Genomic DNA, 57,671 nt, shown 5'->3' with positions numbered 1-57,671 from the left:
TTGATTTATTGATAAAAAGCCGCGCAATATTTTGCGCGGCTTTTTTATATAGTCAAGATTATCTGTCGGTAATTGGATATTCCTTAGCTAAATATCTTATAGCTAAAACATTGTAAAGGTTAATTTTAGGTAAAAAAATTGTTTTGGAATTTTATGTAATAAAGTGGTTGAAATACCACCTCCAATGCTTAGAATTTAACCATGAGCTCGGGCTCATACCCTCAATTTTATTTGGATTAATACATTAGCTAGGAGGCGCACAATGAAACATATCACTGTTCAATCATTTATCTGTGCGTCTGTCGATCGCTTCATGCCTACCAATGGTACTTCTAAACGTACCACTGCTATGGCCGATCGTAACCTAAACAAACACATGTAATTAATCCGTAACCTCTTTTATTAATTGGCTGCGGAAAAGCAGCGAATTAATGCACCTTTCTGTTTGTATTCGTTGATCTTTTCCCAGCTTGCACTCAACTGGAGAAAACTCATGAGTCATTCTGTATACCTAAAGCTAGCCACCGTCTTAATAAAGGCCGATCTGAAACGTGAAGAACGCGAATGGAAGCGAAAACTACGCCGCAGTGCGTATGACCTTCCATGGAAAAACAAACACTTACTTCGCGATATCGGTTTAGAGCAAGATGGGCGTTCGATTGGTTTTACTGAACCAGATAGCGTCAAAGCTGAGCGTCGTATCCGTCATCTTCGTCGTGTACTCAGTGCGCGAATACTGACGTAAATAAAAGGGGCAGGTTGCTTCACCTGCCCTGAACTCTATTACTGCCTATGATTAACTAGACAGTTTATGGACAAGGATTGGAGTAAGTCGTCCCAATCTCTTGAATTCCTTGAAGCAACTCATCCGTTAATACGACATCTAAACTATCAATATTTGATTTCAGCTGTTCAAGGTTTGTCGCTCCAATGATGTTGGATGCGACAAACGGCCTCTGATTGACGAAAGCTAACGCCATTTGAGCGGGATCTAAGCCATGCTCTTGGGCTAAGTTGACATAAGCTTCGGTTGCTTTAATACCTTGTGGTGTGAAGTAGCGAACAAAGCGTTCAAATAGAGAGCAGCGCGCACCATCGGGGCGAGCTTCATTGAGATATTTGCCACTTAAGCAGCCAAAAGCGAGGGGAGAGTAAGCTAACAGCTGAACTCCTTCATAGTGGCTGACCTCTGATAACCCGACTTCAAAGCTTCGATTGAGTAAATTGTATGGATTCTGAATCGAGACAATTCTAGGTAACTCATGCTTTTCCGCTAGGCGTAATAAGGTCATTAATCCCCAAGGCGTTTCATTCGACACTCCGATATAGCGAACTTTACCCGCTTTGATAAGCTCAGCGAGCGCTTCTAAAGTTTCGATTAGCGTGACTTCTTCTTGTGAGTCAGGGTAAGGGTAATTGAGCTGACCAAAACAGTTGGTTTGACGTTGAGGCCAATGCAATTGATATAAATCGACGTAGTCGGTTTGTAACCGTTTAAGGCTGTCATCAATTGCTAAGTGAATGTTTTTTCTATCCAAGCTCATGTTGTCTCGGATATACGGCACATTACGTGGGCCAGCCACTTTTGTTGCAAGGACAACTTTCTCCCGTTTGCCTGATTTTGCTAGCCAATTACCAATATATTGCTCGGTCAAACCTTGTGTGGTGGCCTTCGGTGGAACCGGGTACATTTCTGCGGTATCAATAAAATTCACACCGCGCTCAAGGGCGTAATCGAGTTGGCTAAATGCTTCTTGCTCTGTGTTCTGCTCACCAAACGTCATCGTGCCAAGACAGATCTTACTTAGCTCAAGAGTCGAGTGAGGTAACTTGTTGTATTGCATCGATCTTCCTTGTTATAGCTTTGAAGTGATACCACTATAGGTGATCTTTATTCGGTTAGAAAAGGTATCAGATAACAAATTCGCAAAATTTGATGAGTTGGCTAATACTGTTTTATGGAGGTGAATTATGCAAAAAAGTCAGTTAGATAAGTGGATCCACGGGCACCATAAAGACAGCTACCAGCCACCGAAGGTATTTGTGATTGGTTGCTCCGATTTATCTCAGTATTTATTAGCCGTCGAATACAAACACAAGCTTGAGCCGGTTAGAGTGGACGATGAGCCCATCCATTTTGATTCGTTGGAACTCGTTAAAGAAGAGCTATTGCGGTTGGGAGTAGAGAGAGCATTTCTGCGTTTGCATAATGCCTATGATGAATTTGGTGTCGGAGATGGACCGTTATACCACGATGTGGAGTTGTCTCTGACGACGCATTAAACATAGTGCTGCTCAAGAATACGAGCAGTAAATTGCGTTCTTAGATAAAACCCTCTAGGTAGGGTTTTTATTGGTTTGCCACTTGCTCCATACGCTTCGGTCAATACTCGGCTGTTGGCCGCTTTGGGGCGCAATTGGAGCATTTCACCATGTCGGGCGTTGATCTGTTCGACACGTCCCAGCACGATCATTTCCATTAGCTCTTCCCAATCTGTTTTTAGCTGCAGTTCTTCTACTTCACTTGGTGACCAAATTAGCGGTGAACCGACGCGGCGTTCTGCTAAGGGAATCTCGCGTTCTCCTTCGACAGGCACCCATAAAACCCGAGACAACTTATTTCTAACGTGACTGGTTTCCCATGTCAGCCCATGGACACCGACTAAAGGGGCAACACAGACAAAGGTGGTTTCCAGAGGCTTTCCTGAATAACTAATAGGGATGGTTTTTAATTCTATTCCTAGCTTCTCAAAGTCTTGAGTTGGTTTACTTCCTGCAGTAGCACCTAAATGCCATTCGAGCAGCTGACCGACCCAGCCCTTATCGCGACGAAGATCTGGTGGAACCTCGACCTTTGCTTCATCTGCGAGTTCTTGAAAGCTAATGCCTGCAATGTTGCTCGCTCGTTCAAGCAGTTCTAGTTCTGATTGCGGTTCTGATTTCATGTGCCGTCGATTTATCTAGGAAGAGAGCGTTATTGTAGCGGAATCTATGCAAAATTCTAATCGGCTAAGATTGATCGTTATGTGCAAAAGATCATCACTCACGGGTTATCCACAGGCTTAACAATAAAATAGTCTATATTTGTTTGCTATGTATAAATTAACAGTGTTTTTGTGGTGATAAAATGCTTGTTTTTTCAAGTTATTATTTGGTCTGTTGTTAGGCAGTGTGGATAAATGCTGTGTTGATTGATCTTTAACCGATCTGTGTGGGGGTTATTATTTTTATAACTTTTCCATCTTATAATGTATCTGTTTATCTGTAATTGTATGTTTTAAAAGATATAATTAAAATTACTTAGTGGTTGTTAATTCACCTAACTCCTAGCGTGCTCGTTTATTGATCACTTTCTCATTGATTCTTCACATAGTTATACACAGAAAAGGTGAATAAATGTGGGCTATGTCTCACATGCGTGTGAGTAACGTCTTATTTGATTAAAAGTTATTCATTATTTAAGAGAAAGGTAATATTTTTTGTGTGAGTCACACTAGTAAGTTTGCTCCTACTGGGGATATGTGGAAAAATCACTGTAATTAAGAATTTATTAGAGGTTGGCCAGTGATAGATGGCGATGGTTACCGCTTAAATGTGGGAATTGTAATCTGTAACAGCCATGGTCAGGTCTTCTGGGCAAAACGATACGGACAACACTCTTGGCAGTTCCCACAAGGTGGAATTGATGAAGGTGAAACCCCCGAACAAGCAATGTACAGGGAGTTATATGAAGAGGTTGGTCTTACTAAGAAAGATGTCAAAATCGTTGCGACAAGTCGTCACTGGTTAAGGTATAAACTACCAAAGCGACTTGTACGTTGGGATTCTAAACCTGTTTGTATCGGCCAAAAACAGAAATGGTTTCTACTGCGCTTGGATTGTGATGAGTCACGGATCAATATGCAGCGAGGTAGTTCCCCTGAATTTGATGGTTGGCGTTGGGTAAGTTACTGGTATCCAGTGCGACAAGTGGTCTCTTTTAAGCGTGATGTATATCGACGCGCAATGAAAGAGTTTGCATCGATGGCGATGCCATTTAAAGAACGCAGAGTCAAAGGTAAACGTAAACACCGAAGAGGATAGACATGCTTTCTCAGCTAAGGGAGATAGTTGAACAAGTATCTAAAGTAGATGAGGTTCATCAAGCTTTAGATATTCTAGTAAAGCAAACATGCAGTGCTATGAACACTGAGTGTTGTACTGTCTATCTTGCCAATGAAGAAATGCAGCGCTTAGAGCTAATGGCGACTCAGGGGCTGCGTTTCAAAGGTGATAAGATCCATATTCGTTTCAGTGAAGGTTTGGTTGGTTTAGTTAAACGTAGTGCTGAACCTTTGAATCTCGCTGAGGCGTCTAAACACCCCAAATTTAAATACTTCTCAGAGCTAGGTGAAGAGATTTACCAAAGCTTTCTCGGTACACCGATTATTTACCGCAAGCAAGTGCTTGGGGTTTTGGTCGTCCAGCAAAAATCACCGCGCTTGTTTAATGAAATGGAAGAGTCCTTTTTGGTGACTCTCGCTGCTCAGCTTGCGGTCATCATCGCTCATGCACAAACCCAAGGCCATTGGCGTTTAGAGAAAAAACAGCAAGCGATCCGTGGTGTACCTGCCTCATCTGGGGTGGCTATTGGCGAGTTGTGGTGGGATGATACTCAACCAGAGCTCTCAAATGTCTATCCCGCTTCCACGCTTGATGTCGAACGTGAACAAGAGTGGTTACTGCTGGCCATTGAAGAGGCGTTGAGCGACTTTCGTCGGATGCGCAAAAAATTAGACAGTGAAATTAACAAAGATGCACTGGCTATTTTTGACCTCTTTACTCACTTACTAAACGACCCGATGCTGCGCAAAGACTTAAAAGCGCAGATTCAAAAAGGGGATCGTGCTGACTGGGCGCTTCGTCAAGTCGTTGAGTCATATTCCAATCGTTTTGCTCGTATGTCGGACGTTTACCTACGTGAACGTGCTCAAGACATTCGTGAGCTAGGCCAGCGCTTATTGTTCTTTTTGCACAATACAGCTCAAGATCGCCAGGTTATTGAAAAGCCAGTTATTCTGGTGGTTCGAGAGTTGACGGCAAGCTTGCTTGCATCGGTACCCAAAGAAAAGCTGCTTGCGGTGATCTCACTTGAAGGCGCGGCCAACTCACATGCCGCAATCTTATCCAGAGCGTTAGGGATTCCTGCTGTTATGGGCGCTAACCTTAATCCTAAAGTGATTAAGGGGAAATTAGGCGTGGTCGATGGCTACAGTGGCAAAATCCTGATTTCACCCAACAAGCAGCTATTGAGAGAGTATCGTTCACTGGCCAATCAAGAGCGTGAGTTAGCCAATAAGGTTAACCAACGCATCGAAGAGCCAGCATTTACTAAAGATGGTGAGCGAGTCGAAGTGATGCTTAATGCTGGCTTGAGCGCTGATGCTAATATTGCTATCAACCAAGGTGTTGATGGGGTGGGATTGTATCGAACGGAAATCTCCTTCTTACTTCAGCACCGCTTTCCATCTGAAGAAGAGCAAACACAGCAATATCAAGCGGTCATGAACAGCTACCCTGATAAAAGGGTGGTGATGCGTACTCTTGATGTTGGTGGCGATAAGGCATTGCCATATCTGCCAATCGAAGAAGACAACCCATTTTTGGGATGGCGAGGTATTCGTTTTACCTTAGATCATCCAGATATCTTCTTGATGCAGATTCGCGCCATGATACGTGCCAGCGCCAGTCATCAAAACTTGAGCATTTTGCTGCCAATGGTTTCAGGTGCGCAGGAACTTGATGATGCAATTGAGCTGATAGAACGCGCTTATGATGAAGTCGTTGTGCTTGACGACCGCGTTCGTATGCCAGAGATTGGCGTGATGATTGAAGTGCCATCGATGATTTACTTGTTGCCATTGATTGCGAGTAAAGTGGATTTTGTGTCAATTGGTACCAATGACTTAACTCAATACCTATTGGCCGTAGATCGTAATAATGCCCGAGTGGCAGATGTTTACGAGTCGATGCATCCTTCCGTGATTATGGCGTTAAGTCATATTCATAACAGCTGTCAGCAGCTGAAGTTACCGGTCTGTATCTGTGGCGAATTAGCCGGTGATCCGATTGGCGCACTACTAATGGTAGGTTTGGGCTACCGTAGCTTGAGTATGAACACCTCAAACGTAGCTAAGGTGAAGTACCTACTTCGCCATTCCAACGTAAGCGAACTTGAAGCGCTTGCTGACAAAGCGCTGATACAGCCTTATGGTCATAACATATATACTATGATGCAGGCATTTTTCGAAGATAAAGGTTTTGCTGGCTTTATCCGTGCTGGTAATAAGTAAGGTTGTTTGTGTTAATTGAATTACTTCTCGCATTTATGGTGCTTGGTGGCATCGTCGGTTTGATGGCTGGGCTGTTGGGCATCGGTGGCGGTTTGATCGTTGTACCCGCGTTATTATTTTTGCTGCCTATGGCTGGGGTTGACCCTGATATTAGTATGCACATTGCTTTGGCGACATCTCTGGCGACCATCATTGCCACCTCGGGTTCATCTGCTTTAAACCACTTCCGACTCGGTAATGTTGATATGTTTGTGGTGAAGTGGCTAATGCCAGGCGTTGTGGTCGGCGGCTTCCTGGGCGCTAAAGTCGCTGAATGGATACCTTCTCAATACTTACCTAAAGTTTTTGGTGTGATTGTCTTATGTCTTGCTGTGCAAATGCTGTTTTCACTTAAAGGCAAGGCATTTAAAACTATGCCTAGTAATGCGGTCACAATGGGAATTGGCACTGGAATTGGTATGATCTCCAGCCTCGCGGGTATCGGTGGCGGCTCTTTGTCTGTGCCTTTTCTTAATCGCCATGGAATTGAGATGCGTAAAGCGGTCGGTTCTTCGTCTGTCTGTGGTTGTATGATTGCGATTTCAGGTATGCTAGGTTTTATTATGCATGGTTATAAGGTTGAGTCTTTACCTGAGTTCAGCATAGGTTATGTATACCTCCCTGCGCTTATCGCCATTGCTTCAACTTCTATGTTGATGACACGAACAGGGGCAAAATTGGCGACATCTTTACCGACTCCAACCTTGAAAAAAATATTTGCACTGTTTTTAATGTGTGTTGCTGGAACTATGTTGCTGTAAGGCACTCTCATCTATACGCTTCATGATTATCTAAACTTAATAAGAGTAAAAGTCCTATGTCTCAGGGATACCTTTCCTTTCCTAATATAGACCCTGTATTAGTCTCTATTGGCCCTCTTTCTATTCGTTGGTACGGGCTGATGTACCTAGTGGGTTTTGCTTTCGCTCTTTGGCTGGCAAACCGACGTGCCGATCAGCCAGATAGTGGTTGGACAAGAGAACAAGTTTCAGACTTGCTTTTTGCTGGCTTTCTAGGCGTAGTGATTGGTGGTCGAGTTGGCTACGTACTGTTCTACAACTTCGAGCTATTCCTACAAGATCCTATTTACCTATTCAAAGTTTGGACGGGTGGTATGTCATTCCATGGCGGATTGCTAGGTGTGATCTCCGCAATGTTTTGGTATGCGCATAAAAATGGCCGCACCTTCTTTGGTGTAGCAGACTTTATCGCCCCGTTAGTACCATTTGGTTTGGGTATGGGGCGCATAGGTAACTTTATGAACGGTGAGCTTTGGGGGCGCGTAACAGACGTTCCTTGGGCACTTGTTTTCCCTAATGGTGGCCCACTACCGCGCCACCCTTCACAACTGTATGAGATGTTCCTCGAAGGGATTGTACTGTTCTTTATCCTCAACTGGTTTATTAAGAAGCCGCGCCCACTTGGTGCTGTATCAGGGTTATTTTTGGCAGGGTATGGTACATTCCGTTTCCTAGTAGAATACGTACGTGAGCCTGACGCTCAGTTAGGGCTGTTCGGTGGATTTATCTCGATGGGACAAATCCTATCTCTACCTATGGTGATCATCGGTATTTTGATGATGGTCTGGGCGTACAAGCGTGGCCACTATAAAGATGAGTTACCGCAATAAATTTAGTAAGGAATTGGTGTGAAACAGTATTTAGATCTCTGTCAGCGTATCGTTGACCAAGGTGAATGGGTAGAAAACGAACGTACAGGCAAACGTTGCCTAACAGTGATTAATGCCGATCTAACTTATGATGTTGCCAACAACCAGTTTCCTTTGGTGACAACCCGTAAGAGCTTTTGGAAAGCAGCGGTTGCAGAGCTACTTGGCTATATTCGTGGTTACGATAATGCGGATGACTTTCGTAAACTAGGTACTAAAACTTGGGATGCCAATGCCAACCTGAATGAAGCATGGTTGAATAACCCTTTTCGTAAGGGTGAAGATGACATGGGGCGCGTGTACGGTGTACAAGGTCGTGCGTGGGCTAAGCCAGATGGCGGTCATATCGATCAGCTACGTAAGATTGTTGATGATCTCACTCGTGGTGTTGATGACCGTGGTGAAATTCTTAATTTCTATAACCCAGGTGAGTTTCATATGGGGTGTCTACGCCCTTGTATGTACAGCCATCACTTTTCGCTATTAGGTGACACTTTGTACTTAAACAGTACTCAGCGCTCATGTGACGTTCCTCTAGGCCTCAACTTTAATATGGTTCAGGTCTACGTGTTTCTCGCGATTATGGCGCAGATCACGGGTAAGAAGCCGGGTCAGGCCTTCCACAAGATTGTTAATGCGCATATCTATGAAGATCAGCTAGAGCTAATGCGTGATGTTCAGCTTAAGCGTGAGCCACTCAAGGCTGCGACTTTCCATATCAATCCTGAGATTAAGTCTCTTGAAGATCTAGAAACTTGGGTAACATTGGATGACTTCTGGGTAGAAGGTTACGAGCACCACGAAGCGATTAAGTATCCGTTCTCAGTGTAACGAATAAGTTTAATTGTCTAAGCCGCCTTTTATAGGCGGCTTTTTTGTGTCTGCAGGAAAGGGCTGCGCTTTGATTGAGGTTAGCTACACCATATTGGGTCATTCCATAAAGTGACGAAGGAGCGAGTAGGGAATCTCCAAAAGCTATCAACTCACTTTCATCCAAACACAAAAAAGCCCGCTACCTAAGCAGCGGGCTTTCATATAGGCGATGGTTTTAGTATTAAGCTGTCAACGCTAGGATTGTGCCTGGCAGTGCAACGAACACTGCTAATAGATAACCAGCAACAACAGCTTTGTTCTTCACTGCCATGTCAGAGATAAGGTCTGCACCTTTCACTGGCAGCTCACGTAGGAATGGAATACCGTAGATGAATACCGTTGCCATGATGTTGAACACTAGGTGCACTAAAGCAATCTGTAGAGCAAATACTGCGAACTCACCAGATACTGCTGTCGCTGCTAGTAGAGCTGTAATACAAGTACCGATGTTTGCACCTAGAGTGAACGGGTAAACGTCACGTACTTTAAGAACGCCCGAACCCACTAGTGGAACCATTAGACTTGTTGTTGTAGAAGAAGACTGAACAAGTACTGTTACTACAGAGCCTGAAACGATGCCGTGAATTGGACCACGACCGATTGCGTTCTTCAGAATTTCACGAGCTCGGCCAACCATTAGGCTCTTCATCAATTTGCCCATCACTGTGATTGCAACGAAGATAGTCGCGATACCCAGAACGATAAGCATGATGCCACCAACTTGGTCACCAAATGTTGCTAACGGTTCTTTTACTGCGCTTACAACTGGTTTAGTAAGAGGCTTAATGAAGTTCAAACCTTTGATACTCATATCACCAGTCGCAAGGAATGGAGAAACTAACCAATGAGAGATCTTATCAAGAATACCAAACATCATTTCGATAGGCAGGAAGATCACTACAGCGAGTAAGTTAAAGAAGTCGTGGATAGTCGCACTTGCAAACGCACGCTTAAACTCTTCTTTACAACGAACGTGACCTAAAGAAACTAGAGTATTAGTTACTGTTGTACCGATGTTTGCACCCATCACCATAGGGATAGCTGTTTCCACCGGAAGACCGCCGGCAACAAGGCCCACGATAATTGAAGTTACTGTACTTGAAGATTGGATTAGCGCCGTTGCGACTAGACCGATCATCAAACCTGCTACTGGGTGAGAAGCAAATTCGAATAGGACTTTAGCTTGATCGCCTGTTGCCCATTTGAAACCGCTGCCTACCATCGATACCGCTAGAAGTAGTAGGTACAACATGAATGCCAAGTTAGCCCAGCGCAACCAACGAGTAGTGCTCGAAATCGGCGCTGCTGAAGTAGTAGCTTGGTTCATAATCATTTTCTCCGTGGACCGTTAATGTCTTTGTTTTGGTCTGTTGTTGAAACTGAGGGCGATGTTAGAGGGGAAATATTTCAGTAATATTACAGTTCTATGTAATGGTTTTATTTTTGCTTGTTTGACGGTTTTTTGCGTGTAATTGGAAATTTACATCGAGATTAAACTATTGAATTTTAATGATTTTGTTGGGTTATTTTGAAAGGAGAAAAGGTGTGACGAGAATCGAAAAAAAACACAAAAAATTTAGCGTAAGTGCAAGTTTATGACAGTGAATTGTCATATTATTAATTCTCGCTTCGGTAAAACTTAGTTAAATCATTATTTAGTCCTAGTTTTGTCGAGTTATTGTTGTCATGGTTTGCTTCTGATATAACCATCGTATTCGCTTAACAAGAGTATCTGTTGATGTCGCACTTAAACTATAACCACCTTTATTACTTTTGGATGGTGTGCAAACAGGGATCAGTCACCAAAGCAGCTGACGCATTATTCCTGACCCCACAAACTGTCACTGGACAGATTAAAGCACTAGAAGAGCGTATGGAGGGGAAGCTTACTAAGCGAAATGGCCGCAGTTTAGAGCCAACAGAGTTGGGGCAACTCGTGTTTAAATATGCTGACCGTATGTTTGGCTTGAGTTATGAGATGCTGGATATTGTCAATTACAGTCAGCGTTCGAATATCCTGTTTGATGTCGGTGTGGCAGATGCGTTATCAAAGCGATTAGTGAGTAAGATCTTAATGACCACAGTGCCGGGTGATAACAGCATTCACCTGCGTTGCTTCGAGTCCACCCACGAAATGCTACTTGAACAGCTTGCTCAACATAAACTAGATATGATCTTATCAGATTGCCCTGTTGATTCGAGTCAGAGCCCTGGCTTATATAGTAAAAAGCTGGGTGAGTCTAACATGAGCTTTTTCTGTTCTGGTAATGTCGACAACGTTAGTTTCCCTGCGATACTAGAGCAGAGAAAATTATTGATCCCAGGTAGCCGAACTGCGATGGGGCGCAAAGTGCTGCAATGGTTTGATCGACAGGGCTTAAAGCCTAATATTTTAGGTGAGTTTGATGACGTCGCATTAATGAAGTCATTCGCCCGTTACCACCATGACGTGATCTTTTTAGCGCCTTCTATATATGTCACAGAGGTTGAGAGTGACCTGCCTTTACAGTTGATCGGCCATATTGAAGAGTTGAAAGAAGAGTACTACGTTATCTTCGCTGAACGAATGATTCAGCACCCTGCTGTAAAGAATGTTTGCGATGCAGACTTCACAACCTTGTTTAATTAAGAACTTTTTTCATTTGAACAAATAGATTAGTTGTAACAATTCGATTAGTATTTGAAATATTCTCGCTAAATTTCATTACTATTTAAATGGTTATTATTCCCGTCGGGGAAAGCGAAACGTAATTCTTGTGGTTAGATTGTTATAGAGGTAGTAGCCGATGAATTTACAAGAGATGGAAAAAAACTCTGCACAGGCGGTAGTACTACTTAAGGCGATGGCAAATGAGCGTCGTCTTCAGATTTTGTGTTTGCTGCATAACCAAGAACTGTCCGTCGGGGAGTTGTGTAGTAAGCTTGAACTAAGTCAATCAGCGCTTTCTCAGCACCTAGCATGGTTAAGGCGTGATGGGTTAGTTCATACTCGAAAAGAAGCGCAGACAGTTTACTACACGCTAAGTAGCGAAGAGGTAAAAGCGATGATTCAATTGCTGCATGATCTATACTGCAGCGAGTAAATACTTCTTTGGTTTGAGTAGAGAACCTGAATTGTAGATATAAAAAAACCGGCGCAAGCCGGTTTTTTCTTTCACTGTATAATCAGAGTTCTAATTAAAGAGCTTTGATTGCAGCAGCGAAACGAGACTTATGACGAGCAGCTTTATTCTTGTGAATAAGGCCTTTAGTTGCCATACGGTCTAGGATTGGTGTAACTGTAGCAAATGCTTCAGTTGCAGCAGCTTTGTCGCCAGCTTCAATAGCAGCAACAGTTTTCTTCATGTAAGTACGCATCATTGAGCGACGGCTAGCGTTGTGCTGACGACGTTTCTCAGCCTGGATAGCGCGCTTCTTAGCAGATTTACTATTTGCCAAGGGTCTAACTCCCAAAAACTTAGTTCAGTGACAATTTAAGGGCGAGGAATATCCCCTATTTGCTCTTAAATGTCAAATAATTTGTGCAAAAACCAATCGAGCCAAACAAATTTTGGAATGAAAGGTCTTCACGGTTAAGATGGCGGGGATTCTAACAGTATTTTTTTTTCAATGCTAATACTAATCTGCTCTGGTTATGACATTCCTAGTGTAAAGTAAGGCAAAATTTTTAAATCCCGAGGTTATTGTGAGTAAACGTCTACTCAAGTCAGGCATGATTGTAAGTGCCATGACATTGATTTCTCGCGTTTTAGGCTTAGTGCGAGACGTAGTTGTTGCCAATTTAATGGGGGCAGGGGCGAGCGCTGATGTCTTCTTCTTTGCTAACAAAATTCCTAACTTTCTGCGTCGTTTATTTGCAGAAGGGGCATTTTCACAAGCCTTTGTTCCAGTATTGACTGAGAGCCATGCGGCCGGGGACATGGACAAAACCCGTGAGCTGATCGCTAGAGCGGCGGGTACCCTTGGGGTGATTGTCTCTATTGTTACCTTACTTGGCGTCTTAGGCTCGGGTGTGGTGACTGCGCTGTTCGGTTTCGGTTGGTTCCTTGACTGGATGAATGGCGGCCCTTCAGCGGAAAAATTTGAGCTCGCGAGTTTTATGCTCAAAATTACTTTCCCGTATTTGTGGTTCATTACCTTTGTCGCTCTATCGGGGGCGATTCTCAATACCATGGGCAAGTTTGCGGTCTCTTCTTTTACGCCTGTCTTCCTTAATGTCATGATCATCTTGTCGGCATGGTATATCGCGCCTCAGTTAGACCAACCAGAAATCGGTCTCTCTATCGGTGTGTTCCTTGGCGGCCTTGTGCAGTTCTTGTTCCAAATTCCTTTCCTTATAAAAGCAGGCGTCATGGTTAGGCCAAAGTGGGGGTGGCGTGATCCTGGCGTTGTAAAAATCCGCACTCTAATGATTCCAGCCCTGTTTGGTGTGTCAGTGAGTCAAATTAACCTTTTGTTTGACACCTTTATTGCCAGTTTCCTACAAACAGGCTCAATCAGTTGGCTTTACTACTCAGACCGCTTATTGGAGTTCCCTCTGGGTCTGTTCGGCATTGCGATTGCGACGGTGATCCTTCCTGCGTTGTCGCGTAAACACGTTGACGCGCAAAGTGATGGTTTCGCCCAGACTATGGACTGGGGCGTACGTATGGTGACGTTGCTTGGTATTCCGGCGATGTTGGGGTTGATGGTTCTCGCTAAACCTATGCTGATGGTGCTATTTATGCGTGGTGAATTTAGCCCGCAAGATGTTCAGTTTGCATCGATGTCTTTGGTTGCGTACGCATCTGGACTATTAAACTTCATGCTGATCAAAGTATTAGCGCCGGGGTATTACTCTCGACAAGACACCAAAACTCCAGTTAAGTACGGCATTATCGCCATGGTCACTAATATGGTGTTCAATGCTATTTTTGCTTGGTTCTATGGTTATGTGGGACTTGCGATCGCGACTGCGCTGTCGGCATTCGTCAATATGTCATTGCTCTATCGTGGGTTGCACCTTTCTGGGGTGTACAAGCTAACGCGTAGAACTGTCTTGTTTATTACCAAATTAGTGATTGCTGGTGGCTTAATGGTCGCTGCTATATTGTGGCAATTAGAAGATATGTCTGTTTGGCTGACTTGGAGCTTTATCGAGCGGGTGACGGGACTGGTGCTGTTGATTGGATTAGGCGCAGCAGCTTATCTTGCGACCTTACTACTTTTAGGTGTTCGGTTAAAAGACTTAAAAGCAGCGACAGAGTGAACCTGATTAGTATATAATCCGTCAGTTTTACGCAACATGACTCTTTTTCGAAGAGTAATTAATACAAAGATAGGTTTTTAGCGGTTTCCAATGGAATTGATCCGAGGCATTCATAACATCAAATCACATCATCAAGGGTGTGTATTGACGATCGGAAACTTCGATGGTGTGCATTTAGGCCACCAAGAAGTATTACGCCAAGTATCTGAACAGGCAAGCGTATTAGGTTTGCCGTCAACGGTGATGACCTTTGACCCTCAGCCTTTGGAACTGTTCGCTAAAGATAAAGCGCCAGCACGTTTAACTCGCTTAAGAGATAAATATGTTCAGTTGAGTAAGCTCAATATTGAAAGGCTGCTTTGTGTTAATTTTAACCATAGGTTTGCTAACCAAAGCGCTGATGAATTTATTAGTGACTTGTTGGTGAAGCGTTTGGGTGTTAAGTTTCTCGTCGTAGGTGATGACTTTTGCTTTGGCCGTGGCCGGGAAGGCAACTTTGCAATGTTGCAAAAAGCGGGCAAACAGTATGGTTTTGAAGTCGTAAGTACTCAAAGTTTTCGTTTGGAACAACTGCGAGTCAGCAGCACTGCCATTCGTAAAGCGTTAGCGAAAGATAAGCTTGACGCCGCGGCAGAAATGCTAGGGCGAGATTATAGTATTAGCGGCCGTGTATCACATGGTCGTAAATTAGGTCGTACGATCGGCTTTCCTACGGCGAATATTCCCCTAAAGCGTTGCGTATCTCCTGTCTCTGGTGTTTATACCGTTGAGGCTCTTGGCCTTGGTGAACAACCCATCGGGGGCGTGGCGAACATTGGTAATCGACCAACCGTAAATGGGGTTCGCCAACAACTAGAAGTACATCTATTCGACTTTAAAGCCAATTTATATGGTAAACAGCTAGAAATTGTACTTTTAGATAAGATTCGAGATGAGCATAAATTTGAGTCATTCGAAGCTTTAAAACAACAAATTGAATTGGATGCTGAAGCAGCAAGGGTGTGGCTGCGTCAGCGTAAAGACCAAGCGGTTTAGTTCGCTGCTTGGCATAATGTCTAACTGTCACCCAACACAACGGAATTAAGAATCGATGAGTGAGTATAAAGATACCCTGAACCTTCCTGAAACAGGGTTTCCGATGCGCGGCAATCTGGCGAATCGCGAGCCAGAAATGCTTAAGCGTTGGTACAAAGAAGACCTTTACGGCGAAATCCGTAAAGCGAAGAAAGGCAAAAAATCTTTCGTTCTGCATGATGGCCCTCCATACGCAAATGGTGACATCCACATTGGTCACGCACTAAACAAGATTCTTAAAGACATTATTATTAAATCCAAAACACTTTCTGGTTTTGATGCACCGTACATTCCTGGTTGGGACTGTCACGGTCTACCAATTGAACTAATGGTAGAAAAGAAAAAAGGCAAACCAGGCCAAAAAATCTCTGCGGCAGAATTCCGTGAAGAGTGTCGTAAGTACGCGGCAGGTCAGGTTGAAGGTCAAAAAGAGAGCTTCAAGCGCCTGGGTATCATGGGTGAGTGGGATAAGCCATACCGCACTATGGATTTCGCAACAGAAGCGAACATCATCCGTGCGTTAGGTAAAATTGCAGACAACGGTCACCTACTGAAAGGCTTCAAGCCTGTTCACTGGTGTACTGACTGTGGCAGTGCGCTTGCAGAAGCGGAAGTAGAGTACAAAGATAAAGTGTCGCCATCTATCGATGTGAAATTCACAGCTGCAGATGAAGCCACGCTTCTTGCTAAATTCAACCTAGCGGAAGGTCATGAAGGCCAAGGCGATATCTCTATCGTTATCTGGACGACTACGCCATGGACACTGCCAGCAAACCGCGCAGTATGTCTACGTGATGATCTGGAATACGTTCTTATCCAAGTAGAAGCAAACGGTGAGCAAGCAGCGCAACGTATTATCGTAGCGTCTGATCTAGCGAAAGACGTAATGGATCGTGCGGGTATTGAGCACTTCCACAACCTTGGTTTTGCTACCGGTGCCGAGCTTGAACTGACTCAGTTCAACCACCCATTTTACGACTTCACTGTTCCAGCGATCCTTGGCGATCACGTGACGACTGAATCAGGTACAGGTGTTGTTCACACTGCACCAGGCCATGGTCAAGAAGACTTTGTGGTTGGTAAGAAATACGACCTAGAAATCGCAAACCCAGTAGGTTCTAACGGTGTTTACCTTCCTGATACAGAGCTATTTGCTGGTCAGCACGTATTCAAAGCGAACGATTCAGTTCTTGAAGTTCTGAAAGAGAAAGGTGCGTTACTTCACCACCACGCTTATGAGCACAGCTACCCACATTGTTGGAGACACAAAACTCCTATCATCTTCCGTGCAACGCCACAGTGGTTCGTATCTATGGACCAAGCTGGCCTACGTGCAAAAGCACTCGAGTCAATCAAGGGCGTTGAGTGGATGCCTGAGTGGGGCCAAAGCCGCATCGAAGGTATGGTTGAAGGTCGTCCAGAGTGGTGTATCTCTCGTCAACGTACTTGGGGTGTGCCAATTGCTCTATTCGTCCATAAAGAAACAGCAGAGCTTCATCCGAACACAATCGAACTGGTTGAGAAAGTTGCTCAGTTAGTCGAAGAGAAAGGCATTCAAGCATGGTGGGATGTTGAAATCGCAGACCTACTAGGCGAAGACGCCGATAAGTACGAGAAAGTGCTTGATACGCTAGATGTATGGTTCGATTCAGGTGTGACTCACTACTCAGTGGTTGATGCTCGTGAAGAGTACAACGGTGCAAGCGCTGACCTATACCTAGAAGGTTCAGACCAGCACCGTGGTTGGTTCCAATCTTCACTGATCTCATCTATCGCGATGAAAGGTGAAGCACCATACAAGCAAGTACTAACACACGGCTTCGTGGTTGATGGTCACGGTCGTAAGATGTCTAAATCTATCGGTAACGTAGTTGCGCCAAAAGATGTAACGAATAAGCTAGGCGCAGATATCCTACGTCTATGGGTTGCTTCGACAGATTACACCGGTGAAGTTGCAGTATCAGACGAAATCCTGAAGCGCAGCGCAGATGCGTATCGTCGTATCCGTAACACTGCACGTTTCTTCCTAGCAAACCTAAGCGGCTTTAACCCAGCAACTGACATCGTTCCTGCAGAAGAAATGGTGGCACTGGATCGTTGGGCTGTAGGCCGTGCACTGGCTGCGCAAGAAGAGATTGTTAAAGCGTACGGTGAGTACAACACGCACGCAGTTACACAGCGTCTAATGCAGTTCTGTTCGATTGAAATGGGTTCATTCTACCTAGACGTGATCAAAGACCGTCAGTACACAGCGAAACTGGGTGGTCATGCCCAACGTAGCTGTCAAACTGCGCTTTACTACATCGTAGAAGCGCTAGTTCGTTGGATGGCGCCAATCATGTCGTTCACTGCAGATGAAATCTGGAACGAAATGCCAGGTGAGCGTGATAAGTTTGTCTTCACTGGTGAGTGGTTCGAAGGTCTATTCGGTCTTACTGAAGGCGAAGAGCTAAGCAACGAATTCTGGACAGAGATGCAAGCGGTTCGTGGTGGCGTGAACAAGCTGCTAGAAGATGCGCGTAAAGACAAGACTATCGGTGGTTCACTACAAGCAGAAGTAACCCTATACGCAGATGATGCGTTAGCGGCGAAAATCAACAAACTAGAAGATGAGCTACGCTTTGTTCTTCTAACCTCTGCAGCGACAGTTAAGCCTCTAAGCGAGAAGACTGAAGCAGCACAGGCAACTGACGTTGAAGGTCTGTTTGTTGAAGTGAAAGCGACTGAAAACGAGAAATGTGACCGTTGTTGGCACCACACTCCAGACGTAGGCACAATCGAAGGTCATGAGAAGATCTGTGGTCGCTGTGCAACCAACGTTGATGGTGAAGGTGAAGTTCGTAAATTCGCATAGTTGCTCGTTATTCTTGGCGTTGTAGCTGCGTTGACTGCATTTACTCCGAATTGTCGGACCAGCTCCATTACATAGGAAAACTATGCTCAGGAGCCTCGTAAATTTGTCGCCTTGCTACAACATCAATAATTTAGAGCAACTAGTCGTTGAACTTTATTGAAATATTATAGCCCCAGTACATACTGGGGTTATTTTTAGGCTCCATTGTTAGGGCTCATTTTTAGGGGATAGGATGTCAAATATTCCATTAAAACAATCAGGTGTTCGCTGGCTTTGGCTAGCGATCGTTATCTTCTTTGCTGATATTGGTATCAAGTTGTTTGTGATGGACAGCATGGGTTATGGCTGGGCTAATCGTATCGAAGTACTACCTTTCTTTAATCTGTTGTATGTGCACAACTACGGCGCAGCATTTAGCTTCCTAAGTGATCAAGCCGGCTGGCAGCGTTGGCTGTTTACTGGTATTGCCTTTGCGGTAACCGGTATGCTGACCTACTGGATGAGCAAACTACCAGCAAAAGAGAAGTGGAATAATATTGCTTATGCGATGATCATTGGTGGTGCTGTAGGTAATGTGTTTGACCGTGTAGTACATGGGTTTGTCGTCGATTATCTAGACTTCTTCTGGGGAGATTACCACTGGCCTGCATTCAATCTGGCGGATAGTACCATCTGTATCGGCGCAGCCATGATTATTCTTGATGGCTTTCGTAAGAAAGAAGAAGCCAAAGCGTAATTCGTGATTGATCGAATAACCTTAAGCGCTGTCGGTTGATTCGGGCAGCGCTTTTTAGTATACCCGTCATATTTGAAGCTGCAGCGTTGCTGACTGCGATAATTCCCCCTAATCACATAGCGCACTATGCTCATAGGGTTGAATTATCTTGTCGCCTAGCTGCAACTCCAACTATTTAGGGTATACACCTATAAAACTTAGAATGACTTCAAGGAAGTAGTAACGTGACGACAATTACCCAAGATTCAGCAGTAACCTTGCATTTTACGATTAAAATGAAAGATGGCTCGGTTGCAGACAGTACCCACAATATGGGTAAACCAGCAAAGCTTGTGATCGGCGACGGCAGCTTAAGTGAAAACTTTGAGCAGTGCTTAGTGGGGTTAAAAACCGGAGACCAAAAAGCAATTGAGCTTAAAGCTGAAGACGCGTTTGGTATGCCAAATCCTGATCATATTCATCATATGGACCGAGCAAAGTTTGTCGGTGATGCTGAGGTTGAAGTGGGTACGATTATGGCGTTCTCAGGCCGTGATGGTATGGAGATCCCAGGCATTATTACCGAAATCGCCGGTGATTCAGTAACAGTCGACTTCAACCATCCACTTGCTGGGCAAGATGTGACTTTTGAAGTTGAGATTTTGTCAGTAGAATAAGTGCCCAAAGAAGATAACGACTCCATGAGCAATGAAATGAAAATTAAGTTAGCTAACCCTCGCGGTTTTTGTGCCGGTGTAGATCGTGCCATCAGCATCGTTGAGCGTGCTTTAGAAATGTACCAACCGCCGATCTATGTACGCCACGAAGTGGTACATAACCGCTTTGTTGTGGAAGGTTTAAAGCAGCGCGGGGCTATCTTTGTTGAAGAGTTAAGTGAAGTGCCAGATGACAACATTGTTATCTTCTCTGCTCATGGCGTATCTCAGGCAGTGCGTAAAGAAGCTAAAGCGCGTGATTTAACTGTGTTTGATGCGACTTGTCCGCTCGTGACTAAGGTCCATATGGAAGTGGCTCGTGCGAGTCGCAAGCATATGGAAGTGGTCTTGATTGGTCATGCGGGTCACCCTGAAGTAGAAGGTACTATGGGTCAATACGCCAGCGATGAAGGTGGTATGTACTTGGTAGAAAGACCAGAAGACGTACTTAAGCTGAAAGACGTGGTGAAAGATCCAAGTCATCTTCACTACGTAAGCCAAACTACGCTATCCGTTGATGAAACGGCAGACGTTATTGACGAACTGCGTCGCGTCTTTCCTGATATTCAGGGCCCTCGTAAAGATGATATCTGCTACGCAACGCAAAACCGCCAAGATGCGGTACGTGAAATGGCAGCAGACGTAGATGTGGTGATTGTGGTTGGTTCTAAAAACTCTTCCAACTCTACTCGCTTGAAAGAGCTAGCTGAAAAGCTTGGCACGCCGGGTTACTTAACAGATTGTCCTGAAGATATTGAACCGAAATGGTTTGAAGGCAAAGTGAAAGTGGGCGTTACTGCAGGTGCCTCTGCACCAGAAGAGCTTGTGAATCAAATCTTAGATCGTATTAAAGATCTAGTTGGTACTCGCTCAGTAGAAGAGATTCAAGGCCGTGAAGAGAACATGTTCTTTGAAGTGCCTAAAGAGTTGCAAATTAAGCAAGTCGATTAAGAGTTAATCCTTACATAAAGCCAGCATCTATTGCTGGCTTTTTTATTGTCTGTGAAAAAGAAAAGGCTCCCAAAGGAGCCTGCATATTACTTATAAGCAATTGTTTTTCAATGACATTTCAATCTCAATGACCACATATAGACCACAACTTAAAACTAGCCCTTAAATAAAGGGCTAGTTTCAGTTCATTTGTTTAGTAGCTGGCTGCCATATTCCCGACATCAAGATTAAGGTCTGTTCCATTTCCAGAGTCTGCCTTGTCAATGGTTACTGGTTTTTCTGATTTGATGGTAAGCGCAACTTCAGACTTGCTTTGAATTGTTTGATTGGTAAGAGGTTGATAGCTATATGGAGCGTTGGAGTTTAGTGCTCCCATTTGATAGCCGTGATAACGAGAAGGCTCTTTTGTTCGCTTTGTTGTTTTCATCCGTTCATTGGTTGTGATGCCCATTTCGATATTTTTATTTTTCAGATCTTTGGTGGTTTTTACCATCTCGTTAACTTTCTCAGACTCATCATCAGAAAAGAACGAGGTGATCCCACTCCACAGCTTTTTAAAGTCTACCAGCTTGCTAATGAGGTAACCAACAGCCACCACAGCGGCACTAATCCCTACTGCCATCCAGCTAATCGGGTTTGCCATCATGACAGCGTTAAGCGCAACCATACCAATTTTTAATAGGGCTACAATGGCAACGATTTCCTTAAAGTTATCAACCACAAAAAATATCCCCTTCCCCAAAGCCTTAAATGCCTCAAATGTTCTCGTAACAATCCCTCTTAGCTGATCAATAGCTTCATTGCGCCATTTGATATCTCGCATGTTAATGGCAAGTTCTTCTATTGCTTTTGATAACTCCACCATAATTGGCGTGAGGGCTGAAATTTTAAGAGAATCAACAATAGCACTGAGCTTTTTTAGCGAGGAGGCAAACATTGTGGCGTTATCTGTGGCTTCCTTCGTCACCGCTCCACCACTCTCTTCCAGAAGTTGTTTAGCCTCCTGATACCCCGTGATCCCCCCTTTCAAAACGGAAAGCATTTTCTCACTATCACCACCAAAAAACTCATCAATCATAAAGTTTTGTTTGGCCTGATCCGTTTCTTTGGCTATTTCTCTCAATAACACCTGGTAGGCTTCGGTTGCATCCTTGGCGTTCATAAGGTCGTTATAAGCTGCCTTGTTTCCTGTATCAAGAAAGTAATCGTTCATAGCGCCGCTTTTTAGGGTTTTCATTTCCCCCCAGCGCAACATCATTTCTTTAATAGCAGCATCCATATCTTCAGATTCTGCACCTGCTAGTTTGGCTTGCATTCTTAATGCTTGTAGTTCGCTAACTGGCATCTTGACGTCTTTGGCTGCACGAGATAGAGCATCCAGCTCGTGAGCGGTATCACTGACTACAACACCCAAGCCAGCAATCACCCCCAAAGCTCCTGCCCCTGCTAAGGCGGTATTTTTCACGCCTTCTATACTTGGCATCTTCACGCGTTTATTCAGGGCTCGTACAGGCTTCATTACCCTTTGAAGTAAGGTGTATTTTTTGCTGAGCTTGGTGATTTCATTGCCATGTTTTTTATAGCTCTGATTCAGGCGCGCGCTCTCCCCGTCAAGGTCGTGCATTTTCACTCCTGCTTTCTTGAGTTGCTTTCCTAACTTGACTAGGCGCTGCTTGCTTTCATCTTGAGTAACGTTGAGTTTATCAAGGCGCTGTTGCTGCTTTGCTATCTGCTCTGTCAGAGCAGCACTTGGCTTCGTTGCAGCGGCGGCTTTTGCTTTCAATGTGTCTAGCTTTTCCGTTGCCGTTGCAATAGACAAGCTACTGTCGTCCATGGCTTTCTTTGTGCCTTTAAAGACGTCAATCATACCAAGTGCTGCCGTGTCGTCTTTTTGCTTATCTTGAAGTTTGCCAATCGCTTTTGCGTAATGGTTTGACTCTTCACTCATTGCTTTCAATGGTGCACTGGCTTCGTCAACAATCCCCATGACTACAGAGAGGTTCATTTTCATTCTAGTTTCCTTCCAATAAAGAAAAGAGAGCCTATTCGCTCTCTTTTGGTTTGTGTCTTTCAATAGCTAATTCACGGAACTGTAAGAGCTCTTCAAAGCTGAGTCTATCAATCTCGCTGGGTTGCCAATGCAGTACAAAAGCAATGTCTGCATACAACGGCTCAACGTGACTAATTTCTTCAATTACCGCTCCGTATTCACGAAAAAACTAGCAACACCCGTAAGAAGTGGAGGCCAGTTCTCTGGCTCCAAGTTGATAAGGTCACGTTCATCTAAAACGGAAATTCGTGGCAGTAGGGTTTGTCCGGCTTCAAAGTCGGCCTGACAAACATCATAAAGATTAAGACCTCTTAAGTGGCCTGAATTTGGTTTAGTGATCTCTACTTCTGTCAGTGTCTCGTCGCCTTTTTGAATAGGAGAGGCGAGTTTTACCACTTTGCTGTTGTTGGTTTGGGTTGTCATATCTAGATCCTTATTGTGTTTCATTGGGGTTAAGCTTAGGTGTCTAAACTTTTGTAAGGGTTGATTGTGATAACAGAGGCATTCACAAAGCCATTCAGCTCCATCAAAATATCAGAGAGCGGTAAAAGCTCATTTTTGTGAAATAACCAGTCCACTTTGTTGAGATCGAGTGACGTAATGCTCTCGCGTCTAACACTCATTAATTCTATAGGGACTCGATGTAGAGAGAGAATGTCGGTCATCGTCTGGTTCTTGACATCCTTGAACGCATCTTTCGCCTCAACCTGCCCTATCGCTTTTAGTTCAGGCGCTTTGGTGTCTTTGCCTTTTGCGTTAACAAACAGGTTTTTAAATGCCATACCTTCTTGCGCTTGAAGCTGTTTTTTGATCTCATCTTCTTGCTTTTTGGTCATTGTTGGCTCGTTCATATACAACAAATAACCCGCATGATTACCATTGCGGAAGTACTGACGACGAAACAAAGTGGCATCTTCATTGAGCCAGATAGAAGTCAGGCCGCTCACATGACTTGGCAAGCCATAAAGCTCTTGAGCAATATCATAATCCCCTAGGTGGTAAATTTGTCCGTCTTTAAAATCAATACGCCCTTCATCGTCATACGCTTTTGGCTTGTAGGTGTAACCCAAGTCCTCACGACGGCGCATATACAAGGCCGGAATATGCTTTATTTGGACAATACGACCAAGACCGCGATAGTTGCGAATGATTTGAAAATATGCATTCCCAAACGTTAAATAGTCTTGAATAAAACATTTAAGATCACGAAGTGACAAAAGCTCATTGGTTGATACGGTATAGAGCAGGGTGTTGCGCTTGAATTCAATCGCACTAGAATGCATTGGATTCACCCGTAACGCTTTTGCTAAGGTATCGAGCGCTACAGGAGGCTCATATAAACCGTCTATTAATGCCACCTCTAAATAACTAAGAATGTCACTATTCATTACGCTGACAGGCTTTGAAAATTCAATGTCAATCATAGTGCGATACCGTTATCGCTTGGCTATTGCCAAACGTCTCCTTTCTTAAGTTTGACAGACTCAAATTCGATAGCAGCAGCTTTATCAAGCTGTTCGACGACGTAAGCTAGTGAGGCTGATTCAAAGTTTTCTAGTGCGTTCAAGCTATCATTACGCTTACCAAATGAACGGCGGAACGCATTATCTGCAAAATAAATAGAAAGGTTATTGAGGCTTGTAACCATGATACCGCGAGCAGGAAAGCACGAAGGCATAAAAGCGGGCATAGCCCCGTAAGATTCTTTGATTTGACGCAGCTCAATCTGGTGCACAGGCTGTTTAGGATCGATCTGTTTCTGATAAAAACTGGCGTTGTCATGTGCCACTAGATCACTACCTAGCAGAACAACCAAATCGTTCACATCGCGGTGTCTGGCTGATATTTTATCTTTTACGGCGCATACCGCTTCGTTTACGCTTGCGTACTGACCGCCTTCACCGATTTGAATGTCTTGATCTAGACTGCCTAAAATGGAGGCTTTACGATTGTCGCGTAACGCTTGAATCCAGCCTTTTGAAACGTCTTCACCGTTGGGATGTTGATTGGCGTCAGAATTATCCGCCGCTTCCTTACCAAAGAAGCCAACACGGATTAAATCAAGATTGCTATGCTTACGGATTTCACGCTCTAAACACTCGTCAAAATCATCTCGGTGAGCGTAAGCATCCATAGTTTCAAATGAAATGGCAGAATCAAAGTTGACTTGCTGACACTCGTACATCATTGAAGCTTCGGGTTTAATGCTTCGTGGTCTTCGCGTTCCACCTCGAAGAGTATCCACTCGCGCTGCCATCAACTTTCCTCCACCTAAACCAACGGCTACATCAATAGTGCGAGAGACAACAACCAAGTTAATGCAGCTAAGAAACTCGTCCGTTTGGCGAATGTTATCAACCTCCTGAGCGGCTAGCGATTCATCAACATAAAAAGATCCATCTTGATCGGTTGTGTTGTACTTCTTTTGTTTTTCATTTTTGTAAGTGTTGAATTTATTACTGGTGACTGTCTGCATGAGATGCCTCGATATTGGTGGTTATGTCTAATTTCTTTAAAATTCGCGCTCTTTGCTCAAAGAGCTTGGGTTGCACGGTCTGGTCGGGAGGTCGAATGTCGCTCCCTTTGCTAATCACTTTATTGGGGTAAATAAGACAGACAACGCCCGTACCACAATCTGGATCCGTACAGCGCATGTAAGCTTCTCGCATAGCGGCAGTCATTGGCCTTGACGTAACAACTTTTGTTGCAGTGCCGCACTTGGGGCATTTAATTTTCTGGCTCATACTTCACCCTTACCACGTCCACGGTAACGCTGAATGTGGTTGAACAGTTTAGGTTTTGACACTGACAATACAGCTCCATCCCTTCCTTTAACTGCACATTTCGTTCGATGGCTTTCGCCTTGCATTGGCACTCTGGGCACGTCACTAACATTGCTCTATTTCCCGTAACTAGAATACAAACTATTAAACGCCAGTCGGTTCGCGTTGGGTATTGAAGTCCTTTCTAGATTTGAGATATAGAAAGAGCGCGACCCTCAGATTTTTACCCAACAAGGCCGCTTTTCTCTCGTTCGGACTCACCCCTCCCTCCACACCAAAATTCCACCTGTTAAAAAAACGCCCCAACTTTACGCCTTTAGGAGCTTTTCCTGTTCACTTTGAGCCCTTGTGATATCAGGGCTTGAGGAGAATTTTTCGAGCAAAAATAAAAATAGGCTAGGATCGCATTCGTGCGCATTTGTGCGTTTTGATGAACGCGTAGAAAGGTCGCAGAGGAAAAGAGGCCACCTGTAACATCGCCAAATAGTGGAAACTTCTGTTTGAGCGCGAATGACAAAGCAGGGGAATAAAAGTGTTTTTTCAGTTCGCCATCGGAAAAACCTAACCTTCCTAACTAGGCATTATTTTGATTCATAAGTCACTGATTTTAATTAACTATTTTGGTTAGGTTTTTTCCTAACCAAACCTAACCAGAAACCTAACCTCTTTAATAATCAATAAGTTAAGTTCATAGTTAATTAGGAATCAAAAACCTAACCAGTTAGGAAATGGTTAGGAAAAAGTTAGGTTTTGAATGTTAGTTATTTTATTTACAAATCATATAGTTATCTTATTAAATTAAATATGGTTAGGAAAGTTAGGGTTTTCCGATGCTCGACTGGATTTTTCTGCCTTATTGATGGTTAGTTATACAGAATTAACCTAAATACTTGTTACTATTGATTTTTTCTTGCTTGGCAAGCATCAGCGCTTTAGGAGCGTCATTTCCCGATATCTCAAGCGGTGACCCGTAACGCACACCACATTGATTAGGTATTTGTGCTGTAGAGAATGAAGTGACAGGTGAAAAGTTCCAAGTAGCAAAAAACCGCCTTAGTAGGCGGCTTTGTCATCATTGCTGCAGTGTAGTCATGGAGAACTACAATCGAGTGTAGATAGCAGTGTCTACGTTGGCCAATGTAGACAACGATGTCTGCGGTAGACTTTGCTTTCACATCGTGGACAAGTAATCAGCATGTTCTACTTCCATTGTTATCTTCGTTAAAACGACAGAAGCCTTCTAGCCAAGCGTTGCGAAAAGCTCGGCTCCATGTCAGCTTTCCGTTCTCTTTTCTCAAGTCTTGATACGGGCAATCGGAAACGGCTAACCCTTCTCTCGCTGCTTCGTAACCTTTCTTTTGCGCTGACAGTAACGCCTTACCTTGCCTACTCATAAACTCCACTCCATATTAGCGATCAGCTTTAAATACCCAACACCAAACACTTTCAGGACGTTTCGCTCCAGCTCCCGAGCGATTAAATCCTGCATTGACTGCACTCTTTACTGTCCTAGTTTCGATATAAGCGTGACGTTTGCATGATTTCAGTACTTTTTTTAGTTCCGTTATTGGAGCCAAAGGTTGCCGCCAGTCCGCCGCGACCTGTTGGAGCTGATTCAAACTGATAGCAATAACTTTGGGATCGAGAGAATGATCTAACCTGCAATCGTTAGACTGTAGATAATCAAACACCTCCCAAAATTCCTGAACACTTGGGTGGTCAGCCTGTACCGCTTTCTGTCGAGCTTTAGCAAGCTCCAAAATAGTGGCAATGGTTGACTCCATCCATGTATCCTCAAGGGGAATAACCTCACTCAGCGCTTCCAATAAGGCCATAAGTTGAGCGTGGTTTTTAATGATCCGGATATGAAATAGCCCTTCTTGCGCTTCGAGGGTCTTCTCATAGTGCTGGAACTGCTCACGATAGACTGATAGCACATGCTCTTCCGCCATGACTGACTTAACCAAGAAACCCGACAATGCCTCCATAGGCAAACGCTCAAGTTGCTCTGCGGCCTTTTTAGTTAGGTCGCTTTGGGTACGCTTGTCCGTGTAGAGGTGGATGATACGCTCCAATACGGCTGGACTGGCATCAATAGACGCATTCTGCGCAATGACTAGTGAGCCTTTAAATGGAGGTTCATAGGTTTGGTTGCCTGCGGTTTTCATTCCTCTAGAGCGAACACTACGACCGTTATATAGGGGTTTAGTCTCTTCCCAATCAAAGCCTTTTTGTTTCGCATCATTGAGGCGGTCACCCTCAATAAAAACAACGGGCATGTTGGCGACTTGCGACATATTACGACTACGCGCTGCAATAGTGGATTTGGAAGGGTCAAAACCCTCATAACCCTCTCGACCAAACAGCTTCCACATGAACTCGATCAATGTGGTTTTACCAGAGCCAGGTTCCCCAACAATCTCTAGAAAAGGAAAGCTTTTGTCCTCTTGGCGTATTTGCTCAGCAAACAAGGAACCAAACCAATATGAGAGAGCTATAAGTCCCTTTTCACCAAAAGCCGTCCAAACAAGGTTTTGCCATTGGTTGTTGTACTCTTTGAGGTTGGGATTAATGCTCAGTGCTACTGATTGATCAAGACTCTTAACGCTCACTTTACCAAGCTCGAAAAAGTCCTCTTCATTAACGTGAGACAGCTTGCCTTGGCTGATAGCTACTTCCCTAAATATGTAGCTTTTGTGCTCTTTGCTGTAGCCAATAAAATCAATCGTATCTACCGTTTTTATTTGCTGGAGTTGATTAAGCATCAGTATATCGAGCTGGCGACTGTTTCCTGTGTACACTGCCCCTTTAGCAACATGAAGTAATCGCTTTTTAAACTCAGAAGCTGAAGAGAGCTGGCCTCCCGTAAAAGTATTTTTCATCACTTCACCAGATGGAAATTCAATCTTAAAGTAATACCAACTTTCATCCGTGATCACGTTCTGCTGATAGTACAGCGCAGTGGGCTTACAGTTCGCAATTTCGGTGATGCAGTTCGCCTCTGTTAAGGCGCGTTTGATTAATTCATCTTGTGTTAAATTGTTTTCTGCGGCTTCAAGGTTGCGCATGGCTTTTTCGTATCGATCCATATCGAGCTTAAATTGAAATAGCCGGCTATCGAAGTCGAAATGAAAGATTTGCTTTTGAGTTTGACTGTGCATAACCATAGCTTTAGCAGTCGCGGTTTTGGCAATCAGCAACTCCCCATAATAGCAGTACTGGTTAACGTCTTTCTCCGTCAATCGGCCTAGTTGGTGCAAATCGTTCCAATCCGGCTTAGTGTGACGCCCCACCTTAAAAGGAGGCTGCGCCGCTGTTGCATTCCAGCGTGATTCTTTTAAGCGTTTAACCAGCTTACGCGTGTATTTTTGCCCTGCTTTATCACTATCTAAGGCTACGACCAATAGTGCATCTGGGTTAGTCTCAAGTAATGACTGTAGAAACTGCTCAGGGTAATTGGTGCAACTCATAAGGGAGACCGCCGCAATACCATTTTCAAGCAGTGCGATAGCGTCAAATACTCCCTCAACTAACCAGATTTCCTTAGCGCTCTTATAGTCATAGTTAGGATGTTGCCAGACCATCCCTTGATAAGCACCGATAAAGTTAGCCTTTCTGTTGAAGCGACTCGGTTTATCAATCAAGCGCTCCCAATACACGCCTTCGGCAATCTTGAAGCGAATGGTCGCAGAGCCAATGGATAGCTTAGCATCGTAATAACTTTCCTGAACGTAAGCGCCTTTTAGGTTGTCAATGTTCAGGCCTCTGGCATTAGCTATAAATGCGTCAGCACTGGCGTTTGGCTGTGTTGGTGTTGGCTGGAATCGTTGCGAAAATGACTCAAATAAATCAGGGTACAGCTCTTTAATGTGAATTTCTTCACCGCACTTATTAAGACGACCACAACGCAGCACCCAAGGCGATTGAGCACGCGTGTAAAGCTCTTTTTTGTGGCACTTAGGGCAACGTCCTTGCTGGAGCCATTCGTCCTTCTCCTTAAAGTCGAAGTCCGTCAATAATCTTGAATAAACGTCTCTATATATCTCTGCGTTCATAGGGTACACTTACATTGTTTTTGTGAGAAGGTTGGGCTTATGTCTAACCGACAAAAGGCGTGGCTTAGGTCACGCCTTTTTTACATGGGAGCGGGTGGCGCACCCTCACACCCCAACTCAACGGCAGCGTGTAAAATTTGCCCTGCTAGCTCAGGCTCTCCAAGGTCATGAGCAAAGTGCGCTAACATATCAAGCTTTAGCGTGGTGCTTTCTCTGTGCTTCTCACTCATAAAATATCGCGTGTTATTGGGCGTTTGGTTTTCTTGCATTGCGCACAAATCAAACTGATATTTATGCACCAAGCCATTGAAAATATTTTTGATTGAATCGGCATGAGTCATGCTTCTCCCTCCTCTTCAAGATCTGTAATAGCAATAAGTGATCGCTCAGAAATTTGCTCCCACATATCCTTCAACGTCCTCAAATGACTCAATGCTTCGGTATCAGCATTGGCTGACATAGTGCGAATATCACTCAAGAAATTGTCCGCCGATGTACAAAGGTGAATCGCTTGGTCGGCGGTTTTTAACTCAATCTGGATGGTTTTCATTTTTCTTACTTATGCTCCGTTACAACAAGGCCTTAGATAACTTCTTCAAGGTAACAACCTGTAAAACACGTCCTTACTTGAGCCTCTGCAAATAAATGCAACAACAAAGGAACATCACTATCCCCAACACCCCAAACTCGAATGTTTTTACCTAGCTCAAACTTTAATAACCAGGTATTAATCTCGTCCAAAAACTCCCTGATAGAACTGCTTTTATCAACACCGGAAAGTTTGGAGATAGGAAGAGCGGCGCGATATTTACCTAAGAGTCCTATTCGATCAATAGCAATTGCCTTTGAAAACTCACCTACAAATTGCGAATTTGAGCTATCAATAGCTCTGATGTTGATATTCAACATCGAGTTATCAAGGCTCTCACCACTAAGACTTAGGCTGACAAAAGAAACTACCGCGTTTGTATTTACATGAGCCTGCATATAGCCCCCTTGTTATATGGCTGATTTCCAGTCTTGATGATTTTCAGCTTGCTCAAAAGCAAACTGATCAAGAGCTCTCATGTTTATTAAGGTTCTGCGTGAATCACTAGAACTCTCTCGAACTAGTACTGGTAACTTTCCTTTTTTGACAAGCATTCTGACCGCCTCTACGGAAAACCCTGCCATCTCCGCATACTTCTCAACTGTGACAAAACTCGCGTAATTTTGGTTTAACTTGACCGCTTTATGACCTAACATAACCCTTTAACCCCTTAAGATGTAATTAGTGATTGGTTTATCATGGTTTTAGTGGGTTTATTAAACATTACGTTAATTTGTTTTTCAATAGGGTTTAAGAGGGTTTTATGTGTGAATGGTTTTTGAGTACTGAAATTACGTCCGTTGATGGCACACCTAACACGACGAACGGAATCAATCAAAAAGCGAGAGATAACAATTGGTTAAAAAGAAAGGCCACAGGCAAAGGTCGAGCAATGGAATACCATATTTCCAACTTTCACCCTGAAGTACAAAAGCAGTTAATTGATAAGTACGTCACATTACCAAAAGACAAGGAGAGACTCTTAAAACAAGAATGGAATGACGTAAAACCCGAAAGTAATGCATCGGACATGCTACCTATAAATAATATGACAGGCTGGGCAAACGTCCCTGTGTATGATGTTTATGCAGCAGCAGGTCATGGTTATCTAAATGAGTCCGAATATCAGATAGACACCTTACATATACCGTCTCAATACCTAGAAAAACTCTCCTTAAGAGAAAAAGATTGCTCCATCATCATTGTGCATGGCGATTCTATGGAACCAACTCTTGGGGATGGGGATCATGTTTTGGTTGATATAAGAGAATTACAGCATCCTGTAAAAAGCGGGGTTTATGTTGTGAGAATAGGAAAGCACGTATTTATTAAGCGTCTTAGATGGGAGATAAAAAAGGGACAATACAATGTCATATCGGACAACTTGGAATACCTTAATTTTTATCTAGATGATCAGATACAAGGAGATTTCAAGGTTATTGGTAAAGTGGCTGCGGTAGTGATGAAGAGTGTTTTATGAGTACAAAAAAAGATGGTGATAAATGGCTAGTAGATATTCGCCCATCTGGTCGAAATGGCAAGCGATTCAGGCGTAAGTTTGACAAAAAATCAGAAGCAATAGCTTACGAAAAACATATACTTTCTACGCACCACAATAAAGAGTGGCTGGGCTTACCAGTTGATAAACGCCGTCTTTCTGAGCTTATAGATATTTGGTGGATTAAGTCCGGTCAACTCAAACGAACCGCAGTTAACTACCGTCAAAAGGTGGAGCTAATCTGTCGGGAATTGGGTGACCCTATTGTAAAAAACATTGACGCAACTTTGATTAGCAACTGGCAATTAGAGCGCATGGCGAGAGGACAAAAAGCAAACACCGTTAGGCGTCTGACATCATGCTTAAGCAATGTCTTCTCCGTACTGATTGAGACAGGGGATTTTACTGGAGCGCATCCACTAAAAGATTTAAAACAGCCAACTCCTGAAAGATCGGAGATGACCTATTTGACACTTGAACAAACTCAAATCCTTTTGGATTGCCTTAGTGAGGACTGGGAGTTGTTAAACATCGTTAAAATTAGCTTAGCGACTGGCTCAAGATGGAGAGAAACTGTCACCTTGAAATCAAGTAATCTGAGTCCTTATCGCATTAGGTTTACCAATACAAAAACCGGAAAGCCCAGAACTGTTCCTATAAGTAAGCAATTATATGATGATATTTACCCTAAAAGCGGCGGTGACCTATTCAGCGAAGATCCTCAAGTAAGGCTGGTTAGGTTATTTTGTAAGCTAGAGTTCGACTTACCTAAAGGGCAAAAAGTACACGTTTTACGACATACTTTTGCGAGTCATTTTATAATGAATGGAGGGGATATTTTAACGCTTAGAGAAATACTAGGGCATGCCAGTATTAATCAAACAATGGCATATGCACATTTAGCACCGGACCACTTAGCTGATGCTGTAAAACTCAACCCACTGAGCAAAATTAAAAGATCCACAAAATGACCACACTCTTGACCCTTTACGACCTTAGCAGGCCTATAACTCAAACGCTAACTTATTAATATTACACAAATAAACCTTAATGACCCTTGTAGAACCTTTGTATTCAGGCTCCCAAAGGAGCCTAAAAAGTTAGCAAGCGAGGTGCGATTAGCTTATGCAGTTTCTGTTACTGCTTGTGGTTTTTCTTCATCAGCTAGGTCAGTTTCGCCTTTGCCTTTCGAACGCTTAATTACGTAAGCAGTCACGGCTAGGGTAAATAGAAGTCCCGAAACTGTTGATACTTGAATCGGTAGACCAAAACCTAATGTGCTGTTGTTAAGAATGAAGGTCGCACACACTGTGGTCATAAACATCGCAGGGATAGTGGTAATCCAGTGCATCTTATTGTGACGTAGTAGGTATGCTGACGCAGTCCATAGCATCATCACAGCTGTTGATTGGTTTGCAAAGCCGAAGTAGCGCCAAATAATGCCGAAGTCTACTTGAGTTAAGATACCGCCGATTATGAACAGTGGCACGGCCATCATTAGGCGATTGCGTAGTGCTTTTTGATCTACGTTGAAGTACTCAGCCAGAATTAGACGGCTTGAACGGAATGCTGTGTCACCTGAAGTAATTGGTAGAATCACCACACCTAAGAATGCAATCACACCACCAAAGACACCCAGTAGGCCAAATGATGCGCTGTATACCACGTTACCCGGGCCGCCGTTTTTCACTGCTTCAGATAGTGCGTCAAGTGAGCCGAAGAAAGAGAGAGCAATTGCACACCAAATTAGTGCGATAACACCTTCACCAATCATTGCACCGTAGAAGACAAAACGGCCATTCTTTTCGTTCTCCATACAACGTGCCATTAGTGGTGACTGTGTTGCATGGAAGCCAGAGATAGCACCACAAGCAATGGTAATGAATAGCGCAGGCCATAGCGGCATATCATTCGGGTTTAGGTTTGTGAACATGTCAGAGACTTGGAAGTCACCCATAACAGTATGCTCGCTTGAGAAAGCAACTGCCGTCATTAGACCAACCGACATGAAAATCAGCAGAGCGCCGAATAGTGGGTAGAAGCGGCCGATAATCTTATCGACAGGAACAATTGTTGCGATGATGTAGTAAGCGAAAATCGCGATAACCATTGTAGTCATGCTTACGTTTAGGCTAGTTTGATCATTAATTAGATTAGTGATCATACCCGCTGGAGCGGAAACAAACACAACGCCTACGAGTAGCAGCAGGATAATGGCAAAAATGTTCATGAAATGTTTTGCGCCATTACCTAGGTAGCGACCAGTAATTGTTGGGACTGAAGCTCCGCCATTGCGAACAGATAGCATACCAGAGAAGTAATCGTGCACTGCGCCCGCAAAGATACAACCAAACACAATCCATAGCATTGCTGCGGGGCCATACAGAGCACCCATAATAGGGCCGAAGATTGGACCAACACCGGCTATGTTCAATAATTGAACTAGGTAAACTTTCTTCGTCGACATTGGTACGTAGTCAACGCCATCCGTTTTGGTATGGGCAGGTGTTTGACGCTTTTCGTTGATACCAAAAATCTTCTCAACGAACGCACCGTAAATAAAGTAGCCACCGATTAAGGCTGCAACACAGGTTAGAAACCACAACATAACACTTGTTCCTTTGTGAAATTGATTAAGCTCACGATGAATACTAAATAAACTCATCCCAAGCTTCATTCGCTTAGCAAGTGAACGGTCATATAGCAGATTGAGTGGTTTGTTGGGAAACTAAATGGTTTTTCTCTAATCTGAGTGGCATTTAATTGAGTTTAGTGGTTTGATGGCTAGGCTTACCTACCTTAACCAGCAAAAAACAAGGAAAAACAATGAGAAAAATAGTTATCGCTGCGATGGTGTCACTCGTTACGGCTTGTGCAAGCAGTCCTGAACAGTTGGCTGAGCAAGGGGATTGGCACCAAATTGGTTATCAAGATGGAGTCAGTGGTCACACACAGCGTTCGTTTAAGGAGCTAGCAAGTTTGGGTAGTGTTAAACAAGCAGACTATGACCAAGGCTATTTAAAAGGAGTTGGTGAATACTGTAACCCAGATTTTGCTTATCAAATCGGCCTGTCTGGCCAATATTATGAAGGCGTATGTGAAGGCACAGAAAGTGCTCAAAAGTTCCGAATGGAGTGGCAGCGTGGTTGGAACGAACATTCTAATCATGCAAATTAACCATCGCATTAATAAAGGGAGCGCTGTGCTCCCTTCATCGTTTTAATCACTATGTATTTTGATGGTTTTGTACCGCTTTACGTAAGAAGCCATCTTGTTTTTCTAGTTGTTGGCGGGCTGTCTCTAATGGCATGCCGGTTAACAGGATCAAGATAGCAAGTTTCACATCATAATCAGTTTGCTCTAGCGTTTTGGTCGCTTCACTTTTGTCACACTCTGTCGCTTGCATCACAATACGAGATGCGCGAGCGATCAACTTTTTGTTGGTCGCTTTTACATCCACCATCAGGTTTTGATAGCTCTTCCCTAAACGAATCATACTTGCCGTTGTGAGCATGTTGAGCACTAGCTTTTGCGCAGTACCTGATTTTAGTCGAGTCGATCCCGTCAGCGCTTCAGGGCCTACCACTGGACTAATGGCTATTTTAGCTACATCTGCAATTGGAGAGTCAGGATTACAAGATAGGGCTACGGTTGTTGCCCCGATGTCGTTGGCGTAGTTGAGAGCGCCAATCACGTAAGGTGTGCGTCCACTTGCCGCGATGCCGACCACGACATCCTTAGTGCTAACATCGATCGATTTCAGATCGTCGACACCAAGTTCAGCTGAATCTTCAGCGCCTTCTTTTGCCTTCAAAATAGCTTCAGGGCCACCGGCAATCAATCCAATCACCATTTGATCGGAGACACCAAAAGTTGGTGGGCACTCGGATGCATCCAGTACACCTAATCGTCCACTGGTACCAGCCCCCATATAAATTAAGCGTCCGCCTCGTTGAAATGCCGCTGTGATTTTATCTACCGCTTGTGCTATTTCAGGCAACACTTTTTCTACTGCTAAAGGAACAAGCTGATCTTGTTGGTTAATTCGCTTCACAATCTCTAAAGAAGGCAGTAAGTCGATATCCATAGTTTCTGGGTTTCGACTTTCTGAGACAAGGTGGGATAGGGCTGCAATAAGTGTGTCGTTTGTCATGTGAGTCCTTATTTATCTGCGGGGTAGATAACCCCAAGAGAAGCCAATTTAGAGGCTCCTGTCACTTCAGGCAGATTGCTTGGTAAGTTGTGAATGCGGCGATAGGCAAGCCAGGCAAAGGCCATTGCTTCCATATTATCACTGTCGATGCCTTTGTCGTTTGTGGTCATCACTCTCCAATCTGGGAGTAGCTGAGACAATCGCTTCATAAGTAGCGGGTTCTGCGCGCCGCCGCCACAAGTGAGTAGCTCTGGCTGATCGCCGATGTGATACTTCTCCACCTCTTGTGCAATAGAGATAGCGGTGAATTCGCATAGCGTTCGTTGCACATCATGGTGAGGCAGTGAATGCCTAGCCAAGATGCCTTCTAGCCATGTTAGGTTGAATAGCTCGCGGCCAGTGCTTTTCGGTGCAGGTAATGACAAGTAAGGTTCGCTGAGCAGCTCAGCAAGCAGTGAATCATTCATCTTGCCCTGCAGAGCAAACTGAGCATCTTTATCATAAGGCTGTTTGAGGTGCTTCATACACCACGAGTCCATTAGCATGTTACCAGGACCGGTATCATAGCCAATCACGGCTAGGCTAGGGCGAAGTACCGAAATATTGGCAATGCCACCGATATTTAGCACCACCACACTAGAGTGAGTGGAGTGAAAGATAGATTGATGAAAGGCAGGGACTAACGGTGCACCTTGGCCGCCTAATGCCATATCTTTACGTCTAAAATCCGCTACCGTATCAATGCTAGTACGAGCCGCTATGATATTGGCATCGCCGAGTTGCATCGTAAATGGGCAGGGACCGTTAGGCTGGTGGAACACGGTTTGGCCATGATTACCAATGGCGGTTATTTGCGATGCCGTATAGCCAGAGGCATTCAGCAAGCTATTGATCGCTTCTGCATAGAGCTTGCCGAGCAGGTGGTCGATTTCGCCCACTTCAATTAGGTTGGTTTGTTGGCCAATACAGATGTTGAGCACGCGCTGTTTGAGCTTATCAGGTATTGGGTAGTCTTGAGAGGCTAAGAGGCGCAACTGATTATCTTCAATTGTGACAAGTGCGGTATCAATGCCATCAAGGCTAGTACCAGACATGACGCCAATATACAGTTCTTTATTGGTCATCTCGTCTCCTAAATTCAAATGGTTGAAAGGTATTGTAATGCAAAATTAAACAGAATAACCTCACTCAACAAGACAAATTGAATCAAGGCCTAGGAGTTTATATGGGACCGTTATGGCTAGACGTGGCAGGCTGCGAGTTGACTGCTGAAGATAAAGAGATATTACAGCATCCAACTGTTGGTGGTTTGATCCTATTTGCGCGCAACTATCATGATAGTGAGCAATTGCTGGCGTTGAACCAATCTATCCGTAAAGCAGCTAAGCGTCCAATCCTAATCGGCGTTGATCAAGAAGGCGGCCGAGTGCAGCGCTTCCGTGAAGGTTTCTCGCTGATCCCTGCCGCAGAGCAATATGCCAAGCAAGCAAACGGTGAGCAACTGGCAGAGCAGGGCGGCTGGCTTATGGCTGCGGAGCTTGTCGCTCATGATATCGATTTAAGCTTTGCTCCTGTGTTGGACAAAGGCCATGAGTGTAAAGCGATTGGTAGCCGAGCATTTGGTGATGATGTTGATACGATTATCCGTCATAGCCTTGCGTATATGAAAGGGATGAAGTCCGTTGGTATGGCGACTACCGGCAAGCATTTTCCTGGTCACGGTGGGGTTGTCGCAGATTCTCACTTAGAAACACCATTTGATGATCGAGATAATATCTTCGCTCAAGACATGGCAATCTTTAAAGCTCAAATTGAAGCGGGAGTATTGGATGCGATGATGCCTGCGCATGTGGTGTACCCACATTATGATGATCAGCCAGCAAGTGGTTCAGAGTTCTGGCTTAAGCAAGTACTGCGTCAAAAGCTGGGCTTCGATGGGATCATCTTCTCTGATGATTTAACCATGGAAGGCGCGGCGATCATGGGCGGGCCTGCTGAACGAGCTCACCAATCGCTGGTGGCTGGGTGCGACATGGTGCTGGTATGCAATCAGCGTGATGCCCAAGTTGAAGTATTGGATAACTTACCGATTATGGACACTCTGGGAGCAGAAAAACTGCTCAAAACGCAGAGTTTCTCCCTAGCTGAGTTGCAGCGCAGTGAGGCTTGGAAGCAAGCCTCACAAGCTATGCAGCGATTGATGGATGCATAATCAAAAAAGAGCCTCATCAAGGCTCTTTTTGTCGCACTATGTTAGTGAAAACCAAGCATCTCTTTTAAGGTTTTAAGGTAGCGGCGACTGACAGGTAGCGGGTGTCCACTCACCGTGATGATTTCAGCCAAACCATTTTCTAGCAATTTGATCTCTTTGATCGCCTGAATGTTGACCAGAAACTGTCGGTGGCAGCGGACTAGGTTAGTTTTCTCTTCCAGCACTTTTAAGGTCAGCTGAGAGTCAGCCTTTTGATCATGAGTTTGAATGTGCACACCGCTAATATCGCTATAAGAAAACTCGACATCTTTAGTCGGAATGATGACGATGCGGTTAAGGCCAATGCAAGGAATTTGGTCCAAGCTTGGTGGCGCTATCGCCGCAACTTGCTGTTTGTTGATGGTTAGTTGGGACTTGATTAGTCTTTGCATGGTTTTGTCTAAACGGCAGGTATCGACAGGTTTTAACAGGTAGTCAAACGCATTGTCCTCAAAGGCTTGAATAGCAAACTCATCGTAAGCGGTGACAAAAACAACCTTTGGCATCGTATCAGGGTCGAGCATTCCGAGCAGTTCAATACCGGTGATTTGTGGCATCTGAATATCGAGAAACACCACGTCAGGTTTTAGCTGATTGATTTTTTTTAGGCCTTCAATGGCGTTGCTGGCTTGATCAATTACTTCGATATGACCCGTTTCTTCGAGTAATTCGGTTAACTCCTCACGAGCCAACAATTCGTCATCAATGACTAAAGCAGAGAGCATAGGGATACCTTAATACGTGTTCTCATCAGGAATAATAAAGCTCATTTGGGTTAAATGATTCGGTTTGACCTCAATATTGAGAGCTGCCGCGCGACCAAATTTGTTAGTTAATCTTTTATCGACGATTTGCATACCCAAACCGACATGATCTTGCGAGGGGGCTACATAGCTGCCGGCGTTATCTTCAACACAAAGCTGTATGCCTGATGACACGCTTTGGCTGTAAATACGAATGCGACCACCTTCAATTAAGTTGGAAATACCATGTTTTATTGCATTTTCAACTAAAGGCTGAAGAGTAAAGCTTGGAACATTACGATTGAGCAGATGCTCATCAATGTCGATCTGGACCTCTAAGCGATCAGTGAAGCGGGCTTTCTCAATCGACAGGTACGCATTCACATGGGCTAATTCTTCTTTGAGCGTGACCGTTTCAATATTCTGCTTAAGGTTACTGCGGAAAAAATGGGAGAGCTGCTGAATGAGCTCGCGTGCTTTGTTTGGATCTCGGCGAACCACAGCACTAATGGTATTGAGCGCGTTGAAGAGAAAATGCGGATTGACCTGCGCATGCAGCAACTTGATTTCAGCTTGAGAAAGTAGGGTCTGCTTCTGTTGATACTCACCAAAGAGAATTTGGCTAGAGAGTAGCTGGGCAATACCTTCAGCCATCGACATATTAATGGTCGAGAATAGCTTTCTCTTCGGCTCGTACAGTTTGATGGTGCCAATAACCTTGTCGCCGGTACGCAGTGGGATAATCAATGCAGAGCCTAGTTTGCACTCCGTCGAGAGTGAGCACTGATACGGCTTTTCTTTACCATCTAGGTAGATAATGTCATTTTTATTGATCGCATCTAATGTGCTTTGTGAGGAGATTGGAGTGTTTGGCTTATGGTGATCATCACCAATACCAACAAAGGCAAGGATCTTCTGTTCATCGGTGATCGAAACCGCGCCAACATTGGTCTCTTCATAAATGATGCGAGCAATTTTGTCGGCATTCTGCGAGTTAAACCCAGAAGCGAGAATACCGACCGAACGCTCAGCAATGTTAAGTGCACGACGAGAAAAAGTCGCAGAGTACTCTTCAAAGATGGTTTTACGATCTTGCAAGATACTCATAAACAGCCCCGCACCGACCGAGTTAGCAATGATCATTGGTGCCGCAATGGCCGAAACAAGCGCGTAAGCTTGATCGAAGGGCTTAGCCACGAGCAGGATGATCGTCATCTGCACCACTTCGGCGATTAACGTGATGGCAAATACCACACTTGGATTGAACAGTTGCTGGGATTTGCCTTTTCTTACAAAGTAGACGTGAAAAAGGCCGCCAATCAAGCCTTCAGCTGTGGTCGAGATAGCGCAAGCTAAATCAGTAAAGCCACCCAGCGAGTATCGGTGCAGACCGCCAGTTAGGCCGACGAAGAAACCCACGACAGGACCGCCAAACAAACCTCCCATGACCGCACCAATAGCTCGTGTATTAGCGATGGCATCGTTGATCTGCAAACCAAAATAGGTGCCCATAATGCAAAACAGAGAAAAAAGCACATAGATGCTTAACTTATGGCTAAGTCGATTGGAAATATTAAGCAGAGGTAAAAAAATAGGGGTCTTACTTAGCATGTAGGCAAGCATTAGGTAGACACACATCTGTTGCAGTAAGGAAAGGATTAAGTCCATAGCGATAAAGTCAGCGGCATTTGAGTGCTATTTTAGAAAAGAATGTTGTGAGAAAACATGCTTAGTTCATATTTCTGGTAGAAAAGTCGATAAATGGAGTTGTGTAAATTAATGTTTACGGTGTGTTTTTTATTGTTTACATCTTGAAATCTAAATTTATGCTGTTATGTTATAGCTATTCTAGCCAAGTTAATATGGAATATACTTGGTGTAAAAATTAATATACAGGTTGGAGTTATGCAGAAAAGTGAATTGAGCAATATTAACATCAGCGATGAGCAGGTGCTGATTACACCAGAAGAACTGAAAGTAAAGTTACCGTTAAGTGATAATGCTCGTCGTTTTATTCAAGAGTCTCGCCAAACTATTGCCAATATTCTTCATAAGAAAGATCACCGACTGCTCATCGTCTGCGGTCCTTGTTCTATTCATGATGTTGAGGCTGCGAAGGAATACGCGAAACGCCTTAAAGCATTGTCAGAGCAACTGAGTGACCAACTGTATATTGTTATGCGCGTGTACTTTGAAAAGCCACGTACAACCGTAGGCTGGAAAGGTTTGATCAATGACCCGCATCTAGATGGCACGTTTGACATTGAGCATGGTCTGCATGTTGGTCGCGAGTTACTGGTGGAGTTGGCTGAGATGGAAATTCCACTAGCAACTGAAGCACTAGACCCAATCAGTCCGCAGTACTTAGCTGATACATTTAGCTGGGCAGCAATTGGTGCACGTACCACGGAATCACAGACTCACCGTGAAATGGCGAGTGGCCTTTCAATGCCAATTGGTTTTAAAAATGGTACCGATGGTAACCTAGCAACGGCTATCAATGCGATGCAAGCTGCGTCATCTAGCCACCGCTTTATGGGGATTAACCGTGAAGGTCAAGTTGCGCTGTTGACGACTCAAGGTAACCCAAATGGCCACGTTATTTTACGTGGTGGTAAGCAGACTAACTATGATTCTGTCTCTGTTACTGAGTGTGAGCAAGATATGGCAAAACACGGTTTAGATGCATCATTGATGGTGGATTGTAGCCACGCTAACTCTCGTAAAGATTTCCGTCGTCAGCCATTGGTAGCAGAAGATGTCATCCACCAAATCCGCGAAGGCAATAAGTCGATTATTGGCCTTATGATTGAAAGCCATATCAATGAAGGTAACCAATCATCTGATATTCCGTTAAGTGAAATGCAATATGGCGTATCTATTACCGATGCGTGTATCAATTGGGATGCAACTGAGGCACTATTACGTCATGCACATGAAGAGCTAGTTCCTTTCCTAGAAGACAGATTGAAAGGCTAAAACGAGAGCACAAGGAATATCAATGGCCGTTGAATTGAACGAATTGCGTGATCAAATTGACGCAGTAGACAAACAAATTCTGGATTTATTAGCACAGCGACTTTGTTTAGTTGAGAAAGTCGGTGAAGTGAAAAGTGAGCATGGTTTACCTATCTATGCTCCGGACCGTGAAGCGGCGATGTTGGCTTCGCGCCGTCAAGAGGCTGAGAAGAAAGGTGTACCACCACAGCTGATAGAAGATATTCTTCGCCGTACCATGCGTGAATCCTACGCCAGCGAAAAAGACTCGGGCTTTAAATGTCTGAACCCAGAGCTTCGTTCTGTGGTGATTGTTGGTGGTAACGGCCAGCTAGGTGGCTTGTTCGGTCGTATGTTTAAGCTGTCAGGATACGATGTCAAAGTACTGGGCAGTAAAGATTGGGATCAGGCTGATGATATCCTTGCTGATGCAGGCATGGTGGTGGTGACAGTTCCGATTCACCTAACCGAAGGTGTGATTGAGAAACTAGGTAACCTGCCAAAAGACTGTATCTTATGTGATTTAACGTCGATTAAGTCCAAACCATTGCAAGCGATGATGAACGTTCACCAAGGACCAGTTGTCGGTTTACACCCAATGTTTGGTCCGGATGTACCAAGTTTGGCAAAACAGGTGATTGTTTACTGTGATGGCCGTGGGGAAGAGCATTACCAATGGTTACTGAAGCAGTTTTCTATCTGGGGTGCGAGTCTATGTCAGATTGATGCCAGTGAACATGACCACGGCATGACGTTGATTCAGGCGCTGCGTCACTTTACTTCGTTTGCTTACGGTCTCCACCTAAGTCGTGAGAACCCTAACATTGATAAATTGCTGCAACTAAGTTCTCCGATCTACCGTCTAGAGCTAGCAATGGTTGGACGCCTGTTTGGCCAAGACCCTAACTTATATGGCGACATCATTCTTTCTTCTGATGAAAACATTGCTATGATCAAACGTTTCCATCGTTGCTTCGGTGAAGCACTGGAAATTCTTGATGGCAAAGATAAGCAAGCCTTTGTCGAGAGCTTTGATCGAGTGAGCGATTGGTTTGGCGATTATTCAAAACAGTTCTTAGATGAAAGTCAGAATTTGCTAAAGCAAGCCAATGATTCGATTCATCGCGGTTAATTGAATGAATCTAGAAAAAGAGCGACCAATGTGGTCGCTCTTTTTATTTTGTCTTATTTACTGAACAGAGACATTTTCTGGCGCTAGTTCAGTTTCGTTCTTTACCGTACTTACGGAATTGTCATGGTAAGGATTGTTGGTTAGGTTAATCTGCAAACGCACCGTATCATCAATCAACTTAACCAGTGGTGCCCATTTCACTTTCTTCTCTTTCTCAAAAAGGTAGTCAAAGTTTTCTGGGGTCCAGTCCATGGTGTATTGAGGGTTTAGTGCTCGACCAAGGAAACGCACTTCATAATGGAGGTGTGGTCCGGTTGAATTACCTGAGTTACCGCAAGTCGCAATGAGCTCCCCTTTACTGACAAACTGTCCACTACGCACTTTGAATTTTTGTAGGTGAGCGTAAGAGCTCATAAAACCGAATGAGTGACGTAAGGTGAGAAAGTTACCATACCCTTTTGAGCTTGGGCGAACCGTTTCAATTACGCCGTCTGCAGGGGCATAAATCTCTTCTCCCCGCTTACAGGTTAAGTCGATACCCGTATGTGTATGACGCTTACCAGTGATAGGGTTCGTTCGACGACCATAAGATGAGGATACGCGTAGGTAATTCAGTGGTGAGTCATTCGGAATCATACGAAACATCGTCGCGCGCACTGCTGAATCGATCGCAGCAGCATCAATGCGGTGCTCTAGATTGTTTTCATCAATAGCGTTTTCATCCGCTAGCCCGAGTACAGACTCAACATCAAAAACGCGCCTACCGAGAATACTGACTTGGTCGCGTTTTTCTTCAAGTTCTTGAGAAAGATTGTGAGTTTCTTGAATTTGTTCTTGATAGAGAAGTTCAAGGTCTTGTTTTTGCGCCTCAATATCTTGCAGTTGGCTGACTAAAAGACGAAGTTCTTGTTCTGTTTGGCGCTCTTGTTGCCAACTATAAACACCATAGCCAACACCCAGAGCGACGGATCCAATGGTAGCGGCGATAGACACTAAGAGCGTAGTTCGAGAAACATAGAAGTTTTGTACCCCTGATTTGGCAGGGATAGAGATGGTAATATTCTTAGACATAACGAGTTAGATTAGGTGTACTCACCTAGATCAGATAAGTGCTCGATGTCTCTATGTAATAGTTCATCGTCACCTACATTTAATTCAACTAACCGCTTTAAATGCCCGATACTTTCAATATCAATATGATCAATACAAATACGAATCACATTGTTATTAAGTCCAACGATGTTCCCTACAAGCTGGATCGAGACATCACTTCCTGAAAGCGAAAAATCCACATCGACCTGTTTATCACTATCTAGCAACCCTGATTGTTCACTAGTCACCAATAACCCATGTAAGGAAAGGTCACTGATCAAGGCGCTGATCTGAGTTGAGCCTTGAGTTAGAACTGCTTGATTTTGATATACAATTCGCGAAAAACGACGTCGTTCAATCATAACTTTCTCTCTTAATTCCGATTCAGAAGGGTATCAAAATTACAGTAGCCACTATGCGTACTCGTTCGCATTCTTCATGTTTATCAATGCCTGAGTTAACAGTATTGAGATCGATATAATAAAGGCCGCTAATATTAGCGGCCTTTGCATGAATATCAAGCGATATTATTACTTAGCAATACGCTTGTATTTAATGCGATGTGGTTCCGCAGCTTCTGGACCAAGGGTCTTCTTCAACCACTCCATGTACTCAGTATAGTTACCTTCGTAGAAGTTCACCTGACCTTCGTCACGGTAGTCGATGATGTGTGTTGCGATACGGTCTAAGAACCAACGGTCGTGCGAGATAACCATTGCACAGCCAGGGAACTCAAGTAGCGCTTCTTCTAGTGCACGTAGTGTTTCAACGTCAAGGTCGTTGGTTGGTTCATCGAGTAGTAATACGTTACCGCCAGCTTTAAGTAGCTTAGCAAGATGGACACGGTTACGCTCACCACCAGACAGCTCGCCGATGATCTTCTGTTGGTCTGAACCTTTGAAGTTAAAGCGTGAACAGTATGCGCGAGCAGGGATTTCGAAGTTGTTGATCTTGATGATATCAGCGCCTTCAGAGATCTCTTGGAATACGGTTTTGCTGTCATCCATTGAGTCACGGAACTGATCAACAGAAGCAAGCTTAACTGTGTCACCCATTTCAATCGTACCAGCGTCTGGTTGCTCAGTGCCGCTTAGCATCTTGAATAGTGTCGATTTACCTGCACCATTGGCACCGATAATACCGACGATAGCACCTTTAGGCATGCTGAATGATAGGTCATCAATCAGTACACGACCGTCGAACGATTTAGTTAGGTTATTTACTTCGATAACCTTGTCACCTAGGCGCTCACCTGGCGGGATAAACAGTTCGTTGGTTTCGTTACGCTTCTGGTGATCGCCACTTTGTAGCTCTTCAAAGCGCGCCATACGAGCTTTTGACTTCGCTTGACGACCTTTAGGGTTTTGGCGAACCCATTCAAGTTCTTTCTCGATGGTCTTTTGACGAGCTTTCTCTTGCGATGCTTCTTGTTGTAGACGTGCATCTTTTTGCTCAAGCCAAGAAGTGTAGTTACCTTGCCATGGAATACCTTCACCACGGTCAAGTTCAAGGATCCAGCCCGCAGCGTTATCTAGGAAGTAACGGTCGTGGGTAATCGCAACAACAGTACCAGTGTAATCTACTAGGAAGCGCTCAAGCCAAGCCACTGATTCTGCATCAAGGTGGTTGGTTGGTTCGTCTAGTAGTAGCATGTCTGGTTGTTCTAGAAGTAGACGACAGATAGCAACACGGCGGCGTTCACCACCTGATAGGTGTTCAATCTTAGCATCCCACTCAGGAAGACGTAGTGCATCAGCCGCGCGCTCAAGAGAGTTTTCTAGGTTGTGGCCATCTTTCGCTTGGATAAGCGCTTCTAGCTCGCCTTGCTCTTTTGCTAGCGCATCAAAATCAGCATCAGGTTCAGCGTAAGCTGCGTATACTTCGTCAAGACGCTTCATTGCACCAGCAACATCAGATACGGCTTCTTCAACGATTTCACGAACTGTCTTTGACTCATCCAGTACTGGTTCCTGAGGTAGGTAACCAACATTTAGACCAGGCTGTGGACGTGCTTCACCGTCGATATCTGTATCGATACCCGCCATGATACGCAGTAGCGTCGATTTACCTGCACCGTTTAGACCCAAAACACCGATTTTTGCGCCAGGGAAGAAGCTTAGAGAGATGTCTTTAAGAATTTGTCGCTTTGGTGGCACAACTTTGCTCACGCGCGACATGGTATATACGTATTCAGCCATTGCCGATCGTTCCTAAATAATCAATTTACATAAAGGGTTATTTTATACTAATAGCGCTCAGTTTGTTACCAGAGAAACAACACCTAGTAGTAACAAAGGTTACTGCTGATGAATTTATAGGCAATGGTAAGCATAAAGTCGGCGAAACGTCACAGTAGTGTGAATTTATTAATATTTACACCTAATCGCTTTACACAGATGTTTACAATGAGCATTAATAGGAAATTGCATTAGTATAATCTCAGGATGAGACCATAATGAACCTGACTTTCTCCAAGTCGCTGCAACGCATTCCTTCATCGGTTGTTTTTGTTTCTACGATGGCCTGCAGCGCAATCTTTGCAACGTCAGCAATGGCTGTCGACCTGCAAAGCCAACGCGAGATTTACGATCAAGCGCAAAAGCTACTCGATTCTCAACAAGTTGCAGAGTACCAAAAGATTCGTCCATCGATCGCGGATTACCCTCTGACCCCTTATGTCGACTATCGCAGCTTTTTAGTCGGGCTAGGTGAGCGTTCACCGAATGAGGTCGAGACCTTTATTAAAGACCATTACTCATTCCCGTTTTCTAAACGTATTCGCGCGCCTTATATTGATCAACTAGCGAAAAAAGGTGAGTGGAAAACATTGTTAGAGTTTCAGACCAGCGAACCTAGAGGTGAAACTTATCAGTGTCATTATTTCAATGCACATGCGATAGCCGGTGATAAAGCGCTTGCATTCCGAGGCGCAGAAAAACTTTGGCTATCGGGTAAAAGCATTGCCGATGCCTGTACCCCGCTATTTGAGCGTTGGGATAAGGCGGGACTTAAAACTGATCAACTGATCCTTGATCGAATGGTATTGGCATTTCAGTCTCGTAATGTTCGCTTGATGAAATATCTCCAGAAGCAGTTATCGAGTGACAAAACTCAGGCGCAAGCAAAGATAATGCTAGATCTGTTTAACAAGCCAGAAGCTATCCTCTCATTTGCTAAAAATCAGCCAGCAACAGATTTTAATCGCCAGCAAGCAAAACTTGCGCTGCAAAAACTCGCACGTAAAGATGTCGAACAAGCCCAACAAGTATTTGCAGGGGTTGTGAAAGCGCAAAAGTTCGACCAAAAAGCGAGTCAAAAGTTGGCAGATTATATTGCGCTTAGGTTAATCAATACTGACTCTGATTCGTTGGCTAATTGGCGAGATAAGCAAATAGAAAACTCGTCAAGCAACACCTTAATTGAGCGTCGTGTTCGTTTAGCCATTCAGCATGCCGATTGGCAAGGTGTGGCGGATTGGATTGCGATACTGCCAGAATCGAAACAGGCCAGCATACGTTGGCAATATTGGTTAGGTCGCAGTGAGCTTGCGCTCGGTAAGCGAACAGCGGGTAAGCAGCGTATGGAGGCTATCATTGGTCAGCGCAATTTCTACAGTGTTGCTGCTGCCAAAGAGCTCAAACGCTCGATCGAGTATCCGACCTCGGAAATCATTTTAGATAAGCAACAAGTGAAAGGCTTCACTAGCGATCTTGTTCGGATTGAAGAGTTGATTGCGCGAGACAAAATTGCTGCCGCGAAGAGTGAATGGAACTGGCTGCTAGAGCGTGCTAATAGTTCACAGAAAGAGATGTTAGCAGCATTCGCTTCATTCAAAGGTTGGCATCACCTAACAGTGACAGCGAGCATCAAAGCTAAGATGTGGGATAACATCCATATGCGATTCCCTGTCGCTCATCGCTGGTGGTTTAATTTCTATGCTGACAAACACAGTATAGATCCCATTACTTTGATGTCTTTGGCAAGGCAAGAGAGTGCGCTTGATATCGAAGCTCGCTCGCCAGTCGGAGCGCGAGGCATTATGCAAATTATGCCGTCGACTGCGAAGTACACTGCGAAGAAATACAAACTGAGCTATCAAGGCTCAAAAGACCTTTATCAAGTGGGCAAGAATATCGAAATCGGTAGTCATTACCTAGATGGCTTACTAGAGCAATACGATAACAATCGAATTTTCGCACTGGCAGCGTATAATGCAGGGCCTAACCGAGTGAAAACTTGGCGTGAGCGTACACAAGGCAAGCTGGACGCTTACGCATTTATTGAGGCTATTCCGTTTAATGAAACCCGAGGGTATGTACAAAACATTTTGATGTTTGAAACATACTACCGAGAGCTTCTTGGAGTGGATGGCGCATTTTTAAATCAACATGAGTTGAATGCGAAATATTAGTGAGCACCTTATCGATGTCATTAGAGCCAGAGTATAAAGAGTGGCAGCAGATCTTAGATTTGATCAGCGAGAGTAGCCAATCCCAGCAACATGAAATGTTATTAACCATGCTGCTGACCCCTGATGAGCGAGAAGCCTTGGTCGCGCGAGTAAATATCTTTCGCGAGTTGCTTAAAGGGGAGCTGTCTCAAAGACAAATTAGTCAGATGCTCGGCGTGGGTATTGCAACCATTACCCGCGGCTCTAATGAACTCAAATCAAAGAGCGCTGAAGAGAAGCAAGAGATTGCTCAACTGCTAGAAAAGAAAGAAGGGTGCCAATAGGCACTCTTCTTGTTTGTACTTGAGATTATAAATTGGCAGGGAAGTGCTCTGGGTTAACAAATGGAATCAACGCCAGAATTAACGCTTGATGATATACCGAACTTCGAGTTAGAAGATCATGGGTCAGTAGACTAATAGCTCCGCCTTTTTGCTTAATGTTCTCGGTCGCAAATACGTCATCCATTACATCGCCTAGCTCATTGGCGTGTTGAAGCTTTTCGATTACAACAGGCGGAAGCATCAAGCTCGCTGAACGAGACTCACCACGATGAGTCGCTGATTCAATCACCATCCAAGCGAATGTCACACTGCCTTCGATGCCCGCTTCAAGACCAACATAATAATCGCCATCACAGATTTCCGCTTTCGCGTTTACGACACGATTTAGCGCGCCCGTATAAGTCTCATCATTGGTCATTGGCTGGTCGGCCACACCGCTTGCCACGCTTACCCCAACAAATTCAAATGCTTGATCGCAAAATGATGCCTCAAACGCGCTTTTTACAGCGTTAATTTTGGCGGGATTAAGCGAGGCTACAATAACCTTCTTCATTGACATCAAGGTTTCCTTCTTGGGCTTTATGATTGTGTTTTAACTGAGCCAAAGAGAGTGGTGGTGACAAATAATAGCCTTGCATATAGTCACACTTATTTTCAGCTAACCAACGATGCATCTCTTCTGACTCAATGCCTTCGGCGGTTACTATCATAGATTGAGAGTGACAAAGGTCAACTAGCGGTTTCACCACTTGCTGATTGTTGGTTTTGATTAAGGTTTCTAAGAATTCACGGTCAAATTTAATTTTCTGCACCGGGTATTCAACCAACTGGGTAATTGAAGTGTAGCCGGAGCCGAAATCATCAATCGTCAGCTTAAAGCCCATTAGTGCTAACTCATGCAGTAATAAGTAGCTTTGCGAGTCTGAAGCGAAGGTTTCGGTGATCTCAAAGTCAATCAAGTGTGGTGTCACTGGGTATTGAATCATCAACGATTGAATGTCGCTGGCCAGTTGCAATGAATCTAACTCAGCAGAAGAGAGGTTAATCGATAAATTGATCGGGTTTTTAAAGCCACTTTGCAGCTTTGAAAAGTCTTTAAAGGCTTGTTTTATCACCCAACGGTCAATCGTACCAAATAGACCAATTTGCTCTGAGATGGGAATGAACTCGCTTGGATTGACCTTACCCAATTGAGGCGAATCCCAACGTAGCAGAGCTTCAACACCTTTAATGATTTGACCACTGCGATCGAAATAGGGTTGGTATAGCAAGGTGAACTCGTTTTCTAAATCACCGTTTCTCAATGCTCGCTCTACTTGTGCCCTCCGGCGAGAAACTTCATCAAGGGCTTTGGAGTAATGGGCAATTTGGTTTTTACCCGCACGCTTGGCTTGATACATTGCTGTATCAGCATGAGAGAGCAGCTTAGCGAGTTTTATGCCGTCTTCCGGATAAGAGGCAATGCCTATACTAGCAGTGATCGGAAAGTTACCAATTGAATTGTAGGCTGCGTTTTGTATAGGTTCGAGTACTGCCTGAGCTAAACTATCTGCATAGTTAGTGTTGTAGGCCGAGGCAATAAAGATGGCAAATTCATCCCCCGACAGTCGAGACGCTAAGCATTTGATACAGTGACGGCGTTCGTACTCATGACTAATACGTTTGATATGCTCCGCAAAGCTTACTAGTAGAGAGTCGCCAATGTGGTGGCCATATTTATCATTGACGTACTTAAAGTTGTCGAGGTCGATATACAATATCCATGCAAATTTATGCACCATTTTCTGCGCCAGCGCTCGCTCGACATAAGTTTGGAACTGATATCGATTGGCCAATTGGGTTAGATGGTCATTTTCAGCCATCGCCTTGCTTTTCTGATAGCTTGAATTGAGTTCTTTGTACATGTCATAGAAACGAATCGATAGACGGCCAATCTCATTGTCGTTGTTGAGTTTTTCAATATTGCTACGCCTTTTCATCTCAACATCTTGTAGCTGACGATCAAGATGAGTAATAGGCTTAATCACATGGCGGTAGAGCAAAAACAGCAGGATGAGTACCGTAACTAATGACGAGGCGCCGAACGACATCAGCAGTCGTTGTTCGATTTTGGCTAATTTCTCAGTCGTAAGGTATTGAGCCGGATCGAGAATGGCATGAAGGCCAGGTTTGAGTTCTACCGATTGTGATAGCCCTGATTTGATCACGGGTTCATCTGCAAAGAAGATACTACTGTCGTTATCAAACTCTAAGATGTGTTTAAGTTGATCGAACTTTTCAAGAGATAATGAAACGACGATGAAAAAGATCTGGTCTTTATTGTAGCTAAGCGGGGGGACTAATGTGCTCCTGTCCAACACATCATAGCGGACTAATATGCTTTGTCCCTGATAGCTCTTGGCAAAGCCAGTATAGGAGTTCTCCCCAGTATCTTGGTAAATATGCTCAATGTAATTTAAGACGTTTTCATCAAGCGAAGCAAAAGGGTCTGTTTGATTGTCTGCATAGAACTGAACGTTCTGGTTGCTATCAACGATGGCGACGGCAATATCATCTTGTATGTTAGTTTGTAAGTTTTCAATCGTTGTCTGCAGGTTACTAATCAGTTTCATCTCTCGGTAAGGGTTATCCCCTCGACCGAAATAGTTGCGAATGATATCGCTCTTAGTCAATGTTAAAGAAAAGCTGTTGATGAGGGCTAACGATTGACGAAAGTGCCCTGCAAGTTTCTCCATAGAAAGTTGCAGGTGACTATTTTCGCGTTTAATTAGCGCATCTTTTTGATTGATATAAATGCTATAGCTAGAGACAGCTGCACTTAACATAATCACCGGCGCGACAAGTAATAATACTCTAGTGTTTAGCTTCATGACGTTTCAGTAACTGGTTAATCATTTTTACTCTCATACTGATATTTTCTGCCGAGAGTTCACTATCTATTCTGGCGTTTCTCATACGCTCTTGTGATGGGAACAATGATGCATCATCTAAATACCAATCAGGTAATAGTTCTATAGCACTTAAGTTGGGCGTAGCAGCTTTGATATCGGTTGCATTCTTTGCAGCAACACTGGGATCCATCAAGTAGTTTAAAAATGCTATTGCTGCCTGTTTATTTTCGGAATGGCTAGTAACGGCTAGACAATCAACCCAAAGGAACATTTCGCCGTCAGGGATGACATAGTCCCATTTATCTTGACCAAAGAAGCGGTTTAATGAGTACTGATCGCCACTGTAAGCTAAAGCGATTTGTAGCTGATTAGGATCCGACTGACTGCGGATATAACTCAGGATGTACTCGTATGTTAAGACGTTATCATTGAACGCCATGATGGTCGCATAAGCGGCTTGAAGATCTGTAGAGCTGGCAGTGGTAGGGGATAAACCTAAGCTATAGAAAATGGGTAAAAAGGTCTCGATACTGTCGTTGATTAATCCTATCTTGCCCGCCCATTCATCGCTAGGGTGGACGAACTCTTGCCATGTTAAAGGTGGGGCTTGAATCAGGTCTTTTCGGTAGGCAATCCCAACGGTTCCCCAGAAGTAGGGAATAGCATGAGTGCCACAAGCTTGGTTCCACTGACTTTTATTGTGCGCTCGATTAGCGAGATGGGACAAATCTTCAAATGAGCCCAGCCGACCATATATCTGAGCGGAGACGTTATCCAGAACTACAATATCAAATGGCAGTTGGACGCTCTTCATCATCAATAAGCTTCGTTCATCATCATTATCAAAATGAGACAGAGTGATAGGCACGCTGGTTTGTTTTTCCCAGTCACTGCGGACGTTAGGTGATAAGGTGTCTTCCCACATATAAATGTTGAGAGGAGTTTCAGAGGCGAAGCTAATAGAGCTGACAAATAAGAATAGTGATAAGAAAGGAACTCTCATACTGACTAGGTATTACCTTTTGAATAAATCTGAAGGGGCAGGCTTATCAGAGTCAGTGAATTCGAGCTGACACAACACTAATATGCAACTTAATATCCAACGATACTAAAAATATTAATAAAATGTGTCAGCTAGGAGAGTGTATTTATTTGACCTGCGTAGGTTTATTTATTGTAATTTTACCTGAGTTGGTTTCACATTTTCACTTGGGTAGCAGCCCAATACTTTCAAATGTTTGGTTATTTTAGTCAGCTCATTGAGTGCTTGTTGCATCTGAACTGAGTCCAAATGAGACTCTAGGTCGACATAAAACATCTCTTCCCAAGGGTTACCCATGATTGGACGTGACTCTAGTTTAGTCATATTGATACTGTAGCGTTGTAGCACTAACAGTGTCTCAACTAATGAGCCAGCATCTTGAGACGTTGACATGATTAGGGTTGTTTTCGCCGGGATCTGAGCGGAGACTTCCACTGGTTTACGTGCAACAACGATAAAGCGGGTGTGGTTTTCTGTTTGATTCGCGATATTGCTCTGGATTGGCTGTAGGCCATACAGTTTACCACTTGACGCATTACCAATGGCTGCGACGTCGGTGCGCTTCATCTCTTTCACTTTACGCATCGCATCAGCAGTACTTGCGCATGATTCAAGTTTAACGCCATCGAGCTTGCTCAAAAACTCACTACATTGTGCATGTGGTTGAGGGTGAGAGTAGAGCGTTTTAATCTCTTCGAGTCTTAAATCAGCTGTCGCAACTAAGCAATGCTCGATCGGTAATGTTAGCTCACCAACAATGTACAGCGTGGTGTGTTGCAACAAGTCATACACTTCATTGATCGAGCCAGAGCTTGTGTTCTCGATAGGCAGAACGCCGTAGTCAGCATGGCCTGATTCCACGGTGTTAGCGACTTCTTTAAAGTGCTCGCAGTTGAGCTCGATAAGCTCTGTATTCTTGCGACTAAAGTACTCGCGGCTTGCCAAGTGAGAATATGAGCCTTTAGAGCCGAGAAAAGCGACTCGCGCCAGTGGTTTACGGCTGAGCTCAGGGTTGGCTAGGTTTTGTAGGTATGACTGCTGGAGAAGAACCGAATCTTCGATAATTGTGTGAAATAGCTTGGTAATGTATTGCGCATCAAGATCGTATTTCTGATAGCCGTTATTGATCAGTTTAACCAGCAATTGCTGCTCTCTGTCGGCATCACGGACTGGCTTTGATGTTTGGACTTTGCTTTTTGCCACTTCAATACTCATTTGACGACGCTCCGACAACAGCTTTAGCAGCTGGTCATCCAGTTCATTTAGTCGTAAGCGTATTTCTTCAAGCGAGTATTTTTGGTCAGTCATCCTAGTATTCCTCATAAAAAAAGCCTCCCTTTGGGAGGCTTTCTGTTCGTTTTTAACTTATCTTTCCGAAAACGAGAGAGCCTCCAAGCCTAGTGGAGAAAAAAGAAGTCAAAAAAGAACAGAGTCGTGTTGTGCATATTCATAGGCTTTGTTGTGAATCTTTAAACACCATAAGCAACCGAGAATGGAGCGTCAAGCAAAAAAAATAGCGCCATTCGGCGCTATTTTTCTCAATCCTCTAATTTTATATTTCTATTCTACTTCTTCTTCCAGCTCAGGCTTATCTGTACGACGAGCTTCTGGCTTGTGGCGTAGTTTGTTTAGCTGACGTTCTAGTTTCTGTTCTACCTCGTTAACGGCAGCGTATAAATCTTCATGCGTTGCGGATGCGATAAGTTGGCCTTTCGGTACAGTGATTACAGCTTCAAATTTTTTCTGCTTATTTGGTTCTTCGCTGAAGCTTGCCTGACAACCGATAATATCTACTTGCCACTTTTCTAGCTTTTTAAACTTGCTCTCAATGTGAGTGCGGATTGCAGAGGTGATGTCGATGTTTTTACCAGTGATGTTTACTTTCATAGATGTTTTCCTCTGTGTCATCCCTCATGGGTTAACTCCAGATTACTTATCCCAAGAAGAAATAATGTGATTTAGATCACTATTTCACTGGTGGTTTTATTAGCTAAATTCAAACGTGATCTAGCTCAAAATGTGTAACTGTTTTGCATCGAAAAAGCTTGTTTCGTTTAAAAAACTCATTAGATTGGGAGAGGTAACCAACTAAAAATCATCTGTTTTTTAGTGGCTTAACACGACCTAATAAAAACCGTTGATTAGGAATTGACCATCCAACAATTGTGAATTGAATTCCAGATTTCTCAACGCTTTATGTCCACCTTCCTTTTCTGACTTCTCACTAATCATCAATCACTAGTGACGGTGAGTTTTGATGATTTTTTGTTGCTTGAGATTCCCTGACTTGTTTTAACGCATTTAGTTGCTTGTAGATAATGAAATAACGGTTGATGTTCGAGACATAGTGGACGGGTTCACGACCGATATTTCTCCTCGCCATGATTTCTACGTTGCGAAACCATTTATTAGGGTCATAGCCATTTCTTTCCGCTAAACGGCGCATTTTTCGGATATTTGCCGGACCAGCGTTATAAGCGGCAAGAGAAAAGTAGACTTGGTCTTCAGGTAGGATTGACTCATCACTAAAGTAACGATCTTTGATAAAACGCATATACTTCACACCGGCATGGATGTTGTTCTCGACTTGATAGATATCCGGGATGTTGACGTTGGGATCTTTCGCAGTGCTTGGCAGAACTTGCATCACCCCTACAGCACCTTTGTGTGACACTTTACTTTGGTCTAAACCGGACTCTTGGAAGCCCTGAGCAGATATCATCAGTGAATCGAAACTGTATTGCTCAGAGTAGACTTCAAAAATCTTCGATAAAGATTCTAATTTAGTCATGTATTGAGGGCTTAACACCCGCTTGAGCCATTTGGTGTTATCCAAGTATTTGCCATAGATAACGTTGCCCAGCAGTGTGCCTGACCGATACTTCTTCAAGTATTGATTTACGAACGCTTCCAATTTAGGGCTGTTTTTTCTCATCGCCCAAGCAATTTGGCCTTCTTCTCTCAATGGAATCGCATCATGGACTTGGATGTTGTTCATTACTTTGAGCCAAAGTTCGGTTTTGTGGCTATCTAAAATAGTGGCAGGAAGGTGCCCTTGATTGACTAATTCAACCAACTCTAAGTCTTGTAGCGTCTCTTCTATAAAGCGAACAATGACAGGGGCTTTTCCTTGTTTATCTAGCTCTTTATTGAGCTTTTGCAAGCTTTCGAAGTAGCTTGAACTAGCACGTACCCAGATCTCTTTACCACTTAGTGACCAAAGCGAATCGATAGGTGGGGAGCTTTTATGGGTGACGAGTAACTCATCGACTTTTTTTAACACAGGAGCACTAAAGTCGACCTGTTTCTTTCTCGCTGAGGTAATCGTCAGGTTGGCGACCACTAAATCACCAAAGCCTTTTTCTAGCGAAGGGAGCAGTTCATCTCTATGAATGGGAATGACTTGGAGGTTAAAGTACGAAGAGCGCTGTCTTAGCTCTTTTTCAAAGTGATATAAGAGTTCAGCTAAGATACCTTTCGGCTTGCCACCTTCGACATAATAGAAACCGAGATCAGCTGCGACAAGCACTCGGATCACCCCTTTTTTTTCAAGTGTAGGGAGATCGCCCATATAGGGTTGTTTTTGCATCGGAGACAAAGATAGTGCGCTCGACTGGCCCGTAGATAAACCAAAGGCTAAGGCAAGAAAAATTACTCGTAACATGAAACACCTCTAAACCAGATTGATTAAAATGTAGTCTGAAAGTGAAGTTCACGCAAAATACTGGATATAAAAAAACGCCTCAGATTAGAGTAATGCCAGTCAGTTAAGCTGACTGGCATTTTTTCTATTTGTTGCGTACTTCTTGGGTTTCAACTTCACCCATCGAGGATAACTTCTATCTTCTCTTCGAGGCGGTAAGATAAACATGGATACATGCTCTAGTAATACCTCATAGTGTTTAGGGAGCTTTCCTGGGCTTGTTAAAGGCAACGCTGCAAAGTATTGCGTCACAGCCATAGCGCTACTCGTAAAGCTCAGTTGATTTGGCCAGACGCTATCTAACCTACTTGCCGCTTTTGTCATAACCTGCCTGATAAGGTTATAGGCGAGTAAAATACCCCAGAGCTCCTGCTTAACCATATCTGGACGCTTGCTTCGCAATGTATACTCACTGTCAAGTAAGGTCTGCTTCATTTCCCGATAGCCTAATTCGATTTCCCAGCGATAACGATAGAGCTCTACGATTTCTTCGCCAGGAAAACGTAACCCATCACGCATTGATGTAAGCACCTGATACTCCTTACCTTTAATGATTTTTGAGACTAACCTTGCTTCAACTACATCAGGAAGTTCACTAAACTTCTTTCTTGCCTGAGGTGTTGTTTTAATCGCAACGATTGCATCACTCTTGCTGTACCTATGAACGACTTCATACTGGAAGTCTTTTCTCACAGGGAGCATCCAATGCCTCTCTTGGCCGACTTTGTTCCATCGGTTAAGCAGTCCCAGAGAGTAATATCCTTTGTCAAAAATAGTCAGAGAATGGTCTGGCGTTTGTTCTATGAGTTCTTCTGCAAGCCGCATTTCGTTGGTTCGATAGTCAGAGAATGCACTATCGATGAGCTGATGACTTGTAAGCTCCATCAAGCAAACCATGCGTATCTTAGGGTAAATATTTTCAGATGACTGATTACGCTGTGCTTTAAACTCTTGATGATTTTCAGGTGTATCTGCCGTTCTCCAAACGACACCATCGACAGATAGAAGATTGAGTCCACACCAAGTTTCAAACTTAGAAGATTGATAACTCTGAGCCGCCATCGTCTTAAAGACTTGTTTAACACCTTCTTCGCCTAATCTCTGCCTCGCTTGGACAACAGCACTTGGCGCAACAAAGCGCTGTTTGTCTGGTAGGACAATATCAAGTTGGTTAGCGATATCCCAAACAGATTGTTGCCGAAAAAGACTCATTCCTACAACGGACCAAAGTACTGCTTCCAAGGGTAAGCGTCTTCTTCTCACTGTTGCTACACCAGCTTTTTCAAAACCTTGCTGGATAAGCTCTGGACTAAGGATCTCAGAGTATTTGTCAAAGTGATGGAAGGTATTGCATGAGCGAAAAGTATTCGCAAGTTGGCTTTCTAAAGACATGAAAAATCCGATATTAGTTTCCTAATATCGGATTTTGAAGCCTTTTGAGGATCGGTCAAATGATCTCAAAAATTTTTCTTAACTGATCGGCATTA

Annotated in this window: 54 protein-coding genes, 1 pseudogene and 1 other annotated feature; of the genes and pseudogenes, 23 read left to right on the top strand and 32 right to left on the bottom strand. The window is 43.9% G+C overall.

From position 1 onward, the window contains the following. The first annotated feature begins 493 nt into the window (after window positions 1–493). Window positions 494–745 (top strand): DUF1127 domain-containing protein, encoded by a 252-nt coding sequence (locus ACU01J_RS04145; RefSeq protein ID WP_481084530.1) that lies wholly within the window; start codon window positions 494–496, stop codon window positions 743–745. 64 nt (window positions 746–809) lie between these two features. Here the strand turns inward: ACU01J_RS04145 and ACU01J_RS04140 are convergent, their stop codons facing one another. After that, a complete protein-coding gene (locus tag ACU01J_RS04140) occupies window positions 810–1,844 on the bottom strand; it encodes an NADP(H)-dependent aldo-keto reductase (protein ID WP_481084529.1) in 1,035 nt (344 codons plus the stop codon). A gap of 127 nt (window positions 1,845–1,971) precedes the next feature. Between ACU01J_RS04140 and ACU01J_RS04135 the strand changes: the two genes are divergently transcribed. Further along, complete coding sequence (locus tag ACU01J_RS04135) at window positions 1,972–2,283, top strand: DUF6482 family protein (RefSeq protein WP_481084528.1); 312 nt, start codon at window positions 1,972–1,974, stop codon at window positions 2,281–2,283. Here ACU01J_RS04135 and mutH read toward each other — a convergent pair. After that, window positions 2,280–2,945, bottom strand: a complete 666-nt coding sequence (gene mutH, locus ACU01J_RS04130; protein WP_481084527.1) for a DNA mismatch repair endonuclease MutH — start codon at window positions 2,943–2,945, stop codon at window positions 2,280–2,282. The two genes, ACU01J_RS04135 and mutH, sit on opposite strands and share 4 nt — an antisense overlap. Before the next feature lie 619 nt (window positions 2,946–3,564). On the opposite strand from mutH, the gene rppH reads away from it, so the two are divergent. The 5 genes from rppH to ACU01J_RS04105 are packed head-to-tail and all read left to right on the top strand — an operon-like array spanning window position 3,565 to window position 8,871. Continuing rightward, on the top strand, window positions 3,565–4,083 hold the full coding sequence (gene rppH, locus ACU01J_RS04125) for an RNA pyrophosphohydrolase (protein ID WP_006878813.1): 519 nt from the start codon (window positions 3,565–3,567) through the stop codon (window positions 4,081–4,083). 2 nt (window positions 4,084–4,085) lie between these two features. Continuing rightward, on the top strand, window positions 4,086–6,332 hold the full coding sequence (ptsP, locus tag ACU01J_RS04120) for a phosphoenolpyruvate--protein phosphotransferase (RefSeq protein ID WP_481084526.1): 2,247 nt from the start codon (window positions 4,086–4,088) through the stop codon (window positions 6,330–6,332). Window positions 6,333–6,367: 35 nt separating this feature from the next. Continuing rightward, window positions 6,368–7,132 (top strand): sulfite exporter TauE/SafE family protein, encoded by a 765-nt coding sequence (locus ACU01J_RS04115; RefSeq protein ID WP_481084700.1) that lies wholly within the window; start codon window positions 6,368–6,370, stop codon window positions 7,130–7,132. A gap of 56 nt (window positions 7,133–7,188) precedes the next feature. Then, the gene (gene lgt / locus ACU01J_RS04110) at window positions 7,189–8,001 is read left to right on the top strand and encodes a prolipoprotein diacylglyceryl transferase (RefSeq protein ID WP_481084525.1); all 813 of its coding nucleotides are present in this window, start codon (window positions 7,189–7,191) and stop codon (window positions 7,999–8,001) included. Window positions 8,002–8,019: 18 nt separating this feature from the next. Then, window positions 8,020–8,871, top strand: coding sequence for a thymidylate synthase (locus tag ACU01J_RS04105; RefSeq protein WP_481084524.1), 852 nt, complete (start codon window positions 8,020–8,022; stop codon window positions 8,869–8,871). A 223-nt stretch (window positions 8,872–9,094) separates the two neighbouring features. Here the strand turns inward: ACU01J_RS04105 and ACU01J_RS04100 are convergent, their stop codons facing one another. Further along, a complete protein-coding gene (locus ACU01J_RS04100; RefSeq protein WP_481084523.1) occupies window positions 9,095–10,240 on the bottom strand; it encodes a Na/Pi symporter in 1,146 nt (381 codons plus the stop codon). Between the two features lie 411 nt (window positions 10,241–10,651). Between ACU01J_RS04100 and nhaR the strand changes: the two genes are divergently transcribed. Further along, entirely contained in the window at window positions 10,652–11,542 is an 891-nt protein-coding gene (nhaR, locus tag ACU01J_RS04095; RefSeq protein ID WP_481084522.1) for a transcriptional activator NhaR, read from the top strand. Window positions 11,543–11,699: 157 nt separating this feature from the next. Then, window positions 11,700–11,996: an ArsR/SmtB family transcription factor gene (locus ACU01J_RS04090; RefSeq protein ID WP_481084521.1), complete on the top strand. Its 297-nt coding sequence runs from the start codon at window positions 11,700–11,702 to the stop codon at window positions 11,994–11,996. A 94-nt stretch (window positions 11,997–12,090) separates the two neighbouring features. Here ACU01J_RS04090 and rpsT read toward each other — a convergent pair whose 3' ends face one another. Continuing rightward, window positions 12,091–12,351: a 30S ribosomal protein S20 gene (gene rpsT / locus ACU01J_RS04085; protein ID WP_004410238.1), complete on the bottom strand. Its 261-nt coding sequence runs from the start codon at window positions 12,349–12,351 to the stop codon at window positions 12,091–12,093. Between the two features lie 247 nt (window positions 12,352–12,598). Between rpsT and murJ the strand changes: the two genes are divergently transcribed. The 6 genes from murJ (at window position 12,599) to ispH (ending at window position 20,471) form a co-directional block, all read left to right on the top strand. Next, window positions 12,599–14,161 carry a murein biosynthesis integral membrane protein MurJ gene (gene murJ, locus ACU01J_RS04080; RefSeq protein ID WP_481084520.1) on the top strand — a complete coding sequence of 521 codons (1,563 nt, stop codon included), beginning with the start codon at window positions 12,599–12,601 and terminating at the stop codon, window positions 14,159–14,161. Window positions 14,162–14,251: 90 nt separating this feature from the next. Beyond that, on the top strand, window positions 14,252–15,196 hold the full coding sequence (gene ribF, locus ACU01J_RS04075) for a bifunctional riboflavin kinase/FAD synthetase (RefSeq protein WP_053441212.1): 945 nt from the start codon (window positions 14,252–14,254) through the stop codon (window positions 15,194–15,196). Between the two features lie 55 nt (window positions 15,197–15,251). Further along, complete coding sequence (gene ileS / locus ACU01J_RS04070; protein WP_481084519.1) at window positions 15,252–18,089, top strand: isoleucine--tRNA ligase; 2,838 nt, start codon at window positions 15,252–15,254, stop codon at window positions 18,087–18,089. A 232-nt stretch (window positions 18,090–18,321) separates the two neighbouring features. Then, window positions 18,322–18,825, top strand: a complete 504-nt coding sequence (gene lspA / locus ACU01J_RS04065; protein WP_481084518.1) for a signal peptidase II — start codon at window positions 18,322–18,324, stop codon at window positions 18,823–18,825. Between the two features lie 224 nt (window positions 18,826–19,049). Then, the gene (fkpB, locus tag ACU01J_RS04060) at window positions 19,050–19,481 is read left to right on the top strand and encodes an FKBP-type peptidyl-prolyl cis-trans isomerase (RefSeq protein ID WP_481084517.1); all 432 of its coding nucleotides are present in this window, start codon (window positions 19,050–19,052) and stop codon (window positions 19,479–19,481) included. A gap of 24 nt (window positions 19,482–19,505) precedes the next feature. Next, window positions 19,506–20,471 (top strand): 4-hydroxy-3-methylbut-2-enyl diphosphate reductase, encoded by a 966-nt coding sequence (ispH, locus tag ACU01J_RS04055; RefSeq protein WP_481084516.1) that lies wholly within the window; start codon window positions 19,506–19,508, stop codon window positions 20,469–20,471. A 193-nt stretch (window positions 20,472–20,664) separates the two neighbouring features. On the opposite strand, the gene ACU01J_RS04050 is transcribed toward ispH, so the two are convergent. From ACU01J_RS04050 to ACU01J_RS03990, 13 genes are all read right to left on the bottom strand, one after another. Then, window positions 20,665–22,482 carry a phage tail tape measure protein gene (locus tag ACU01J_RS04050; protein ID WP_481084515.1) on the bottom strand — a complete coding sequence of 606 codons (1,818 nt, stop codon included), beginning with the start codon at window positions 22,480–22,482 and terminating at the stop codon, window positions 20,665–20,667. A gap of 31 nt (window positions 22,483–22,513) precedes the next feature. After that, window positions 22,514–22,639, bottom strand: coding sequence for a GpE family phage tail protein (locus ACU01J_RS04045; RefSeq protein WP_481084514.1), 126 nt, complete (start codon window positions 22,637–22,639; stop codon window positions 22,514–22,516). Between the two features lie 26 nt (window positions 22,640–22,665). Beyond that, window positions 22,666–22,944 carry a phage tail assembly protein gene (locus tag ACU01J_RS04040; RefSeq protein WP_481084513.1) on the bottom strand — a complete coding sequence of 93 codons (279 nt, stop codon included), beginning with the start codon at window positions 22,942–22,944 and terminating at the stop codon, window positions 22,666–22,668. Between the two features lie 35 nt (window positions 22,945–22,979). Beyond that, the gene (locus ACU01J_RS04035; RefSeq protein ID WP_481084512.1) at window positions 22,980–23,945 is read right to left on the bottom strand and encodes a phage portal protein; all 966 of its coding nucleotides are present in this window, start codon (window positions 23,943–23,945) and stop codon (window positions 22,980–22,982) included. A 23-nt stretch (window positions 23,946–23,968) separates the two neighbouring features. Next, window positions 23,969–24,997 (bottom strand): P2 family phage major capsid protein, encoded by a 1,029-nt coding sequence (locus tag ACU01J_RS04030; RefSeq protein WP_481084511.1) that lies wholly within the window; start codon window positions 24,995–24,997, stop codon window positions 23,969–23,971. Next, window positions 24,978–25,265: an ogr/Delta-like zinc finger family protein gene (locus tag ACU01J_RS04025; RefSeq protein WP_481084510.1), complete on the bottom strand. Its 288-nt coding sequence runs from the start codon at window positions 25,263–25,265 to the stop codon at window positions 24,978–24,980. Before ACU01J_RS04025 ends, ACU01J_RS04030 begins: the two co-directional genes overlap by 20 nt. Next, on the bottom strand, window positions 25,249–25,416 hold the full coding sequence (locus tag ACU01J_RS04020; protein ID WP_481084509.1) for an ogr/Delta-like zinc finger family protein: 168 nt from the start codon (window positions 25,414–25,416) through the stop codon (window positions 25,249–25,251). Before ACU01J_RS04020 ends, ACU01J_RS04025 begins: the two co-directional genes overlap by 17 nt. 1,078 nt (window positions 25,417–26,494) lie before the next feature. Continuing rightward, window positions 26,495–26,698, bottom strand: a complete 204-nt coding sequence (locus tag ACU01J_RS04015) for an Rmf/CrpP family protein (RefSeq protein WP_481084508.1) — start codon at window positions 26,696–26,698, stop codon at window positions 26,495–26,497. 15 nt (window positions 26,699–26,713) lie between these two features. Next, entirely contained in the window at window positions 26,714–29,359 is a 2,646-nt protein-coding gene (locus ACU01J_RS04010; RefSeq protein WP_481084507.1) for a toprim domain-containing protein, read from the bottom strand. An 80-nt stretch (window positions 29,360–29,439) separates the two neighbouring features. Beyond that, the gene (locus ACU01J_RS04005; RefSeq protein ID WP_481084506.1) at window positions 29,440–29,700 is read right to left on the bottom strand and encodes a hypothetical protein; all 261 of its coding nucleotides are present in this window, start codon (window positions 29,698–29,700) and stop codon (window positions 29,440–29,442) included. After that, window positions 29,697–29,909 carry a hypothetical protein gene (locus ACU01J_RS04000; RefSeq protein WP_481084505.1) on the bottom strand — a complete coding sequence of 71 codons (213 nt, stop codon included), beginning with the start codon at window positions 29,907–29,909 and terminating at the stop codon, window positions 29,697–29,699. The genes ACU01J_RS04005 and ACU01J_RS04000 overlap by 4 nt, the downstream gene beginning before the upstream one ends. A gap of 32 nt (window positions 29,910–29,941) precedes the next feature. Next, window positions 29,942–30,346, bottom strand: coding sequence for a hypothetical protein (locus ACU01J_RS03995; protein ID WP_481084504.1), 405 nt, complete (start codon window positions 30,344–30,346; stop codon window positions 29,942–29,944). A 12-nt stretch (window positions 30,347–30,358) separates the two neighbouring features. Beyond that, entirely contained in the window at window positions 30,359–30,604 is a 246-nt protein-coding gene (locus ACU01J_RS03990) for a hypothetical protein (protein WP_481084503.1), read from the bottom strand. Window positions 30,605–30,711: 107 nt separating this feature from the next. Between ACU01J_RS03990 and ACU01J_RS03985 the strand changes: the two genes are divergently transcribed. After that, window positions 30,712–31,428: a helix-turn-helix domain-containing protein gene (locus ACU01J_RS03985; protein ID WP_481084502.1), complete on the top strand. Its 717-nt coding sequence runs from the start codon at window positions 30,712–30,714 to the stop codon at window positions 31,426–31,428. Continuing rightward, window positions 31,425–32,445: pseudogene (locus ACU01J_RS03980) on the top strand (phage integrase). Before ACU01J_RS03985 ends, ACU01J_RS03980 begins: the two are co-directional and overlap by 4 nt. A 124-nt stretch (window positions 32,446–32,569) precedes the next feature. Here the strand turns inward: ACU01J_RS03980 and ACU01J_RS03975 are convergent. Continuing rightward, window positions 32,570–34,054, bottom strand: coding sequence for a carbon starvation CstA family protein (locus ACU01J_RS03975; RefSeq protein ID WP_481084501.1), 1,485 nt, complete (start codon window positions 34,052–34,054; stop codon window positions 32,570–32,572). Window positions 34,055–34,272: 218 nt separating this feature from the next. Between ACU01J_RS03975 and ACU01J_RS03970 the strand changes: the two genes are divergently transcribed. Continuing rightward, the gene (locus ACU01J_RS03970; protein ID WP_481084500.1) at window positions 34,273–34,623 is read left to right on the top strand and encodes a DUF2799 domain-containing protein; all 351 of its coding nucleotides are present in this window, start codon (window positions 34,273–34,275) and stop codon (window positions 34,621–34,623) included. Between the two features lie 49 nt (window positions 34,624–34,672). Here the strand turns inward: ACU01J_RS03970 and murQ are convergent, their stop codons facing one another. Beyond that, window positions 34,673–35,599, bottom strand: coding sequence for an N-acetylmuramic acid 6-phosphate etherase (gene murQ, locus ACU01J_RS03965; protein WP_481084499.1), 927 nt, complete (start codon window positions 35,597–35,599; stop codon window positions 34,673–34,675). Between the two features lie 8 nt (window positions 35,600–35,607). Continuing rightward, on the bottom strand, window positions 35,608–36,723 hold the full coding sequence (locus ACU01J_RS03960; RefSeq protein WP_481084498.1) for an anhydro-N-acetylmuramic acid kinase: 1,116 nt from the start codon (window positions 36,721–36,723) through the stop codon (window positions 35,608–35,610). A gap of 101 nt (window positions 36,724–36,824) precedes the next feature. On the opposite strand from ACU01J_RS03960, the gene nagZ reads away from it, so the two are divergent. Then, window positions 36,825–37,811 carry a beta-N-acetylhexosaminidase gene (gene nagZ, locus ACU01J_RS03955; RefSeq protein ID WP_481084497.1) on the top strand — a complete coding sequence of 329 codons (987 nt, stop codon included), beginning with the start codon at window positions 36,825–36,827 and terminating at the stop codon, window positions 37,809–37,811. Between the two features lie 41 nt (window positions 37,812–37,852). Here nagZ and btsR read toward each other — a convergent pair whose 3' ends face one another. Then, window positions 37,853–38,575 (bottom strand): two-component system response regulator BtsR, encoded by a 723-nt coding sequence (gene btsR, locus ACU01J_RS03950; protein WP_481084496.1) that lies wholly within the window; start codon window positions 38,573–38,575, stop codon window positions 37,853–37,855. Window positions 38,576–38,584: 9 nt separating this feature from the next. Beyond that, entirely contained in the window at window positions 38,585–40,261 is a 1,677-nt protein-coding gene (locus ACU01J_RS03945) for a LytS/YhcK type 5TM receptor domain-containing protein (RefSeq protein ID WP_481084495.1), read from the bottom strand. A gap of 237 nt (window positions 40,262–40,498) precedes the next feature. On the opposite strand from ACU01J_RS03945, the gene ACU01J_RS03940 reads away from it, so the two are divergent. Both ACU01J_RS03940 and tyrA read left to right on the top strand, forming a co-directional pair. After that, window positions 40,499–41,572: a 3-deoxy-7-phosphoheptulonate synthase gene (locus ACU01J_RS03940; protein WP_481084494.1), complete on the top strand. Its 1,074-nt coding sequence runs from the start codon at window positions 40,499–40,501 to the stop codon at window positions 41,570–41,572. Window positions 41,573–41,594: 22 nt separating this feature from the next. Further along, entirely contained in the window at window positions 41,595–42,722 is a 1,128-nt protein-coding gene (tyrA, locus tag ACU01J_RS03935; RefSeq protein ID WP_481084493.1) for a bifunctional chorismate mutase/prephenate dehydrogenase, read from the top strand. 57 nt (window positions 42,723–42,779) lie between these two features. Here the strand turns inward: tyrA and ACU01J_RS03930 are convergent, their stop codons facing one another. The 3 genes from ACU01J_RS03930 to ettA form a co-directional block, all read right to left on the bottom strand. Further along, on the bottom strand, window positions 42,780–43,793 hold the full coding sequence (locus ACU01J_RS03930) for a M23 family metallopeptidase (protein ID WP_481084492.1): 1,014 nt from the start codon (window positions 43,791–43,793) through the stop codon (window positions 42,780–42,782). An 11-nt stretch (window positions 43,794–43,804) separates the two neighbouring features. Continuing rightward, entirely contained in the window at window positions 43,805–44,176 is a 372-nt protein-coding gene (locus ACU01J_RS03925) for a PilZ domain-containing protein (RefSeq protein WP_134835968.1), read from the bottom strand. 168 nt (window positions 44,177–44,344) lie between these two features. After that, window positions 44,345–46,012: an energy-dependent translational throttle protein EttA gene (gene ettA, locus ACU01J_RS03920; RefSeq protein ID WP_481084491.1), complete on the bottom strand. Its 1,668-nt coding sequence runs from the start codon at window positions 46,010–46,012 to the stop codon at window positions 44,345–44,347. Between the two features lie 257 nt (window positions 46,013–46,269). Between ettA and sltY the strand changes: the two genes are divergently transcribed. After that, window positions 46,270–48,225: a murein transglycosylase gene (sltY, locus tag ACU01J_RS03915; RefSeq protein ID WP_481084490.1), complete on the top strand. Its 1,956-nt coding sequence runs from the start codon at window positions 46,270–46,272 to the stop codon at window positions 48,223–48,225. Between the two features lie 14 nt (window positions 48,226–48,239). Then, the gene (gene trpR, locus ACU01J_RS03910; RefSeq protein WP_481084489.1) at window positions 48,240–48,548 is read left to right on the top strand and encodes a trp operon repressor; all 309 of its coding nucleotides are present in this window, start codon (window positions 48,240–48,242) and stop codon (window positions 48,546–48,548) included. A 25-nt stretch (window positions 48,549–48,573) separates the two neighbouring features. Here trpR and yjjX read toward each other — a convergent pair whose 3' ends face one another. The 7 genes from yjjX to ACU01J_RS03875 form a co-directional block, all read right to left on the bottom strand. Further along, complete coding sequence (gene yjjX / locus ACU01J_RS03905) at window positions 48,574–49,107, bottom strand: inosine/xanthosine triphosphatase (protein WP_481084488.1); 534 nt, start codon at window positions 49,105–49,107, stop codon at window positions 48,574–48,576. Further along, window positions 49,073–51,418 carry a putative bifunctional diguanylate cyclase/phosphodiesterase gene (locus tag ACU01J_RS03900; RefSeq protein WP_481084487.1) on the bottom strand — a complete coding sequence of 782 codons (2,346 nt, stop codon included), beginning with the start codon at window positions 51,416–51,418 and terminating at the stop codon, window positions 49,073–49,075. The genes yjjX and ACU01J_RS03900 overlap by 35 nt, the downstream gene beginning before the upstream one ends. After that, on the bottom strand, window positions 51,402–52,442 hold the full coding sequence (locus ACU01J_RS03895) for a polyamine ABC transporter substrate-binding protein (RefSeq protein WP_481084486.1): 1,041 nt from the start codon (window positions 52,440–52,442) through the stop codon (window positions 51,402–51,404). Before ACU01J_RS03895 ends, ACU01J_RS03900 begins: the two co-directional genes overlap by 17 nt. A 168-nt stretch (window positions 52,443–52,610) precedes the next feature. Continuing rightward, complete coding sequence (pheA, locus tag ACU01J_RS03890) at window positions 52,611–53,789, bottom strand: prephenate dehydratase (RefSeq protein ID WP_053441238.1); 1,179 nt, start codon at window positions 53,787–53,789, stop codon at window positions 52,611–52,613. A 13-nt stretch (window positions 53,790–53,802) separates the two neighbouring features. Beyond that, window positions 53,803–53,923: a sequence feature (Phe leader region), on the bottom strand. Between the two features lie 118 nt (window positions 53,924–54,041). Then, on the bottom strand, window positions 54,042–54,368 hold the full coding sequence (hpf, locus tag ACU01J_RS03885) for a ribosome hibernation-promoting factor, HPF/YfiA family (protein WP_004410314.1): 327 nt from the start codon (window positions 54,366–54,368) through the stop codon (window positions 54,042–54,044). Window positions 54,369–54,705: 337 nt separating this feature from the next. Continuing rightward, the gene (locus tag ACU01J_RS03880; RefSeq protein WP_481084485.1) at window positions 54,706–56,145 is read right to left on the bottom strand and encodes an MltF family protein; all 1,440 of its coding nucleotides are present in this window, start codon (window positions 56,143–56,145) and stop codon (window positions 54,706–54,708) included. Between the two features lie 99 nt (window positions 56,146–56,244). Then, window positions 56,245–57,576, bottom strand: coding sequence for an IS4 family transposase (locus tag ACU01J_RS03875; protein ID WP_481084253.1), 1,332 nt, complete (start codon window positions 57,574–57,576; stop codon window positions 56,245–56,247). Window positions 57,577–57,671: the final 95 nt, after the last annotated feature.

It is taken from the genome of Vibrio sp. 2433-A1 (assembly GCF_056726085.1).
Note: the sequence above shows the minus strand (reverse complement) of the source record. Positions and strands in the feature narration are given on the sequence as shown.

Excerpts from the sequence above, each read along its gene's own strand:
- ACU01J_RS04145 (WP_481084530.1), top strand. The coding sequence starts at position 494 with ATGAGTCATTCTGTATACCTAAAGCTAGCCACCGTCTTAATAAAGGCC.
- ACU01J_RS04140 (WP_481084529.1), bottom strand. The coding sequence starts at position 1,844 with ATGCAATACAACAAGTTACCTCACTCGACTCTTGAGCTAAGTAAGATC.
- ACU01J_RS04135 (WP_481084528.1), top strand. The coding sequence starts at position 1,972 with ATGCAAAAAAGTCAGTTAGATAAGTGGATCCACGGGCACCATAAAGAC.
- mutH (WP_481084527.1), bottom strand. The coding sequence starts at position 2,945 with ATGAAATCAGAACCGCAATCAGAACTAGAACTGCTTGAACGAGCGAGC.
- ptsP (WP_481084526.1), top strand. The coding sequence starts at position 4,086 with ATGCTTTCTCAGCTAAGGGAGATAGTTGAACAAGTATCTAAAGTAGAT.
- ACU01J_RS04115 (WP_481084700.1), top strand. The coding sequence starts at position 6,368 with ATGGTGCTTGGTGGCATCGTCGGTTTGATGGCTGGGCTGTTGGGCATC.
- lgt (WP_481084525.1), top strand. The coding sequence starts at position 7,189 with ATGTCTCAGGGATACCTTTCCTTTCCTAATATAGACCCTGTATTAGTC.
- ACU01J_RS04100 (WP_481084523.1), bottom strand. The coding sequence starts at position 10,240 with ATGAACCAAGCTACTACTTCAGCAGCGCCGATTTCGAGCACTACTCGT.
- nhaR (WP_481084522.1), top strand. The coding sequence starts at position 10,652 with ATGTCGCACTTAAACTATAACCACCTTTATTACTTTTGGATGGTGTGC.
- ACU01J_RS04090 (WP_481084521.1), top strand. The coding sequence starts at position 11,700 with ATGAATTTACAAGAGATGGAAAAAAACTCTGCACAGGCGGTAGTACTA.
- ribF (WP_053441212.1), top strand. The coding sequence starts at position 14,252 with ATGGAATTGATCCGAGGCATTCATAACATCAAATCACATCATCAAGGG.
- ileS (WP_481084519.1), top strand. The coding sequence starts at position 15,252 with ATGAGTGAGTATAAAGATACCCTGAACCTTCCTGAAACAGGGTTTCCG.
- lspA (WP_481084518.1), top strand. The coding sequence starts at position 18,322 with ATGTCAAATATTCCATTAAAACAATCAGGTGTTCGCTGGCTTTGGCTA.
- ispH (WP_481084516.1), top strand. The coding sequence starts at position 19,506 with ATGAGCAATGAAATGAAAATTAAGTTAGCTAACCCTCGCGGTTTTTGT.
- ACU01J_RS04050 (WP_481084515.1), bottom strand. The coding sequence starts at position 22,482 with ATGAAAATGAACCTCTCTGTAGTCATGGGGATTGTTGACGAAGCCAGT.
- ACU01J_RS04040 (WP_481084513.1), bottom strand. The coding sequence starts at position 22,944 with ATGACAACCCAAACCAACAACAGCAAAGTGGTAAAACTCGCCTCTCCT.
- ACU01J_RS04035 (WP_481084512.1), bottom strand. The coding sequence starts at position 23,945 with ATGATTGACATTGAATTTTCAAAGCCTGTCAGCGTAATGAATAGTGAC.
- ACU01J_RS04030 (WP_481084511.1), bottom strand. The coding sequence starts at position 24,997 with ATGCAGACAGTCACCAGTAATAAATTCAACACTTACAAAAATGAAAAA.
- ACU01J_RS04025 (WP_481084510.1), bottom strand. The coding sequence starts at position 25,265 with ATGAGCCAGAAAATTAAATGCCCCAAGTGCGGCACTGCAACAAAAGTT.
- ACU01J_RS04020 (WP_481084509.1), bottom strand. The coding sequence starts at position 25,416 with ATGTTAGTGACGTGCCCAGAGTGCCAATGCAAGGCGAAAGCCATCGAA.
- ACU01J_RS04015 (WP_481084508.1), bottom strand. The coding sequence starts at position 26,698 with ATGAGTAGGCAAGGTAAGGCGTTACTGTCAGCGCAAAAGAAAGGTTAC.
- ACU01J_RS04010 (WP_481084507.1), bottom strand. The coding sequence starts at position 29,359 with ATGAACGCAGAGATATATAGAGACGTTTATTCAAGATTATTGACGGAC.
- ACU01J_RS04005 (WP_481084506.1), bottom strand. The coding sequence starts at position 29,700 with ATGACTCATGCCGATTCAATCAAAAATATTTTCAATGGCTTGGTGCAT.
- ACU01J_RS04000 (WP_481084505.1), bottom strand. The coding sequence starts at position 29,909 with ATGAAAACCATCCAGATTGAGTTAAAAACCGCCGACCAAGCGATTCAC.
- ACU01J_RS03995 (WP_481084504.1), bottom strand. The coding sequence starts at position 30,346 with ATGCAGGCTCATGTAAATACAAACGCGGTAGTTTCTTTTGTCAGCCTA.
- ACU01J_RS03990 (WP_481084503.1), bottom strand. The coding sequence starts at position 30,604 with ATGTTAGGTCATAAAGCGGTCAAGTTAAACCAAAATTACGCGAGTTTT.
- ACU01J_RS03985 (WP_481084502.1), top strand. The coding sequence starts at position 30,712 with ATGTGTGAATGGTTTTTGAGTACTGAAATTACGTCCGTTGATGGCACA.
- ACU01J_RS03975 (WP_481084501.1), bottom strand. The coding sequence starts at position 34,054 with ATGTTGTGGTTTCTAACCTGTGTTGCAGCCTTAATCGGTGGCTACTTT.
- ACU01J_RS03970 (WP_481084500.1), top strand. The coding sequence starts at position 34,273 with ATGAGAAAAATAGTTATCGCTGCGATGGTGTCACTCGTTACGGCTTGT.
- murQ (WP_481084499.1), bottom strand. The coding sequence starts at position 35,599 with ATGACAAACGACACACTTATTGCAGCCCTATCCCACCTTGTCTCAGAA.
- ACU01J_RS03960 (WP_481084498.1), bottom strand. The coding sequence starts at position 36,723 with ATGACCAATAAAGAACTGTATATTGGCGTCATGTCTGGTACTAGCCTT.
- nagZ (WP_481084497.1), top strand. The coding sequence starts at position 36,825 with ATGGGACCGTTATGGCTAGACGTGGCAGGCTGCGAGTTGACTGCTGAA.
- btsR (WP_481084496.1), bottom strand. The coding sequence starts at position 38,575 with ATGCTCTCTGCTTTAGTCATTGATGACGAATTGTTGGCTCGTGAGGAG.
- ACU01J_RS03945 (WP_481084495.1), bottom strand. The coding sequence starts at position 40,261 with ATGGACTTAATCCTTTCCTTACTGCAACAGATGTGTGTCTACCTAATG.
- ACU01J_RS03940 (WP_481084494.1), top strand. The coding sequence starts at position 40,499 with ATGCAGAAAAGTGAATTGAGCAATATTAACATCAGCGATGAGCAGGTG.
- tyrA (WP_481084493.1), top strand. The coding sequence starts at position 41,595 with ATGGCCGTTGAATTGAACGAATTGCGTGATCAAATTGACGCAGTAGAC.
- ACU01J_RS03930 (WP_481084492.1), bottom strand. The coding sequence starts at position 43,793 with ATGTCTAAGAATATTACCATCTCTATCCCTGCCAAATCAGGGGTACAA.
- ACU01J_RS03925 (WP_134835968.1), bottom strand. The coding sequence starts at position 44,176 with ATGATTGAACGACGTCGTTTTTCGCGAATTGTATATCAAAATCAAGCA.
- ettA (WP_481084491.1), bottom strand. The coding sequence starts at position 46,012 with ATGGCTGAATACGTATATACCATGTCGCGCGTGAGCAAAGTTGTGCCA.
- sltY (WP_481084490.1), top strand. The coding sequence starts at position 46,270 with ATGAACCTGACTTTCTCCAAGTCGCTGCAACGCATTCCTTCATCGGTT.
- trpR (WP_481084489.1), top strand. The coding sequence starts at position 48,240 with ATGTCATTAGAGCCAGAGTATAAAGAGTGGCAGCAGATCTTAGATTTG.
- yjjX (WP_481084488.1), bottom strand. The coding sequence starts at position 49,107 with ATGTCAATGAAGAAGGTTATTGTAGCCTCGCTTAATCCCGCCAAAATT.
- ACU01J_RS03900 (WP_481084487.1), bottom strand. The coding sequence starts at position 51,418 with ATGAAGCTAAACACTAGAGTATTATTACTTGTCGCGCCGGTGATTATG.
- ACU01J_RS03895 (WP_481084486.1), bottom strand. The coding sequence starts at position 52,442 with ATGAGAGTTCCTTTCTTATCACTATTCTTATTTGTCAGCTCTATTAGC.
- pheA (WP_053441238.1), bottom strand. The coding sequence starts at position 53,789 with ATGACTGACCAAAAATACTCGCTTGAAGAAATACGCTTACGACTAAAT.
- hpf (WP_004410314.1), bottom strand. The coding sequence starts at position 54,368 with ATGAAAGTAAACATCACTGGTAAAAACATCGACATCACCTCTGCAATC.
- ACU01J_RS03880 (WP_481084485.1), bottom strand. The coding sequence starts at position 56,145 with ATGTTACGAGTAATTTTTCTTGCCTTAGCCTTTGGTTTATCTACGGGC.
- ACU01J_RS03875 (WP_481084253.1), bottom strand. The coding sequence starts at position 57,576 with ATGTCTTTAGAAAGCCAACTTGCGAATACTTTTCGCTCATGCAATACC.